51 protein-coding genes and 1 pseudogene (1 of these 52 cut by a window edge) are annotated in these 57,671 nt (G+C 50.4%); 25 read left to right on the top strand and 27 right to left on the bottom strand.

Features of this window, described 5'->3' with window-relative positions:
* The 3 genes from EFB08_RS17945 to EFB08_RS17935 all read right to left on the bottom strand — a co-directional run.
* On the bottom strand, positions 1-489 hold the 5' portion of the coding sequence (locus tag EFB08_RS17945; protein ID WP_123128647.1) for a GlcG/HbpS family heme-binding protein. The gene continues 66 nt to the left of window position 1, outside the view; only the first 489 of its 555 coding nucleotides appear in the window; the start codon lies at positions 487-489; its stop codon lies beyond the left edge, outside the window.
* A 66-nt stretch (positions 490-555) separates the two neighbouring features.
* A complete protein-coding gene (locus tag EFB08_RS17940) occupies positions 556-1,125 on the bottom strand; it encodes a Crp/Fnr family transcriptional regulator (RefSeq protein WP_123128347.1) in 570 nt (189 codons plus the stop codon).
* 240 nt (positions 1,126-1,365) lie between these two features.
* Positions 1,366-1,899: a GNAT family N-acetyltransferase gene (locus EFB08_RS17935; RefSeq protein WP_123128346.1), complete on the bottom strand. Its 534-nt coding sequence runs from the start codon at positions 1,897-1,899 to the stop codon at positions 1,366-1,368.
* Between the two features lie 204 nt (positions 1,900-2,103).
* Here EFB08_RS17935 and xth point away from each other — a divergent pair, with 204 nt between their 5' ends.
* Entirely contained in the window at positions 2,104-2,877 is a 774-nt protein-coding gene (xth, locus tag EFB08_RS17930; RefSeq protein WP_123128345.1) for an exodeoxyribonuclease III, read from the top strand.
* A gap of 133 nt (positions 2,878-3,010) precedes the next feature.
* Here xth and gldD read toward each other — a convergent pair whose 3' ends face one another.
* From gldD to mutY, 4 genes are all read right to left on the bottom strand, one after another.
* Positions 3,011-3,610: a gliding motility lipoprotein GldD gene (gene gldD, locus EFB08_RS17925; protein ID WP_123128344.1), complete on the bottom strand. Its 600-nt coding sequence runs from the start codon at positions 3,608-3,610 to the stop codon at positions 3,011-3,013.
* Positions 3,597-4,886 carry a transporter associated domain-containing protein gene (locus EFB08_RS17920; protein ID WP_123128343.1) on the bottom strand — a complete coding sequence of 430 codons (1,290 nt, stop codon included), beginning with the start codon at positions 4,884-4,886 and terminating at the stop codon, positions 3,597-3,599. The genes gldD and EFB08_RS17920 overlap by 14 nt, the downstream gene beginning before the upstream one ends.
* A 98-nt stretch (positions 4,887-4,984) precedes the next feature.
* Positions 4,985-5,461 (bottom strand): single-stranded DNA-binding protein, encoded by a 477-nt coding sequence (locus tag EFB08_RS17915; protein ID WP_123128342.1) that lies wholly within the window; start codon positions 5,459-5,461, stop codon positions 4,985-4,987.
* Between the two features lie 45 nt (positions 5,462-5,506).
* The gene (gene mutY / locus EFB08_RS17910) at positions 5,507-6,580 is read right to left on the bottom strand and encodes an A/G-specific adenine glycosylase (RefSeq protein ID WP_123128341.1); all 1,074 of its coding nucleotides are present in this window, start codon (positions 6,578-6,580) and stop codon (positions 5,507-5,509) included.
* A gap of 192 nt (positions 6,581-6,772) precedes the next feature.
* Here mutY and EFB08_RS17905 point away from each other — a divergent pair, with 192 nt between their 5' ends.
* The 3 genes from EFB08_RS17905 (at position 6,773) to EFB08_RS17895 (ending at position 9,845) form a co-directional block, all read left to right on the top strand.
* Entirely contained in the window at positions 6,773-7,078 is a 306-nt protein-coding gene (locus EFB08_RS17905) for an HU family DNA-binding protein (RefSeq protein ID WP_062543741.1), read from the top strand.
* 60 nt (positions 7,079-7,138) lie between these two features.
* Positions 7,139-8,023 (top strand): tetratricopeptide repeat protein, encoded by an 885-nt coding sequence (locus tag EFB08_RS17900; protein ID WP_227006398.1) that lies wholly within the window; start codon positions 7,139-7,141, stop codon positions 8,021-8,023.
* Between the two features lie 217 nt (positions 8,024-8,240).
* Complete coding sequence (locus EFB08_RS17895; protein WP_123128340.1) at positions 8,241-9,845, top strand: Rne/Rng family ribonuclease; 1,605 nt, start codon at positions 8,241-8,243, stop codon at positions 9,843-9,845.
* A 114-nt stretch (positions 9,846-9,959) separates the two neighbouring features.
* Here EFB08_RS17895 and EFB08_RS17890 read toward each other — a convergent pair whose 3' ends face one another.
* Complete coding sequence (locus EFB08_RS17890; RefSeq protein ID WP_123128339.1) at positions 9,960-10,652, bottom strand: porin family protein; 693 nt, start codon at positions 10,650-10,652, stop codon at positions 9,960-9,962.
* 62 nt (positions 10,653-10,714) lie between these two features.
* Between EFB08_RS17890 and gldB the strand changes: the two genes are divergently transcribed.
* Positions 10,715-11,710, top strand: a complete 996-nt coding sequence (gldB, locus tag EFB08_RS17885; RefSeq protein ID WP_227006397.1) for a gliding motility lipoprotein GldB — start codon at positions 10,715-10,717, stop codon at positions 11,708-11,710.
* 63 nt (positions 11,711-11,773) lie between these two features.
* The gene (locus EFB08_RS17880) at positions 11,774-12,973 is read left to right on the top strand and encodes a glycosyltransferase family 4 protein (protein ID WP_123128338.1); all 1,200 of its coding nucleotides are present in this window, start codon (positions 11,774-11,776) and stop codon (positions 12,971-12,973) included.
* Positions 12,974-12,982: 9 nt separating this feature from the next.
* Here the strand turns inward: EFB08_RS17880 and EFB08_RS17875 are convergent, their stop codons facing one another.
* On the bottom strand, positions 12,983-14,491 hold the full coding sequence (locus EFB08_RS17875) for a serine hydrolase (protein ID WP_123128644.1): 1,509 nt from the start codon (positions 14,489-14,491) through the stop codon (positions 12,983-12,985).
* Between the two features lie 95 nt (positions 14,492-14,586).
* On the opposite strand from EFB08_RS17875, the gene EFB08_RS17870 reads away from it, so the two are divergent.
* On the top strand, positions 14,587-14,769 hold the full coding sequence (locus EFB08_RS17870) for a hypothetical protein (protein ID WP_123128337.1): 183 nt from the start codon (positions 14,587-14,589) through the stop codon (positions 14,767-14,769).
* Here EFB08_RS17870 and nth read toward each other — a convergent pair.
* The 5 genes from nth to EFB08_RS17845 form a co-directional block, all read right to left on the bottom strand.
* Positions 14,761-15,438 (bottom strand): endonuclease III, encoded by a 678-nt coding sequence (nth, locus tag EFB08_RS17865; RefSeq protein WP_123128336.1) that lies wholly within the window; start codon positions 15,436-15,438, stop codon positions 14,761-14,763. The two genes, EFB08_RS17870 and nth, sit on opposite strands and share 9 nt — an antisense overlap.
* Positions 15,439-15,611: 173 nt before the next feature.
* Positions 15,612-15,842: an anti-sigma factor gene (locus tag EFB08_RS17860; RefSeq protein WP_123128335.1), complete on the bottom strand. Its 231-nt coding sequence runs from the start codon at positions 15,840-15,842 to the stop codon at positions 15,612-15,614.
* On the bottom strand, positions 15,817-16,416 hold the full coding sequence (locus EFB08_RS17855; RefSeq protein ID WP_123128334.1) for an RNA polymerase sigma factor: 600 nt from the start codon (positions 16,414-16,416) through the stop codon (positions 15,817-15,819). Before EFB08_RS17855 ends, EFB08_RS17860 begins: the two co-directional genes overlap by 26 nt.
* Before the next feature lie 443 nt (positions 16,417-16,859).
* The gene (locus EFB08_RS17850) at positions 16,860-17,747 is read right to left on the bottom strand and encodes a YitT family protein (RefSeq protein WP_227006396.1); all 888 of its coding nucleotides are present in this window, start codon (positions 17,745-17,747) and stop codon (positions 16,860-16,862) included.
* Positions 17,748-17,765: 18 nt separating this feature from the next.
* Entirely contained in the window at positions 17,766-18,398 is a 633-nt protein-coding gene (locus EFB08_RS17845; protein ID WP_123128333.1) for a DUF6799 domain-containing protein, read from the bottom strand.
* A gap of 174 nt (positions 18,399-18,572) precedes the next feature.
* On the opposite strand from EFB08_RS17845, the gene EFB08_RS17840 reads away from it, so the two are divergent.
* Positions 18,573-18,968 carry a YidH family protein gene (locus EFB08_RS17840; RefSeq protein ID WP_123128332.1) on the top strand — a complete coding sequence of 132 codons (396 nt, stop codon included), beginning with the start codon at positions 18,573-18,575 and terminating at the stop codon, positions 18,966-18,968.
* A gap of 293 nt (positions 18,969-19,261) precedes the next feature.
* Here the strand turns inward: EFB08_RS17840 and EFB08_RS17835 are convergent, their stop codons facing one another.
* Positions 19,262-19,654 carry a group III truncated hemoglobin gene (locus EFB08_RS17835; protein WP_123128331.1) on the bottom strand — a complete coding sequence of 131 codons (393 nt, stop codon included), beginning with the start codon at positions 19,652-19,654 and terminating at the stop codon, positions 19,262-19,264.
* 306 nt (positions 19,655-19,960) lie between these two features.
* On the opposite strand from EFB08_RS17835, the gene EFB08_RS17830 reads away from it, so the two are divergent.
* Together EFB08_RS17830 and EFB08_RS17825 are read left to right on the top strand one after the other, a co-directional pair.
* Entirely contained in the window at positions 19,961-21,295 is a 1,335-nt protein-coding gene (locus tag EFB08_RS17830; RefSeq protein WP_123128330.1) for a cytochrome ubiquinol oxidase subunit I, read from the top strand.
* A gap of 9 nt (positions 21,296-21,304) precedes the next feature.
* A complete protein-coding gene (locus tag EFB08_RS17825) occupies positions 21,305-22,321 on the top strand; it encodes a cytochrome d ubiquinol oxidase subunit II (protein ID WP_123128329.1) in 1,017 nt (338 codons plus the stop codon).
* A gap of 123 nt (positions 22,322-22,444) precedes the next feature.
* Here EFB08_RS17825 and EFB08_RS17820 read toward each other — a convergent pair whose 3' ends face one another.
* Positions 22,445-22,879 (bottom strand): hypothetical protein, encoded by a 435-nt coding sequence (locus tag EFB08_RS17820; RefSeq protein ID WP_123128328.1) that lies wholly within the window; start codon positions 22,877-22,879, stop codon positions 22,445-22,447.
* A gap of 185 nt (positions 22,880-23,064) precedes the next feature.
* Between EFB08_RS17820 and EFB08_RS17815 the strand changes: the two genes are divergently transcribed.
* Positions 23,065-24,324, top strand: coding sequence for an MFS transporter (locus EFB08_RS17815; protein WP_227006395.1), 1,260 nt, complete (start codon positions 23,065-23,067; stop codon positions 24,322-24,324).
* Between the two features lie 346 nt (positions 24,325-24,670).
* Here the strand turns inward: EFB08_RS17815 and EFB08_RS17810 are convergent, their stop codons facing one another.
* The 4 genes from EFB08_RS17810 to EFB08_RS17795 form a co-directional block, all read right to left on the bottom strand.
* Positions 24,671-25,828 (bottom strand): efflux RND transporter periplasmic adaptor subunit, encoded by a 1,158-nt coding sequence (locus EFB08_RS17810; protein WP_123128327.1) that lies wholly within the window; start codon positions 25,826-25,828, stop codon positions 24,671-24,673.
* A gap of 2 nt (positions 25,829-25,830) precedes the next feature.
* Positions 25,831-30,225 carry a CusA/CzcA family heavy metal efflux RND transporter gene (locus tag EFB08_RS17805; protein ID WP_123128326.1) on the bottom strand — a complete coding sequence of 1,465 codons (4,395 nt, stop codon included), beginning with the start codon at positions 30,223-30,225 and terminating at the stop codon, positions 25,831-25,833.
* 262 nt (positions 30,226-30,487) lie between these two features.
* A complete protein-coding gene (locus EFB08_RS23380) occupies positions 30,488-30,871 on the bottom strand; it encodes a hypothetical protein (protein ID WP_125077788.1) in 384 nt (127 codons plus the stop codon).
* 222 nt (positions 30,872-31,093) lie between these two features.
* Complete coding sequence (locus EFB08_RS17795) at positions 31,094-31,222, bottom strand: 30S ribosomal protein THX (RefSeq protein WP_123128324.1); 129 nt, start codon at positions 31,220-31,222, stop codon at positions 31,094-31,096.
* Between the two features lie 278 nt (positions 31,223-31,500).
* On the opposite strand from EFB08_RS17795, the gene uvrA reads away from it, so the two are divergent.
* From uvrA to EFB08_RS17735, 11 genes are all read left to right on the top strand, one after another.
* Positions 31,501-34,317 carry an excinuclease ABC subunit UvrA gene (gene uvrA / locus EFB08_RS17790; protein ID WP_123128323.1) on the top strand — a complete coding sequence of 939 codons (2,817 nt, stop codon included), beginning with the start codon at positions 31,501-31,503 and terminating at the stop codon, positions 34,315-34,317.
* A 444-nt stretch (positions 34,318-34,761) separates the two neighbouring features.
* On the top strand, positions 34,762-35,805 hold the full coding sequence (locus EFB08_RS17785; protein ID WP_165864956.1) for a sensor histidine kinase: 1,044 nt from the start codon (positions 34,762-34,764) through the stop codon (positions 35,803-35,805).
* A gap of 1 nt (position 35,806) precedes the next feature.
* Positions 35,807-36,550, top strand: coding sequence for a LytR/AlgR family response regulator transcription factor (locus EFB08_RS17780; RefSeq protein ID WP_123128321.1), 744 nt, complete (start codon positions 35,807-35,809; stop codon positions 36,548-36,550).
* A gap of 147 nt (positions 36,551-36,697) precedes the next feature.
* On the top strand, positions 36,698-37,801 hold the full coding sequence (locus tag EFB08_RS17775; protein WP_123128320.1) for a DUF5694 domain-containing protein: 1,104 nt from the start codon (positions 36,698-36,700) through the stop codon (positions 37,799-37,801).
* Positions 37,802-38,493: 692 nt separating this feature from the next.
* Entirely contained in the window at positions 38,494-39,159 is a 666-nt protein-coding gene (locus tag EFB08_RS17765) for a carotenoid biosynthesis protein (RefSeq protein WP_123128318.1), read from the top strand.
* On the top strand, positions 39,149-40,300 hold the full coding sequence (locus EFB08_RS17760) for a lycopene cyclase family protein (protein ID WP_123128317.1): 1,152 nt from the start codon (positions 39,149-39,151) through the stop codon (positions 40,298-40,300). Before EFB08_RS17765 ends, EFB08_RS17760 begins: the two co-directional genes overlap by 11 nt.
* 174 nt (positions 40,301-40,474) lie before the next feature.
* Entirely contained in the window at positions 40,475-41,239 is a 765-nt protein-coding gene (tpiA, locus tag EFB08_RS17755) for a triose-phosphate isomerase (protein WP_123128641.1), read from the top strand.
* Between the two features lie 266 nt (positions 41,240-41,505).
* Complete coding sequence (gene prmA, locus EFB08_RS17750) at positions 41,506-42,345, top strand: 50S ribosomal protein L11 methyltransferase (RefSeq protein ID WP_123128316.1); 840 nt, start codon at positions 41,506-41,508, stop codon at positions 42,343-42,345.
* Positions 42,346-42,360: 15 nt separating this feature from the next.
* Positions 42,361-47,568, top strand: a complete 5,208-nt coding sequence (locus EFB08_RS17745; RefSeq protein ID WP_123128315.1) for a hypothetical protein — start codon at positions 42,361-42,363, stop codon at positions 47,566-47,568.
* Positions 47,569-47,773: 205 nt separating this feature from the next.
* Positions 47,774-48,418 carry a glycerol-3-phosphate 1-O-acyltransferase PlsY gene (gene plsY, locus EFB08_RS17740; protein WP_123128314.1) on the top strand — a complete coding sequence of 215 codons (645 nt, stop codon included), beginning with the start codon at positions 47,774-47,776 and terminating at the stop codon, positions 48,416-48,418.
* A gap of 110 nt (positions 48,419-48,528) precedes the next feature.
* Entirely contained in the window at positions 48,529-49,962 is a 1,434-nt protein-coding gene (locus EFB08_RS17735) for a dipeptidase (protein WP_262707488.1), read from the top strand.
* 90 nt (positions 49,963-50,052) lie between these two features.
* Here the strand turns inward: EFB08_RS17735 and EFB08_RS17730 are convergent, their stop codons facing one another.
* The 4 genes and pseudogenes from EFB08_RS17730 to EFB08_RS17715 all read right to left on the bottom strand — a co-directional run.
* Positions 50,053-50,703 (bottom strand): porin family protein, encoded by a 651-nt coding sequence (locus tag EFB08_RS17730; protein WP_123128313.1) that lies wholly within the window; start codon positions 50,701-50,703, stop codon positions 50,053-50,055.
* Positions 50,704-50,890: 187 nt separating this feature from the next.
* Positions 50,891-51,544 carry a porin family protein gene (locus tag EFB08_RS17725; RefSeq protein ID WP_123128312.1) on the bottom strand — a complete coding sequence of 218 codons (654 nt, stop codon included), beginning with the start codon at positions 51,542-51,544 and terminating at the stop codon, positions 50,891-50,893.
* 398 nt (positions 51,545-51,942) lie between these two features.
* Positions 51,943-52,575 carry a porin family protein gene (locus EFB08_RS17720; RefSeq protein WP_123128311.1) on the bottom strand — a complete coding sequence of 211 codons (633 nt, stop codon included), beginning with the start codon at positions 52,573-52,575 and terminating at the stop codon, positions 51,943-51,945.
* Between the two features lie 393 nt (positions 52,576-52,968).
* Positions 52,969-53,460 (bottom strand): annotated as a pseudogene (locus tag EFB08_RS17715) (magnesium chelatase subunit ChlI family protein); the annotation flags it as partial.
* A 191-nt stretch (positions 53,461-53,651) separates the two neighbouring features.
* Here EFB08_RS17715 and EFB08_RS17710 point away from each other — a divergent pair.
* Positions 53,652-54,713 carry a tyrosine-type recombinase/integrase gene (locus tag EFB08_RS17710; protein WP_125077786.1) on the top strand — a complete coding sequence of 354 codons (1,062 nt, stop codon included), beginning with the start codon at positions 53,652-53,654 and terminating at the stop codon, positions 54,711-54,713.
* A gap of 25 nt (positions 54,714-54,738) precedes the next feature.
* Positions 54,739-55,323: a helix-turn-helix domain-containing protein gene (locus tag EFB08_RS17705; protein ID WP_123128309.1), complete on the top strand. Its 585-nt coding sequence runs from the start codon at positions 54,739-54,741 to the stop codon at positions 55,321-55,323.
* A 404-nt stretch (positions 55,324-55,727) separates the two neighbouring features.
* Here the strand turns inward: EFB08_RS17705 and EFB08_RS17700 are convergent, their stop codons facing one another.
* The 3 genes from EFB08_RS17700 to EFB08_RS23375 all read right to left on the bottom strand — a co-directional run bounded on the left by EFB08_RS17700 (position 55,728) and on the right by EFB08_RS23375 (position 56,928).
* Positions 55,728-55,967 carry a hypothetical protein gene (locus tag EFB08_RS17700; RefSeq protein WP_123128308.1) on the bottom strand — a complete coding sequence of 80 codons (240 nt, stop codon included), beginning with the start codon at positions 55,965-55,967 and terminating at the stop codon, positions 55,728-55,730.
* 75 nt (positions 55,968-56,042) lie between these two features.
* Complete coding sequence (locus tag EFB08_RS17695) at positions 56,043-56,480, bottom strand: hypothetical protein (RefSeq protein WP_123128307.1); 438 nt, start codon at positions 56,478-56,480, stop codon at positions 56,043-56,045.
* A gap of 199 nt (positions 56,481-56,679) precedes the next feature.
* A complete protein-coding gene (locus EFB08_RS23375) occupies positions 56,680-56,928 on the bottom strand; it encodes a hypothetical protein (RefSeq protein ID WP_125077785.1) in 249 nt (82 codons plus the stop codon).
* 186 nt (positions 56,929-57,114) lie between these two features.
* Here EFB08_RS23375 and EFB08_RS17690 point away from each other — a divergent pair.
* The coding region (locus EFB08_RS17690) for a recombinase family protein (protein WP_133306559.1) at positions 57,115-57,671 on the top strand (557 nt) is incomplete at its 3' end.

The raw sequence follows: 57,671 nt of genomic DNA, 5'->3' as shown, positions 1-57,671 counted from the left end.
TCCTCCGCCCCCAGCCACGCCCACTGCCCCGATGACCTGTCCTTGGTACCAAAGGGGAATGCCGCCGCCCAACAGTAAAAGCTCTGGCAAGTGGGCTAGGTTCTGCGTGTCAGGATTGGTCTTGGCGTTCCTGCCCAGGAGAAGGGTCGCGGTTTTGGTGGATAGGGCGGTAAAGGCTTTCCGGCGGGCTGCTTCAGTGTTATGCGGTCCCACCCTATCGCCTTTGAGAAGTAAAATGGTCTGCCCCGAGGCATCCACCACCGCAAAGGCGATTTCCTTTTGCAAGGAGCCCGCTTGGGTTACGGCTTGGCGGTGCATCTGCAAGGCCGCTGCCAGGGTGAGTTGGTGAGCCGCTACGGTGAACTCCTTTCGGTCTAAGGAAGTTTCAGAGGCTTGTTTGGCTGACGAGGTATTTTTCTTGGAGGCTGCCACCTGCGCCAACAGCAGGCTTGGGATAAGCAGAAGCAATAGAACGGCAATATTTTTCATGCGGGTAGCTCTTTCTGCAAAGGTACCGGGAGCTACACCGCTAAACATTGACCTAGGGCAACGTTTTCAAAGCCTGGCTTTTATCCTGCTTAAAGTGCTGGGAGTGAGGCCCAGGTACGAGGCCGCCATCTTGTTGGAGACCCGTAGCAGAAAATCTGGCTGGTATTGGATGACCCATTGTACCTTCTCCAGCGCGTCAAACCCCTGAAAGCCGTAGATTCTCTTCTGGGCGGTGATAAAACCCAACTCCAGAATCTGCCGGTAGATGAACCCGAACGCCGGCACAGTATCTACTAAATGATAGAAATCTGTTCTGGAGATTTGCAGCAGCTCAGACTTCTCAATGGTTTGCATGTACTCAGTGGCGGGGGTGTGTTCAATGAAACTGGGAAGAGCGGTGCCAAAGCCTCCTTCAAACGCGAAGAACCGTGACGTCTCTACCCCGTCTTTGTTCAAGGTGAAAAGCCTGATGCATCCTTTGTTGACAAAATAATACTGCTGGCAGGTCTCGCCATACTGGAGCAGCAGTTGGTTGCGCTTGGTCTTGAGAGGCGTAAAATGCGCGCAGATAGCATCCAGCGTGTGGTCATCTGTAGGCACTCTGGCGGTAATGTAGTCTCTTAACCGTTGGTACATGCTGCAAGAAAGTAGAAAGAGGTTTTCTTCCACTAACCGCTTTCCCAGGTGCTTGTTTTACCAAGAGCTAGACAAAGCCGTTTAAGGGTTGTTTTCCTGAAACCAGGCTAAAAGCGGAAGATTGGTTTTGTTGCCCTACCACGTGCTGCGCTTTCTCAGAAACCACTCTTTTGAGGCCACCTAAAAAATGTGCTTGGTTCTACCTCAAACCGTCTTGCCATAAAACTTGAGCAGCCCAGATTAGGGCTTCTTCAAATGCAGCCTGAACCCAAACACCGGTAAATCGCCCTGCAAGAAGTCCAGGTCCTCAGATCTTCTGAAACCCAGCTTTTCGTACATTTTCCAGGCGGTCTGCATGGCTTTGGTGCTGTGGATGATGACCTGGGATAGCTGGAGGTCTTTCGCTCGTTGGATGCATTCCTGGGTCAAAGCCTTGCCGATGCCCAGCCCTCTGGCCTCGGGGGGAACCGCCAAAAGCCGGAAGCCGGCGGCGTTTTTCTCTTGGGTGGCCGTTCCGCCCGAGCCGTAGGACTGCAGGTCACGGAAGAAAACCACCCCTCCGTTTATCGTGCCTTTTTCAGAAACTGCCACCAAAATCTCTACATCCGGGTGCTGAGTGAAATCCCCGATGTTGGAGAGCATCTGGTAATAGGCCGGCTGTTCATCGGGCTTCGGGAAGCCTTCCAATTGGGAATACACCCGCACCATGAGTTGGCCTAGCGCTGTAAATTCGCTTGGATCTGCGTTTCTGATGAGGTATGATTGGGAGGTCATCTTGGTGTAGTAAATTGTCTGGTCAGTCTTGGGAAGAGCAGAATGAAAGCCTGTCTGTCTTTTGCGGCATTGCGGGGTTGAAGCTAACCATAAGGTCTGAGGCAGGCAAGTCTTTCCCTGATTGCGGCATGGCCTTAGGAAAGCGGAAGCCGTATGTTACTGGAAGTTTCCCAATAAAGCACCGCTCTTAGAACTACCTAAACCATGAAAATAGCAACTTACAACGTAAATGGAATCCACGCCCGCCTGCCGGTTCTGCTCCGCTGGTTGGAGGAAACTGCGCCAGATGTGGCTTGCTTGCAGGAATTGAAGACCCCGCAGGAAAAGTTTCCGGAACAGGCGCTGCTGGATATCGGCTACCAGGCCGTCTGGCACGGACAGAAAAGCTGGAACGGCGTAGCAATCCTGGCCAAAGGACAGAAACCCGAGGAAGTTGGCCGAGGTCTGGCGGGTGACCCAGAAGATGACCAAAGCCGCTACCTGGAAGCCATGGTGAACGGCGTGTTGATAGGATGTCTGTACCTGCCCAACGGCAATCCGGCCCCCGGACCTAAATTCGACTACAAACTGCGTTGGTTCGATCGGTTTAAGACCCGCGCCAAAGAGCTTCTTGCCTCAGATGCTCCGGTGGTGCTGGCGGGAGACTACAACGTGATTCCCACCGAACAAGACGCCTACAAGCCCGAGCGATGGGTGGAAGATGCCTTGTTCCGGCCCGAGTCTCGGGCTGCGTTCGAGGACCTGAAAGACCAGGGCTGGACCGATGCGCTTCGGCACCTTTATCCAGCCGAAACCATCTATACCTTCTGGGATTACTTCCGCAACGCCTACGGCCGAAATGCCGGCCTCCGGATTGATCACTTACTCCTCAGCCCCAAGCTTACCAACAGTTTGGTTTCCGCCGGAGTAGATCGTGAAGTGAGAGGATGGGAGAAATCAAGTGACCACGGGCCGGTCTGGATTGAGCTGAATATCTGAAAAACGGTCGCTAAACAGAAAGGCTTGCCTGAGAAGTGATTAACGTCTCAAGCAAGCCCTTTGTCACTTTAAGAAGTAACAAGCCTGTTTCGTTTTGGGCCTGCTTTTCCAAAAACAGCCTCTAAACGCTTGGTTATTTTACCTGTGCCGTCCAGTGTAAGGTGTTGAGCAGGTGTACGGCGTCTTTCTTCAGGTATTCAATCACGGGTGCGAGAGAGTCATTGGAAGTAGCCGTTCTGAAATACAAAGCTCCCCGAAAAAAGTGCTTGCTGCTGTCAGTGAGATAAAACTGGAACTGGCTGGGTACTTCACCTTCTAGTTCAAACACGCTGGCAGTGATACCGGTAGGCGTTTTGATCTGGCTTTCCTCAATGGCGTAGGCCTTGATCTGGTGCCGTGAGGTAAGCTTGCGCGCGTCTTCCACCAAGCCGTTGAACATCTTGGGGTCCTGGTTGAAGTTTTTGTACGTTATCTGAATATTGGCCTTAAAACGCGGATAGTAGATGTCTATCCAGTGAGGTTCGGCTATACGAGAAGAATCACGGAGGATTTTGGCATACACTGAATGCTCAAACGTGTAAGGGTGCTGCTCCTGTAATTGGGTGTACTGCGGGTCAGGTAAGTCAATGCGGTTAAAGCCCTTTGGTTTGGGGGTATAGTCCTCGGCGCAGCCTGTCAATACCACAAAAAAGGCCAGCAGGGCTGCCAAAGAGAAGAGGTTATTCTTTTTCATTATGAGGGTGGGGTACTGCTTCGTGCACTCGTACTTTCTTTATCTTTTTACTGTCGGCGGCTTCAATCCGGAAGAGGTATGGGCCGAATTGGATTTCTTCGCCGATATGCGGAATACGGGAAAACAGCCGAAGAACCAAGCCCGCCACCGATTCCACATCTCCCTTGATTTCTTTGAAAAGTTCTGAAGGTGGGTCAACAACTTTGCAAAAATCGTGCAACGTGGTGCGTCCTTCAAACAGGAACGTGTGTTCGTCTAGTTGCGTATAGTAGTGGTCTTCTTCCTCGTCTAGTTCGTCGTGGATCTCGCCCACAATCTCCTCAATTACATCCTCTAAGGTAATCAGCCCGGTGGTTTCTCCGAACTCATTCACCACAATGGCCATGTGCACCCTTCGCTCCTGGAACTCGCGCAGGAGTTCGTCTATTTGCTTGTTTTCCGGTACAAAGTAAGGGGTTCTGATCAGGTTTTGCCAGACAAAATCAACGGGGGCGTTCAGGTAAGGAAGCAAGTCTTTCACATACAGGATGCCATCCAGCTTGTTTACCCCCTGTGAATAGACCGGAATACGCGAATAGCCACACTGATGCACCTGTTTCAGCAGCGCCAAAAAAGGCAACCGACGGTGGAGGGCAACCACATCGGTCCGGGACCGCATGATCTGTTTCACCGTGATGGAGCTGAAGTTGACAATGGCTTTCAGCAATCCCTTTTCCTGCGGGGAAATTGGTTCAGTGGGTGCCTGGTCAAGGGAAAGCGAGAGTTCTTCAGAAGGGGATGGAGCACCAAACACCACCCGCGTACGGCCTACTATCTGCTGAAGCGGCAAAAGCAGGGAAGCAAGCGGCGCTCCCAAGGTATTTACCGTTTTCAGGACCGAAATCAGAATGGGGGAGGATGAGGTCGCCTGACTTCTTTTGCCTTGGTGGGCCGCATACGCCCGCATTAACGTCAAAGCAGCTACCAACCCTACCAGGCACAATCCGGCAGTTAGCCACGGGTTTGCAGTAGTGGGAGTGAAAAGAAGCGTCAGGAGCCAGTAACCATCTACCCCAGCCAATAGGTAAAGCATGGTTGCGAGGAAAACCCCGGCCAGTACCACCCGCTCTGGGTCATTGTAAAGGTTGGCGGGTAAAGCGGCCGCCTTTTGGGCCTGAGTTAGAGAAGTGGTGTTGCTAAGAAATTGCTGAAAAGCGGCCAAAGAAGCCGTAATAAGCAGGTTGCTGCCCAAAAGCAGCACAAAAAGGGCGGCAGGTAGAACCCAATCCACCCCCATGAAAGAGGGAGGGGAGAAAATTAAGAGAGAGCCCCAACTGGAGGGCTCTCCTAATGGAGGTATACTTTCCAAAAGTCAATGGTTGGTTCAACAATAGGTTAGAAAGGCAGATCGTCTGGCTCTTCGTCGTAGGCTACAGACTTGGGGCTTCCGCCTTTGCTTTGGCCACTGCTGGCAGTAGTATTTACGCTGGCAGAAGAGGGTTCGTTGCTGAAGCTTCCGCCTCCCTGCGACCCACCTTCAGGGCGTCCGCCCAGCATGGTCATGTTATCGGCTACAATCTCGGTGCTGTACCGCTGCACACCATCCTTGTCCTGATAGCTGTTCGTCCTGATTCTGCCTTCAATGTAGACAGACTGGCCTTTTTTTAGATATTTTTCAGCCACCTCTGCCAGGCCGCGCCATACCACAATGTTATGCCACTCGGTGCGCTCCTGGCGTTCGCCGTTCTTGTCTTTGAACGTCTCAGAAGTAGCCAAGGGGAAACGGGCTACTGCCACACCGCCTTCTAGATGGCGCACTTCCGGGTCTTTGCCAAGGTTGCCGATTAAGATAACTTTATTAATGCTTGCCATAGATTGAAATCTGGTGGTTTATAGTTGATTTAGCTTATAAAAATATTAAAAAAAATGCTCATTTAAAAATGAATGGATCAGAATTGGCTTAGGAAGTTCTTCTATTTCATCTATGGAATATAGCTGTAATCCAATGCTTTCTTCTGTTTCCTCCCTTAAACGAAAAGGAAGCGTAACCAGATGAAATTGGGCGGAGATTTTCTGATGACTCAGAATGTGTTTGTACACCCTTCCGGTGAAGCTGAAAGGAACCGCTGGAATCTGCAGAGTTTCAGAAATCTGGCCCTGAAACAGGGCAGGATCAGGAAGAAGGGTGTCTGTCTCCAGGGAGAAAAAATCGTAGAGGCCTTGCCAGATGTCGTTTCCGGGCCGTTTTCTCAAATACAGCTTATTTTCGTACTGCAAAACCAGGTAGTGGAAGAACCTGTGTCGGCTGCTTTTAGCCTTCTCCTTGACAGGTAATACATTGACCAGGCCGTGCTGAAAGGCAAAACACTCCTGCTGCAAGGGGCAGAACAGGCAGTCGGGTGCCACGGGCGTACACTGGATGGCCCCGAATTCCATGATCGCCTGGTTGTAGGTGTCCGGGTGGTCCAAAGAAATCTGTTGGTTGGCGATTTCCTCAAAAATTTTCTTGCTGGCCGGAGCGGCGATGTTCTCGTGCCGCCCGAAGACCCGGGCCAGTACCCGGTACACGTTTCCGTCCAGTACGGCCACGGGTTCACGGTACGCAAAGGAGGCGATGGCTGCGGCAGTGTAGGAACCCACTCCCTTCAGTTGGAGCAGACCGGCGTAACTCCTGGGGAACTCGCCGCCAAACTCTGTCACCACCTGTTTAGCCGTAAAGTGCAGGTTTCTAGCCCGGGAGTAATAGCCCAGGCCTTGCCAGAGACGCAATACTTCATCTTCTGGGGCGTTAGCCAAGTCCTGCACGGTAGGGAACCGCTCTATGAATTTGAGGTAATACGGCAGGCCCTGGCGTACCCGCGTTTGCTGAAGAATGATCTCAGAAAGCCAGATTGCGTATGGATTAGTAGTCTCGCGCCAAGGCAACGGACGCTGGTGACGGTGATACCAATCTATGAGAGTATTACTAAATGAAGAAGGGGTGCTGGCCATGAAAAGGCTTTAACGTATTGGTTTGCTGTTCTTATGCAACGCTGAGGAGAACAGATTTTTTACATAAATTGTTTTACTTTCCGAAAAGGCCCACTACCTTTGTGCCCCGATTTCAGGGGTGCCGTAGCAGTACGGCATAACGTTTGTACAAACATATTCATCTTTACTCAATTACTTAAACAGGTTAAACAAGTGACTAAAGCAGAAGTTATATCAGAAATTGCGGATAAGACAGGGATTGAGAAATCTGATGTTGCGGCCACCGTTGAAGCGTTCTTCAAAGTGGTAAAAGATTCCATGGCCGATGGTAATAACATTTACGTGCGTGGCTTTGGAAGCTTTGTAAACAAGAAGCGCGCAAAGAAAGTGGCCCGTAATATTTCCAAAAACACGTCTATCATCATTGACGAGCATTTTATCCCCTCTTTCAAGCCGTCTAAGACGTTTGTCTCTAAGATCAAAAACAGCAAGAAGATCAAAGAAACCGTAGTTTCTTAGTTTTTTGTACCTTTGCAGCCTTAACTATTTGCTTCATAATAATTTCCGGATAACAAGCGTATGACAAAAGGTCGGATAGCCCTCATTCTTTCTGCCGTGGTGCTGGCCGTTTTGATGGCGCTGTTACCGAAAGTGATTATCAATAAAGATAAGAAAGGCGAGTTTGCTGCTAACGGAGCCGCTGCCAATCAAGGCCAGTCTACCCATGACCCCAACCATGAAGGCCATGAAGACCATGCCGCTGAAAATGCTACTCCTGCCGCTGCGCACGTGGTAGCTACCCCCGCCCAGGTGAAAGAAATTGCCGATTTGCGCAACAAATTCAACCGGGAGAGCAATCCGCAGGCCAAAGGCAAACTGGCAGATGAACTGGCGCAGAAATACGCGGCCGTTGCCAAACATGACAGCGCCGGGTATTACTACGAGCAGGTAGCGCAGGTGAAACCAGGCGAGAAAAGCTTCCAGAAGGCGGCCGATCAGTATTTTGAGGCATTCACCTTTGCCGCCACGCAGGAACGCTCGCAGGAGCTGGGAGGCAAAGCGCAAGGGTTGTATGAGCAAGTGCTGAAAAACAACCCCACCAACCTGGATGCCAAAACCAACCTGGCCATGACCTACATCTCCAGCAGCACCCCTATGCGAGGAATCACCCTGCTACGCGAGGTCATTTCCGCAGATCCTAAAAACGAGAAGGCCCTGTTCAACCTGGGTGTTCTGTCTATCCAGTCAAATCAGTATGACAAGGCGGTAGAGCGTTTCCAGGAACTGTTGGCAGTGAACCCCAACCACGTAGAGGGCACCTTTTACATGGGCGTGGCGTTGTCTGAAACAGGGAAGAAGGCAGAAGCCCAGAAAAACTTCCTAAAGGTCAAGCAGATCAGCAAAGACCCAGAGGTGCAGGCCTCGGTAGACAGTTACCTGCAGCGCCTGAACAGCGCACAATAAGAAGAGTTAAAGAATTTTTCACACATAAAAAATCAACACTATGCCTTGCGGTAAGAAAAGAAAAAGACATAAGATCTCTACTCACAAAAGAAAGAAGCGTCTTCGTAAGAATAGACATAAGAAAAAATAAGGCCTAGCCTTTGATTCTGAGAGCCCACATTACCAATTCAGGTAATGATGGGCTTTGGTATATTCTTCCACCTAAGCATCTAATACATTGAGTAACGAATTAATTATTAATTCTACTCAAGATGGAGAACGAATAGCCCTTCTTCAGGACAAGCGATTGGTAGAGTATCACTTCGACCGGAATGATACGAACTACTCAGTAGGAGACATTTTCCTGGGAACCGTGAAAAAGGTGATGCCCGGTCTGAACGCAGCGTTCATTGACATTGGCTACACCAAAGACGCATTTCTGCACTACCATGATTTGGGAGAGAACATCAAGACTCTGAACAAATACGTGAAAGCGGTGCAGACCCAGAAAAACACCACCGCCAAGCTTGGGCCTGTGAAGTTTGAGCCCGAAATAGACAAACTGGGCAAAATGGCCGATGTCCTCAAAAAAGGGCAGCAAGTCTTAGTTCAGATTGTAAAAGAGCCAATATCTACCAAGGGGCCCCGGCTTTCTTGTGAGATTTCCCTGGCGGGCCGCTACCTGGTGCTTGTACCCTTCTCTAACACGGTAAGCGTGTCAAAGAAGATTGTAAGCAAAGAGGAACGTACGCGTCTAAAGCGCCTCATCACTTCCATTAAACCGGAAAACTTTGGGGTGATCATCCGTACCGTGGCCGAAGGCCGTGAAGTGGCGGAATTAGACAAAGACCTCCGCACCATGCTGGCTACCTGGGAAGAAGGCATTGCCAAGTTGCGTACCGCCAAGGAACGCGACAAGGTAATTGGGGAGCTAGGACGCTCCTCCTCCATGTTGAGAGACATCTTGAATGAAAGTTTTGACAGCATTGTGGTGGATGACGCCAAGCTGCACGACGAAATCAAGACGTACATTGAAACCATAGCCCCGGATAAGCTGAAGATTCTGAAGCATTACTCGGGAAAGGTGAAAACCTTTGAACAGTTTAACATTGAAAAGCAACTGAAATCCCTCTTCGGGAAGACAGTGAGCATCCCCGGCGGGGGGTACCTGGTAATTGAACACACCGAGGCCCTGCACGTGGTAGATGTGAACAGCGGAAACAAATCCAACTCCGAGACGGACCAGGAAGCGACCGCGTTGAATGTGAATCTTACTGCGGCAAAAGAGGTAGCGCGTCAGATGCGCCTTCGGGACCTGGGTGGAATCATTGTAGTGGATTTCATTGACATGAAGTCGGCCGAGAACCGGCAAAAAGTGCAGGATGTAGTGAAGGAGGAAATGAAGAAAGACCGGTCTAAGTACACGGTACTTCCTATTTCCAAATTCGGCCTCATGCAGATCACCCGCCAGCGCGTACGGCCTGAGCAGAACATTGTAACCGGCGAGGTATGCCCTACCTGCGGAGGCAGCGGCAAAATATCCGCCAGTATTCTGGTAACCGATGAAATAGATCAGACCATTGAAGATCTGTTGACTCGCCAGAATCAGAAAAACATTACGCTGTATGTGCATCCGTTCTTGCACGCGTACTACACCAAAGGAATCTTATCCAAACAGCGGAGATGGTTCCTGAAGCACTTCAAGCGGGTGAACGTGATGAAAGATACGGCCCTGGCCCTCACAGAATTCAAGGTGATGGATGAACACGGCGACGAAATTGAGCTGAAATCGGCTTACACTGAAGTAAATGGGTTACAAGACCGCGCAGTAGAGACAGAGTAACGTTTCTAATTGCCTGCGATATAAAAGAAAAGCCCCCGTTGTGAAACGGGGGCTTTTTCGTGAATGGGGTTTCTGTTTCAGGCCTTCTTTGGCAAAACCAAGGCGAAAACAGGATTAGAACTTAATCCCGAAATCAAGGGCGAAAGAGTTATTCTTCAGTTCCACCTTGTTGTCGCTGAAGGTACCGGCATAGTAGTCATCGTCTACATCGGTGAGGCCGCGGTGGTATGATATACCCCCGAAAACTTTGGTGCTCTGGCCCAGTTGCCACTCGGCGCCGGCGCCTAACACGGCCCCAATCTCAAAGGTGTTGAAACGCTTGGTGTACTTGTCGCCTTCAGTGTCTACTTTCTTGTCGTTGACCTTGGCTGCCAGCATGGTGTTCAAAGACGTGCCTGCCTGAAAGTACAGGCGGGTATCGGTGGCTACCTCGTTAGTGAAGAGCTTCAGTGAGATAGGAATCTCCAGGTACTGCAGGTTGATATCGTCTGAACCGGTGATACGGGTTTCGGCGGTGCCGTTCATTTGGCGGTAATCATACGATACTTCGCCGCCTTTTACGTTGTAGAGCAGACCGGTGCTGAAGGCGTAGTTCGCCCCGAAGAAATAATCGCCGATCACCCCCATTCCAAACCCAATGCCTGCGCCTTCATTCTTGAAGTTATACTGGTCTTTGGCAATGGTGCGGGTAGAAGTAACAGAGGGCGATACTTTCACCCCAATTTCTATTTGGGCGGATGCTTCCTGCGAGAAGGATAAAAAAGCGGCCAGCACCAGAATAAGGGGAGTAAATCGAATCATCTTCATAGGGTAAGAGGGTATTAAGGATTAGTACGTTAAATTTGCTTAAAGATAAAGGAAGAATAAGGATGCGAGGCTATTTATTGCTGCTGTTTACTGTTGTGGTGTTTTTTGGTTGTTCAAAAAAGGAAACGTGTGAAATCCCGGAAGAAGTATCCCGTATTCCGGTAGACCTCAAAATTGATCGGCTGGAGAGCCGCTTCTTCAAGATAAAAACTGTGCCAGAGATGCAGGCTTTTCTGAACGAGGAGCCGCTCTTAAGAGACAAATTCCTGCTGCGCGACCGCTATCCCTCAGAAGAACTCATGGCGCAGAACCTGCTCCGTCTGGCCACCGATACCAGCATCCATAAACTGGCCCAGCAGAGCGATGCGCGTTTCGGGGACATGAAAGACGTCACCCAAGATATGGAGAACGGGTTCAAGCACGTGAAACATTATTTTCCATCCTTTCAGGTGCCCAAAGTACAGACCTTTATTTCGGGCCTCAGCCGTGACCTGCTGGTGAGCGACAGCCTGGTGGTGTTGGGCCTGGATTACTTTATTGGGAAGAAGGCATCATATCGGCCGCAGGCGCCGCAGTACATACTGGAGCGCTACGAGAAAGAGAACCTGGTACCGTCTGTCATGCTGCTGGTCTCGAACAAATTCAACAAAACCGATTTCGTGAACAAGGAGATGTTGGATGAGATAATAGACTACGGCAAATCGTATTACTTCACCCAAAAGGTGCTGCCCTGCACGCCAGACTCTTTGATCATCTGGTACTCTGGCCAGGAACTAGCCGATGTGAACTACAACGAAGGCAAAATCTGGGCGCACCTGGTGGAGAAAGGTCTGTTGTATGAGACCAGCCAGTTCATCATCAGGAAATACATCGGTGAGCGGCCCAACGTGCCCGAGATCAGTGAACGTTGCCCGGGCCGGGTGGCTACCTGGGTAGGTTGGCAGATTGTGCGCAAGTACATGGAGAATAACCCAGAGGTGACGCTGCAGCAACTCATGGAAGAGAAAGACGCCCGCAAGATTCTGGAGCGATCTAAATACAAGCCGCAGAAAAAATAACTTTCACTCGCTTTAGGCTTGTTTTAAGAAAAGCAGGCCTAAAGCGCACTTCTTCCTGTGTTCATGCACATCGCGCTGTTTCACCAGTACCACCATAACCCAGACTGCCCAGCCACGTGCCGGCACTATACGTTTATGGCTGAGCTGGTGAAACGGCACCAAATTACGCTCATTACGTCCAATGCCTGGGAAAGCAAACGCCTCACGCAATTGTATGATTGGGTGCCGCCTGGGGTAGAGCTGGTGTCTGTAGACGTGCCGTATTCAAACAAGATGGGTGTGGTGCAGCGGCTACAGGCGTTCAGCTCCTTTGCCACCCATGCCCTAATCAAAGGCCTTCGCCTTCCCAAACCCGATGTCATCTGGGGCGTTTCCACGCCATTGACCACCGCCTGGGCCGCGGCGCAGGTTTCCAGGGTCAGAGGGGTGCCTTGGGTGTTTGAGGTACAGGACCTTTGGCCTTCTTTCCCTATCCAGATGGGAGCCGTTCCGTCAAAAGTGGCCCAGAAAGGCCTCTACAAAATGGAAGCTTCTCTGTACCGAAAGGCCGCGCACATCATTCCTCTTTCGCCGGGTATGGAAAAATACATCGTGCAACAGGGCATTTCCCCTGGGAAAATCACCACGCTAGTCAACGGTACCGAAATCCCACAGCAATCTATCTCTCTAGCAGAGCAGGAAATTCTGCGGGAAAGACTAGGGCTGCAAGGTAAAAAAGTGGTGCTGTATGCCGGAACCTATGGAAGAGCGAACGATTTGCCTCTGTTGGTAAAGGCCGCTGAACTGTTGAAAGGCCAGCCAGACATTTGCTTTGTATTCACCGGGCAGGGATTTGATGCTCCTTTACTGGAAACAGCCACAAAACAGCAAACTAATATCAGGCTATTACCCCCGCTGCCCAGGCATGAAATCTTCTCCTTGTTCTCTATTGCCGTGGTATCAGTGGTGTCATTTATCGATTTGCCGGTACTGGAGGTGAACTCGCCAGGGAAGCTTTTTGACAGCCTGGCCGTAGGAACTCCCGTGGTAGTGACCAATCCCGGTTGGACCAAGACCCTGGTAGAAACGCAGGGCTGTGGCTGGTACGTGCCCGCCGGAGATGCACAAGCATTGGCAAATTCCTTGAGGAAGCGCCTGAGCCAGCCCAATGAAATGACAGCCATGCGGGCGAGCGCCGCCCAGGTGGCCCGTTCCCAGTTTGACCGTCTACAAATGGTACCCGCTTTAGAGGCTATTTTCGAGAAAGTGGCTCAAAACAGGTAACAAGGCGAGCTATTCCTGTAGGGCGATGTTCACGAGTTTCTGGCCCCTGTCACCCAAGTAGGTCTTGATCAGTTTGTCATAGGAGCGGTAGCCATCGTCTACGTTGGTGAAGATGATGAACCCTTTTTTGGATTTCGGGAAAGCAAAGAAAATAGCCGAAGTGCCTTTGTCTGATCCGCCGTGCGACAGGGCGTATTCTCCGTTGCCTAAGTCAAACACCTCAAAGCCCAACCCAAAGTAGAGCCCTTCTTTTGTTTTATGCTGGTGCGACACCATTTCGGTGAACGTCTTTTGGGAAAGTCCAGCCCCGTTCATTATTGAAATCAGAAGCTTGCTGTAATCTTCCACGGTGGTTAAAAGGTCATCGGCGGCGTTGGCGCTAGTGTTTTTGTAGGTTTCGTACAGGCCGCCTTTCGTATCGTGCCAAAGCGCGAACCGACTTTCATCTACCTTTTTATCCCAGTAGAACCGGGTGTCTTTCATGCCTAGTGGTTTGAAAAGCAAGGAATCGGCGAGTTGGTCCAGGGTGCGGTTGAATTTCTTTTCCAGGGCCTTTCGCAGGTACTCCATGCCTTCGCCAGAATACTGGTACTTGGCCCCGGGATCGAATTGGAAAGCCAGCCTCTTGGATTCATTCATCCAGCGCCAATTAGGGAAACCGGTTTGGTGCGTAAGGACATGGCGGGTGGTGAGTTTCTTGCTTCTGGGGTCATGGGCGATGTCTGGATCGGTCCAGTATTTGGCTAGCGGCTCATCCAGTTTCCATTTCCCGGCGTCCACCAGCTTCATGGTTACCAAGGCGGTAACGGGTTTTGCCAGAGAAGCCACGTTGAAGATGGTGTTGTACGGAGCAGGAGTGCCTTTTTTCAGCTCACCGAAGACCTTGATCTGCTGCAGTTTTCCGTCGTTGATGATACCCATGGCCAGAGCGGGAAATTTATTGTCGGTGAGCCAGGCTTCCAAGTCGGCATCGTTGTTGAACACTGGGGCACCTTTGTCTGGGAAAGAGGAACTCAGGTGGTCATAGCTTAATCCCCGCAGGAATTTCCAGTTTCCGTTTTCCAGTTGCCACACATGCGAGAAGCGGGCGGTGCTGGCGAAGGTCTCGGCCTTGGCTGCCTCTTTCTCATAGAACCGATGCCGCCCCGTCTGGATGGCGCCGTACAGCTCCTTGTTCTTGTACAGCGGGAAAACCTCGGTGCTGCCAGTCACCAATTCGCGCCGCGACTGGTACGTGGAAGGTGATTTACACAGCCCATTCTTAAAGCCTGCGATAAACTCTGCTTTGGAAGACGTGATGCCGCCCTTATCATGGTAAAACTCGAAATCATTGCTGAGCAGGCTCTCGAACTGACCGATGTTACAGGTATTGAACCCCACATTGAACAGCAGGCTGTCTTGCCGCATGATGGCCTTGTACAGGTCTGAGGAGGCGGGTTCCTGTGCCTTACTTATGAACGGAACTGAAAAGAAGGAGAGGAGCAGGAGCAGTATCTGGCAATTTAGGGCAGTAGTCATCACCTTAAGTCTATTCTTGATTGAAGCAATGGCATCCAAAGCTCTGATAGAAAAGAGACAGGCAAAAGCTCTTTTACCCCCTTTTCCTGAGGCGAATGCGTGAATATTTTAGTGGCAACTATTTAAAAGCCGGTTTCAGGAAAGAGCAAGTAAAATTGGTTGATGAATTTATCTGTGCCGAAACTAGCTTGATTGTTCCTTCTTCAGGTGATGAATTAGCGGAAAGGTTTTGGCCTTATTTTGTTGAAAACAGACCTAAAACGTTTGGGCTACCCTAATTTATTCTGTGGATCATCGGGCTTGTTTGGCCAGTTTTTCTCAAAATAGGCGCAAAAATGGGTGAGAGGACAGCGTTCGCACTGCGGGGTGCGGGCCAGGCAGATATAACGGCCATGCAGAATAAGCCAGTGATGGGCTTTGGGGACTAAGTCTACCGGAATGTGTTTCAGCAGTTCTTTCTCTACTTCCAGCGGCGTTTTGGCTTTACTACTCACCAAGCCTAACCGTTTAGAGACCCGGAACACGTGCGTATCAACGGCCATGGCTGGCATGTTGAAAATCACCGAGGCAATCACGTTGGCTGTCTTACGCCCTACGCCGGGCAGCAGTTGGAGTTCCTCAATGGAAGACGGCACTTCGCCCCCAAACCGTTCGGTCAGCATTTTGCCCAAGCCGGCCAGGTGCTTGGCTTTGTTGTTGGGGTACGAGATGCTTTTGATGTAGGGGAAAATATCCTCGGCAGAAGCTGAACCCAGCATCTCGGGCGTTGGATACGCTTCAAACAAAGGCGGTGTCACCAGGTTTACCCGCTTGTCGGTGCATTGGGCACTCAGGACAACGGCCACCAGCAGCTCATACGGATTACGGTAGTCGAGCTCGGTCTCAGCCTCGGGGAAGTTCTGGGTGAAATAGGAGATGAGGTGACGGTACCGCTCTGGTTTGCGCATAGGTAAGCATTCTTTCTGCCAATAAAGGTACGGCTTTGAAAAGATTAATTCTACTGCACTGCGTTTCTTAAAGAGCTATAGCGGAAGGGGGGCGTTTGGACATGGCTAAAACCAACAGAGCCCTGATCACCATTGGTCATCGGGGCTCTGTTAGTTTAGGTGAATCTCATCCTTTACGGATGTAAACTTACTGTTTTTGAGTAGCTAATGATAGCGTCGGTGACCCGCTCGCTTGGTTGGGTGAGCGCTTCCTCCAAGCTAAGCTGGGTGAGGAGCAGATCAGCACAGGCTTCGGCTAGTTCCTGGTCTACCATTAAGGCTTCTTCCAGGGCCAGGCGTTGCGGTTTAGGCAATTCGTTGTAAAGGTACCGTACTAGATCATGATGAGTAAAGGTTTTGGTCATAGGCTGATTTATCATTGGACATTTTTTTCCGCAGGTTAATTAATGCGTATCTCATTCTGCCCAAAGCCGTGTTAATGCTAACCCCGGTTGCCTCTGCGATCTCCTGAAAACTCATGTCAGCGTAGTGGCGCATGATCAGCACCTCTTTCTGCGCGGCCGGCAACTGCTGGATCAAGTCTCGCAGGCGGGCATGGGTTTCCTCTTTGATCCGGATGGATTCCACTGATTCCTCAGAGAAGCTTAACGTGTTGAACACATTGCTGCCGTCTTCCAAAGTAATCATTGGGCTCCGTTTCTCCCGGCGGAAGTAATCAATAGCCAAGTTATGGGCGATACGGCAGATCCAGGATGAAAATTTGCCTTCTTCGTTGTAACGACCGCTTTTCATGGTGTGGATAGCCTTCACAAACGTCTCCTGTAGCAGGTCTTCGGCTGTGTAGGTATCTTTCACTATAAGCAGAATGGTGGTATACACCTTGCTTTTGTGGCGGCTAACCAATTCCTCAAATGCGCTCTCGTTACCAGCGATATACGACGTTACTAACGCCGAATCATTTAGCTGTACTGTATTCATCTAAATCTACAATTAAAGTAACGTAGAGGTTTATGCCATATTGTGAGGTTAGGTTTTTAAGATTGGGTTTTTATCTGATTACCAAATATAGAAAATAGAAGATCGAAATGCAACGGGTGAAAACTTCTTAAAAATATTTTTTTTCCGGGTTTAAGGCCTGATTTCGGAAACTTGCCTTTAAAGCACAAGCGCAGAAAACCAAATACCCTCAAATATCACACCAGTACACATGATCAGATCCTAAATTTACTTCTTTCTGATCTGCAAATGAAAGCAAATCTTCTGTTTTTTGGCCCAGAAAAAAAGAAAATCAAGTAAAAGATTCTGTTCTGTCTGGCTAAGTGGCTGCAAGTGAGCGCACAAAAAGAAAATGGCTAGCAAGGTGCGTCTATGCGGGTCTTGCTAGCCAAAAAGTGCCGTAACAGAAAAAGGAGAATTGAAAGTCAATGGGAGAGCGGTCGCTTTTTGATCATGCCGCCTGAGGTATCGTTGATGCTGTGCGTGATGATGAAAGCGCCGGGGTCCAGGTCGGTGATGAGGGTTTTGAGCCGCTGCACCTCCAGGCGGGTCACCACGCAGTAAAGAATGTCCACCTCCTCGCCCGTGAAGCCCCGTTGTCCTTTGTAAATAGTCACCGCCCGGCCTAATTGCGTTAAGATGGCCTGCCGCATGGTGTTGCTGTGCACCGAGACAATGGTGACCCCGGTGTATTCCTCAATCCCGTTGATGATAAAGTCTATGGTTTTGGAGGCGGTAAGATACGTGAGCACCGAGTACATGGCCGGGCTGGCCCCCAAGAGAAAGGCCGCTCCCATAAACAAGAACACGTTGATGACCAGGATCACGTCGCCAATGGTAAGGCTGGTGCGTTTGCTTAAAAGCAAGGCAAGGATCTCTGTACCGTCCAGCACGCAGCCACCCCTGATGGAAAGCCCAATGCCCGCTCCCAGGAAAAAGCCGCCGAAGACAGCCGTCAGCAACTTGTCATCGGTGATGGTGGGGAAATCGATGGTAAGCAACAGTAGCGCCAAACCCATCACGGCTAGCAGGCTCTTGAGCGCGAATGATCGGGCCACTTGGGTGTAGCCGGCAATGAGGAACGGGGCGTTGATAAACAAAATCAGCAGAGACAGCGGGGCCCCGGTGCTCTTGGATAAAAGCATGGAAAGTCCGGTGACACCGCCGTCAATGAAATGGTTAGGGATGAGGAACCCCTTCAGGCCCAAGCCCGCAGAGCAGATGCCACACGTAATCAGAACGGCGTCACGGGCCCTGCCCCACGGACGTTTTACTTTTAAAGCGGCGGGGATAGTAGATTGTGGCGGATTCACAAAAAGAAGGCTTAAAGCTTACTTAACAGAGGAAGATAAGGTCTGCAATAGCTGGTTTATTGTGGAGAGCTGCTTGTTCAAGCCGTTGAAGTGGGCCTCAATGCTTTTCTGCTCAGAGGCTGTGAGTTTACCTTCCAGCAGAGCGGCACGCTGCTCCTGTACCTTCACCAACTGCTCCAACAGCTTTATTTTCTTCTCCTGCGCCAGCGAGTAAGTATATTTCCGTTTCTGGTTGCCCGCTGACACCATCTGGCCATCTACCGTTACAATGCGCACCTCCGTATCGCCCACTACTTTCTTTTCGTGCTCTACAATGGTGTGGTGCGTGAAAATATCATCGGCTACCAATACTACCCTGCCCTGCGGGTTCACCGCGTTCTTCTGTTTTAAGGTGTAGTTCTTGCCGTCTGGCAGGCGTACCTGGCCGGTGGGAGAGACAATGGTGCCATTGCTGTATTGTACCGGTTCCTGCACTTCATAGAGTTTGCCGCCCCGGTGCTGCACCAGTTTGTCCTGCTTCCAGAAAATGGTGTTGTCTTTTATATTGGCTTGCGTGAGAAGGGAATCTGAGGTCTGTTGGGCCAGAGAGGCATGGGCAGAGCTAAGAATAATAACAATAAAGAGAAAACCGTAGAGCGCAATTCTTTTCATGAGAGTACTTTTTAAGTCTGCCTTTATATACGGGATTAGCTATCTAGATGATTGAAGTGAAATTTGCAGAAAACACCTTCCTTTCTGCGGTTAACTGAAAGATGCAGAAAGGTTCTTTGTAAAGTTTAATTTTTGCCAAATCTTTCCGGAAATAAGGGGCGTATAAACCAGTGTATGGAATATGAATTTTGCATGACGCCTGAGTTTGAGAAAGAGGTCAAGAAAGACCTGAAGGTGAAGGAGAAAGCCAATGCCGAAATCAAAGATACCTTGGCCATTGAACGTACCTCCTTCGCGAATGAGCGCACGTTTCTGGCGTATCTAAGGACTTCTCTTTCGCTGATCATTGCAGGCGTTTCCTTACACCAGTTCTTTAATACAGCGGCTTCTATGTGGATTGCGGCCACAATCATACCCTTGGGCGTGATTATTGGAGCAATAGGGTACCGGAAGTTCGCTCAGAAACGGGCTTTGATTCAGCGCAAGCGCGAGGCGTATATACCAGCAAAACAGATGCTGGCCTTGTTGAAAGCCGAGAAATCCGTTGCCATGAAGATAAGCCCGCAATAAGGCTTTTGATGAAGAAGTAAATTGTATTATATATGAAATAAAGGAGTGCGGCGGTCGTACGAGAGGGTGTTGTTGGAATGCAAATCCGCCCACTTCTTTTTCTTTTCTCTTTCCGAATGGTAGTCATGTGGAACTGCTGCCATCTAGCCATATATCAACCTGTATAAAGCAGAAGCGGAAGCCCCATCAGGCTTCCGCTTCTGCTTTATACAGGTTGTATTCAAATCTTCGGCCGTCATGCCAGCAATCCTGGGGTTTCTAACCTTGTTTTGGGAAAACAGGCTTAAAAGAGGTTAGGGCTTTGCCAGGGGCGTAGCCCATAGGCCCATTTTCATCTGGAAGATATTGGCAATACTGGCAGCTTTCTGTTTGGCCTGCTCGGCCATGGAACCTTCAAACAGTTCATCTACGGTTTGGGTGAACAAGGCAATCCAGCGGGTGAAATGGGGGCGGTCAATGGGCATAGCCAGATGCTTGGGGAAAGGCTGGCCTTTATACGCCACCGATCCGAAAAGCACCGTACTCCAGAAGGCATACATTTTAGGCAAATGGTGTTCCCACTCTACTTTGGCAAACTCGTTGAACACCGGGGCTAGCAACTCGTCCTGGTTTACGTGGTCATAGAAAGTATCAACTAATACCTTTATATCTGCCTCGGTCTGTAAATCTGGTTTGGTCTCTTCCATCTCCTTCTAACGCTTTTTGCTTCTTGTTAAACACCACAAGGATAAGGATAGGTGCCCACCTCTGAAATGATATCGGTCATTTTTAGCCTCTTTTCTGAAAAACAAGCTGAAAATGGCACTTGGTAGTGGGGTCAAGGTGGCGGAAGGTCATCTAAATGTGCTTCCTCATGGTGCCCTTCCTTATCGGAAAGCTGGATGGAACAGGAATGGCCTTTAGAAGAAATCTGCTTTTTTCCTGTCCTGCTATGCAATCCTGTCTTACCTTACCGGCACTTTAGACGGAGTATCCACTTACCTTTATTTGTCATGGATGACCTGTTTGCCGCCCGGTCGCAGATGGCGCTGTCGCTGGGTTTTCATATCATCTACGCCTGCATTGGCATGGTCATGCCGTTCTTCATGGCGGTCTCGCACTACCGTTACCTCACCACTAAACAAGATGTCTACAAGCGCCTCACGAAAGCGTGGAGCAAAGGCGTGGCCATCTTCTTCGCGACGGGCGCAGTTTCTGGTACCATGTTGTCCTTTGAGTTGGGGCTGCTGTGGCCCAGGTTCATGGAACACGCCGGGCCTATCTTCGGGATGCCTTTCTCACTGGAAGGGACTGCTTTCTTTATCGAGGCGATTGCCTTGGGCTTTTTCCTGTACGGCTGGGGCCGGTTCAATCCGTGGTTCCATTGGTTTACCGGCGTAGTGGTAGGCTTGAGCGGACTGGCCTCGGGCATTCTGGTGGTAGCCGCCAATGCCTGGATGAACAGCCCTGCGGGGTTTGATTACGTGAATGGCCAGTACCTGAACATCGATCCCCTCAAAGCCATGTTCAACGATGCCTGGTTTACGCAAGCCCTGCACATGACGCTGGCGGCTTTTGCGGCAACGGGTTTTGCGGTGGCGGGTCTGCACGCGCTTATGATCCTGAAGAAGCGCAACGTGGTGTTTCATGCGAAGGCCTTCAAGATTGCGGCCATCTTTGGAGCCGTAGCCGCCCTTCTGCAACCCATCTCCGGCGATCTCTCGGCCAAGGACGTAGCTCAACGGCAACCCGCCAAACTAGCAGCCATGGAAGCACATTTCCATACCGAGAAATCTGCGGCGCTGGTGCTGGGCGGTCTACCCGATGAGGATGCTAAAAAGGTGAACTATGCCATCAAGATTCCGGGTATGCTGAGTTTTCTGGCCCATGGCAATTTTGAGCAGGAAGTCACCGGCCTGGACAGGATTCCTGAGCGGGACCAGCCTCCGGTGTTGGTGACGCACATCGCGTTTCAGGTGATGGTAGGGCTTGGCTCGTTTCTGATGCTGGTTTCCTTTCTGTACCTGCTGGCGCTCTGGAAGAAAAAGAAATGGCTTTACAGTACGTGGCTGCTTCGGCTGTTCGTGCTGGCTATTCCGCTGGGTTTTATCGCCATTGAAGCCGGCTGGACCGTGACCGAGGTAGGCCGGCAACCCTGGATTATCTACGGTATCATGCGCACCGAAGACGCCGTGACGCCCATGCCGGGCATTGCGTATTCTTTTTACCTGTTCACGGGCATTTACTTGTCCTTGAGCTTGGTGGTGGTGTACCTGCTGTATCGCCAGATAAAGGCTGTGCCCACACTCTATGATATCACGCCTGAACCGGCGCACGCAACCCATTAATTCAAGGCCATGCTTTACGTTGTCATCGCTTTTCTCTGCCTGGGTATTTTGCTGTACTTCCTGTTGGGCGGCGCCGACTTCGGGGCCGGAATCATAGAACTGTTCACGCATCGCCGAAACATTCGCCGTACCCGTACCACCATGTACCACGCCATCGGACCTATCTGGGAGGCCAATCACATGTGGCTCATCATCGCCATTGTGATTCTGTTCGTGGGCTTCCCCAGGATTTACGCCACCATGTCAGTGTACCTGCACATTCCGCTGGTGATTCTGCTCATCGGCATTATTGCGCGGGGAACGGCCTTCGTGTTTCGGCACTATGATGCGGTGCTGGATGAGATGCAGGTGGTCTACAACAATATCTTCGTGTATTCCAGCTTCCTGACGCCGCTGTTCCTGGGCATCATTGCCGGAAGTGTGGTCTCGGGCCGTATTGACGTAAACGCCGCCACGTTTGCCGAGGCCTACATCTTCAGCTGGCTGCACTGGTTCTCAGTGTCTGTGGGTTTCTTCACTGTGGCCCTCTGCGGATTTTTGGCCGCTATTTACCTTATCGGCGAAGCCGAGGAACAGGACCGGCGCCGGTTCGTGGAGAAAGCCAGGATTATCAATATTGTGGCGGTCATCTGCGGGGCTTTGGTGTTTGGGGCTGCCCAACTGGAAGGCGTGCCGCTGCTGGAATGGCTCTTCGGGAATGCGGTGAGTTTCACTTCGATTGTGCTGGCTACGTTGTCGCTGGTGTTGCTGTGGGTGCTGCTTGGGCGCGGTCAGGGAAAAGTGTTGCGACTGTTGGCTGGCTTTCAGGTGACCATGATCTTGCTGGCCATCAGTTGGGCCCATTTCCCCGATTTTATTTTGCTGCAAGGGGGGGCCCATCTCTCGCTGTTGGAGACCCAAGCGCCAGCTGCCACGATCAATGCCCTGGGCTGGGCTTTGGTGCTGGGCAGCGTGTTTATTCTGCCGGCGCTCTTCTACCTGTTTTACAGTTTCCAGAAAAAGCCCATCCACGACTTTGAGGTGTAAGGCCGTTTCAGGGCTGGTTTCATGAAAATGGCCCTGAAACAGAAATTCGTCGGTTGGTAAAAACAGAATCGGCTTGGCGGAAACTTCCTCCGCCAAGCCGATTCTGTTTTTTTACGAGAGAGATTATTGCTCTACTTCAATCAATTGGCATTTTTTAAGCCAGCGCAGGGCTTCTGTTTCGGAGGTGAATCCTTCAAAATCAGCTCCTTGGCCGTACCAGGGCTGTTTGCGCATATCTGCGGCTAGGGCCTTCGTCTCTGGGTCTTTGGTATGGGCCGGAGACATCAGGTAGGCTACGTGGGTGATATGTCCCATTTGGCCGTGCAGGGTAGGGTAAAACGATTCCTTCAGCCAAGCCATATCCTCTAAGGAAAGCGGGCCTCGGCTCCTGATGTCAAACAACCAATAACGGGCTTGGGTATCTTTGGCTAGCTCCAATACCTGTTGGTAGACCTCACGCGCGGTGAAGGCATACACCGGTTGGGGCCAACGCAGAAACAACACGTCCAGGTCTGGACGGTGAGTCAGCGCAATGGCATCTAAAAATAATGGAGACATAGGGGAGACGTTTAGTGAGGTAAACTTACAAACATTACGCACAACCAAGTCTATTAACCATGTTAAATTATGGGTAGACCCAGAATATAGCAAACAGCTATGTTTTATTTAACGTTCGTTCCTGAGCAATTATAAACCAATTCCGTAGAAAAATGCAATACCTTTGCCATCCTGATTTTTAACCTGTGACAACACCTACCCCAATCCCCGAAGAACGGCACGACCCCTACGCCGTCCTCCGGATTCCCGAGTTCAGACTTTTCGTTTCCGCCCGTTTCTGCATCACGCTAGCCATGCAAATACAGGCCGTAGTGGTAGGCTGGCAGATCTACGACATTACCAAAGACCCTTTTTCGCTGGGGCTCATTGGTTTGGTAGAGGCGATTCCGTCTATCACAGTGGCGCTGTACGCAGGCCATGTCGCCGACATCATCCCGCGTAAGCGCATCATCATCACCGTGCTGAGCGTGCTGCTTTTCTGTTCTTTGGCGCTCTTGTTCTACACCCTGGATGTTGGTAAAATCCTGCACACGTTTGGCACGCTGCCCATTTATTCCGTGATTTTCCTAAGCGGAATTGCGCGTGGGTTCATGGGGCCAGCCGTGTTCGCCTTCATGCCACAGCTGCTGCCAGACCGGAAACTGTACGCCAACGCCATTACCTGGAGCAGTACTACCTGGCAGGCGGGCTCCGTGGCCGGGCCAGGCATTGGTGGTTTGGTGTATGCCTTCGGTGGGGTAACGGCCGCGTTTGGGGTAGATGCCTCGCTGGTGCTGCTATCGCTGCTGCTGTACACGTTCATTGCCGCTAAGCCCCTGCCGGTGAGTGAAGGTCCGAAACTCAAGATCAAGGAAAGCCTGCAAACCGGACTCCGGTTCGTGTTCGGGAACCAGATCATCCTGAGTGCACTGGCCCTGGATATGTTTGCGGTGCTCTTCGGCGGAGCCGTGATCCTGCTGCCGGTTTTTGCCTCCGATATCCTCAAAATCGGGCCGCAGGGCCTGGGCTTGTTGCGCTCGGCACCGGCCATCGGCTCGGTGACCATGGCCTTGTTCATGGCCTATCGGCCGATTACTTTCAACGCCGGGAAGAAAATGCTGTGGGCGGTGGCAGGTTTTGGGGCGTGCATCATTGTGTTTGGCTTGTCAGAGCTGTTCTGGCTCTCGTTTGGGATGCTGCTGCTGAGCGGTGTGCTGGACAGCGTCTCGGTGATTATCCGGTCCACGTTGATCCACACGCTCACGCCCGAGCACATGAAAGGCCGTGTCTCCTCCGTGAACAACATCTTTGTGGGCTCCAGCAACGAGATTGGGTCTTTTGAATCCGGCCTCGCCGCGAAGCTGCTGGGCGTAGTGCCCTCAGTGGTATTCGGTGGAACCATGACCATCCTCATTGTGTCCTTTACCGCCTGGAAAGCAGACAAACTGCGGAAACTGAGTTTGTAGTAGCTTTAAAAGTGAAGCCCTTGCTTTTGACCTGTTTTCAGAAATCAGGTCAAAAGCAGGGGCTTTGTTATGGAATGGGTCTGCGGAAGGGCTCTATTTGCCTGATAGAAAATTCATGTGCGGCGGCGAAGGCAGTTGGCGGAGACGCTCGCAGGTCCTCCAGACGCTACGAGGTCTTTGGAGCGGAGGTCTGCTGCGTGGTGGGTGGCTAAACCTGTGAGGTTTTCAAAACCTCACAGGTTTAGCGTTTTTGGCCTCTTTCTCCCAAACTAACCCTAAAACATATTCCCTATTCAGGACTCAGAACTCAAGACTCAGGAATAATTGGTGCGAGCGTCTGTGCCAACTACTCCTCTTCCTCCTTATTCTCCTGCATGGCCAGCAGGTTGTGCGCGCCTTTCACGGCAATGCTGGTGGTGGTTTGCAGTTCCGCCGGGAGTTGCACTTCCACGTAGCCGTTGCCTTTGAGGCCGGTTTTTACTTCTACCCGTTTGAACTGACGGTTGCCGGGGCTGGCGTACACGTAGGGCGAGCCATCAAACTGAACCACGGCGCTTTCGGGGAGAGCTGTAACAGTGCGGTCGGTGGTCTGGACGGTGGCGGTCACGTACATGCCGGGCAGCAGTTTGTGCTCGTCGTGGTGGTCAAGATGAGCGTGGATAGGAACGGTTTTGTCGCCCTCTACGCTGTGGCCTACTAGGATGATCTCGGCGGTGCGGGGCGCGGGATCATTGGGGAGGGTGTAGGTGAGGCGCTGGCCGGGGCTCAGGTAGGGCACGTCTTTCTCGAAGGCGTTAAGTTTAAGGTGCAGGTCATCGGTGTTCACCAGTTCAAACAGCACATCAGAGGCGTTGACCATTTTGCCCACGTTCACCAGCGTGTTTTTCACGAAGCCGTTGATGGGCGAGGTGATGTTGATGCTCCGGCTGATTTTGCCGTTCTGCAGGCGCGCCGGGTTGATGTTGATCATGAGCAGTTTCTCCCGCAGGGCGGCCAGGCTGTTCTGTAGCACCTCACGCTCGGTTTTGATTTGCTGCAGGTTCTTAAGGGCGCTCACTTTCTCCTCAGTGAGTTCCTGCTGGCGCTGATACTCCAGGTTGGCCAGTTGCAGACGCGCGCGGGTATCCAGGTAGTCCTGCTGCAGTTGCACGTAGTCGGGGTGTTGGAGGGTGGCCAGAATTTGGCCTTTCCGGATGTGCTGGCCCGGCAGCAGGTTCATGGTTTTCACAAATCCGCCGTACGGAACCGAGACGCTGATCAAACTAGTAGGCGGCACGTCAATCTCGCCGGAAAGCTGCAGTGTGTTGCCCAGTTTCTGTTGCGTGGGCGAGCCCAGCTCTACCCCGGCGTTCTGCATCTGCTGATGGGTAAGGGTAATGAGCTCAGGCGTTTCTACTGGCGTAGCCGCGGCCTCGGGACTAGGCGTTTCGGGGGTGTTTTTCTCAGAACAGGCCGAAAAGAGGATGAGCCCAGCCAGGCTATACGTGAAAAAAGATGTTCTCATGGTTAGTTGCCTCCTAAATATTGGAGTTGAAAGACGTTTAATTGGTAGTCCAGCAGGAGCTGAAGGTAGTTTTGTTGGGTGCGCAGCTGTTGGTCGGCGGCTTGCAGGTAACTCAGGTAACTGGCCTCGCCGCTGCGGTAGGCTTTGTCGGCTTGGGTAAGGGCCAGGCGGGCATTCCCCAGCACTTGCCGCTGGTAGAACTGCAGGCTCTGGCGCAACTGCTGATGGGTGGCCTGGGCGGCCTGCCACTCGTTCTGGAGCAGGTGCTGTTGGTTTTGCAGCGTGGCCTCGGCAGCCTGTTTGCCAAACGCCGCGGCTTTTACCCGCGCCCGTTGCGGTCCCTGCCACAGCGGTACCGTCAATCCCGCTTCCACGCCCTGGAACCGTCGGCCCCGGTCCGCTGCCGTTTCAATGCGTCCATTGATGTCATAAGTGCCAATCAACGACTGGTTGAAGTAGCCCAAGGTAATATCAGGGGCCAATTTGCTTTTCTCTGCCTGTTGCTCGCGGTCGGCCACGGTGATTTGCTGTTGGTACACAGAAAGCAGCGGGTGGTTTCCAGAAGCGGCTGCGCCGATAGTGGTGCTGTCTACCCGCAACGGTTCAGGGGTGATCATCAGTGGCTCCGGGGCTTGGATGAGCGCGTTCAGCTGCGCCTGCGCCACCGCCAAAGCCGTTTGGTTCTGCCGTATCCGGTCGGTGAGTTCCAGGCGTTGGGTGGTAGCGGTGGTTTTCTCCAGCAGGCCGGTTTCGCCGGTTCTGAACCGTACCTCGGCCGCCCGTTCCAACACCTGGAAGATGCTGTCTTGCCGTTGCAACAGTTGAGCCGTGCCGTGCAGAAACGCAAGGCGTGCATACGACTGTTTCACCTGGTAAGCCAGATCGTGCTGCTGCAGGTTCAGTTGCTGTTGGCTCAGGTTTTTCTGCTCCTGCAACAGTTTGCTCTGTGCTTTCCAGGTGCTAGGGAACGGAATGGTCTGGCTCACCCCAATGCGGTCATCGGTCACGGGGCTGTTGATTTCGCCCTGGCTGTAGGTCATCTCGGTTTTGGGAATATCCACGGCAGTTTTCTGCAAAGCCCCGCGTATTTCCACTTCCAGCGTCGCGCTGCGTAGCTGTTTGTTGTTCTGTTGCGCCAACTCTAGGACCTGAGCCAGAGAAAGGGTTTGCGGCGTTTGGGCTTGACCTACCTTCGGCAAAGCCAGAAAGAACAACACCAAGCCCAAGGCGGCTTCTTTCTTCAGTTTCTTCATACCCTTGCCCGAGTTTTTCAGTCCGCCCACGCCTTTCTCAGAGAAATAGTAGATGATGGGCAGTACCACCAACGTGAGCAGCGTAGCCGATAGCAGTCCGCCGATCACCACGGTAGCCAGTGGTTTCTGGACTTCGGCGCCCGCCGAGGAAGACAGGGCCATGGGCAGGAACCCTAGCGAGGCCACCGTGGCGGTCATCACGATGGGCCGCAAACGCGCCGCCGTGCCTTCCCGGATGACCTGTTCCAAGTTGGTCATGCCGCCAGCTTTGAGTTGGTTGAAATACCCGATCATCACAATCCCGTTGAGCACGGCCACGCCAAACAGGGCAATAAAGCCCACGCCCGCCGAGATGCTGAACGGCATGTCGCGCAAAAGCAAAGCAAAGATGCCGCCAATGGCCGAGAGCGGAATGGCCGTGAAGATGAGGATAGACTGCTTAACAGACCTAAAAGCGAAAAACAGCAGCACAAAGATGAGCGCCAACGCCAGCGGCACTGCCACCGAAAGGCGTTTCTTGGCTTCTATCAGGTTCTGGAACTCGCCGCCGTAGGTAATGGAGTAGCCCGGTGGCAGCTTGATCTTGCCCTCTATTTTCTGCTGAATCTCGGTGACAATACTCTGCACATCGCGGTTACGCACGTTGAACCCAATGGTGATGCGGCGGCGGGTCCCATCGCGCTGAATTTGGTTGGGACCTTCTTTCATCTCCACTTTGGCAATGTGCTCCAGCGGAATCTGCAGGCCGTTGGCGTTGCTCACGTAGAGGCGCTGCACATCAGAGATATCGCGCCGGTTCTGCTGGTTCAGGCGCACCACCAGGTCAAAGCGTTTCTCGCCCTCGTACACCTGGCCGGCAATCTCGCCCGCGAACCCGGCGGTGACGGTGCGGTTCACGTCTTCCACGGTGAGGCCGTAACGCGCCATGCTCTCGCGGTCATATTCCACCACTACCTGCGGCAGACCGCTCATTTCCTCAATGTACAGGTCCTGCGCGCCTTCAATGGGCTGGATGAGCTTGCGTATTTTCTGGGCACTTTTGGCAAGTTGGTCCACATCCTCGCCATAGATTTTGAGTACCACGTCTTGCCGGGCGCCGGTCATCAACTCGTTGAAGCGCATCTGGATAGGCTGCTGCACCCCGAAAGACGCCTGCGGAAGGTTCTGGTGCAGTACCTCAGACATCTTGTTGGCCAGTTCCACGCGCGAGCTGGCGCTGGTCCACTCAGAGCGTTCTTTCAGCACCACAATCATGTCGCCCAGTTCCACGGGGTTGGGTTCAGTGGGCACTTCGGCGGAGCCGATCTTGGTGACTACTTTCTCAACCTCGGGGAAGGTTTTTTTGAGAACTTCAGAGGCTTTCTGCACCACTTTGATGGTCTCGTTGAGCGAACTGCCGGTGAGCACGCGGGTTTCAATGGCGAAATCGCCTTCGTCCAAAGACGGGATAAACTCGCCGCCCATTTGCGTGAACAAGACTAAACTCAGCGCGAACAGCCCCAAAGCCACTCCCAGCACCAAGGCTTTCGCCCGCAAGGCAAAGTTGAGCAGCGGCTGGTACGCCCGATTAATGGCGTTCATGATTTTGTCTGAGATGTTGTCTTTGTGCAAGGTTTTGCGGCTCAAGACCAGCGACGACATCATGGGCACGTAGGTGAGCGACAGCAGGAACGCGCCCAGAATTGCGAAGGAAACGGTCTGCGCCATGGGTTTGAACATCTTACCCTCAATACCCACCAGCGCCAGAATAGGCAGGTACACAATTAAGATGATGATCTGCCCGAACGAGGCGAAGCCCATCATTTTGCTGGCCGAGCCCTGCACTTCCTCGTCCATCTGCTTGCGCGAGAGTTTTATCAAGCCTTGTTGGTGGTAATTGCTGGTTTGGATGTTGTGGATCACGCTCTCCACAATGATCACAGCCCCATCCACAATCAACCCGAAATCCAGCGCGCCCAAACTCATGAGGTTACCGGATACACCAAACACGTTCATGAGCGAGATGGCAAACAGCATGGCCAGCGGAATCACCGAGGCCACCAGCAGCCCCGCCCGCAGGTTGCCCAACAGCAGCACCAGCACGAAGACTACAATCAAAGCGCCCTCGGCCAGGTTTTTCTCTACCGTGCTGATGGCGCGGTTCACCAGTTTGGTGCGGTCCAGGAATGGCTCCAGCACTACGCCTTCGGGCAACGTTTTACGGATCTCGGCTACTTTGTCTTTCACCCGCTGAATCACCTGAGATGAGTTTTCGCCTTTGAGCATCATCACAATGCCGCCGGCCACCTCGCCGTGCTCGTTCACCATTGCCCCATAACGGATGGCCGACCCTTCGCGCACCTCGGCCAGATCTCTGATGAGTACGGGCGCACCGCCGGAGGTGATGGTGACCACAATGCGTCCGATGTCTTCCTGGGTTTTCACCAGCCCTTCGGTGCGGATGAAGTAGGCGTTGGGATCTTTCTCAATGTAAGCGCCGCCTGCGTTGGCATTGTTCTTCTCCAGCGCGTCGAATACTTGGGTGATGGTGAGGTTGAAGCTGCGGAGCTTCTCAGGGTTGATGGCTACCTCGTACTGCTTCAGCTTGCCGCCAAAACTGCTGACCTCGGCCACGCCGGGCGTGCCCAATAGTTGTCGCCGCACAATCCAGTCCTGGATGGAGCGTAACTCGGTGGCGTTGTACTTGTGCTCAAAGCCGGGCGCGGGGTGCAGCTCGTACTGGTAAATCTCACCCAGACCGGTGGAAACCGGCGCCAAGGTGGGTGAACCCATGCCTTCGGGGATCTGCTCCTCGGCTTCCTTCAGTTTCTCGGTGATCTGCTGGCGGGCCCAGTAAATATCGCGGTCCTCGTCAAAGACCACCGTCACCAATGACAGCCCGAAGCGGGAAAACGACCTTATCTCCGTGATGCCTGGCACGCTGGCCACCGACAATTCCACGGGGAACGAGATGAGCCGCTCCACTTCCTGCGCCCCCAGCGAGGGCGACACCGTGATGACCTGGACCTGGTTGTTGGTGATGTCGGGCACGGCATCAATGGGCAGGCGCTGCACGTTGTACACGCCCCACGCCACCAACGCCACCGTGAGCAAGCCAATCACCAGCTTGTTCTTGATGGAAAACTCTATAATCTTCTGTAACATGTTCTTGATATGTGATGAAGCGGCTTTTCACCGATTCCTAAGAAATCAGGCGAAAAACAGCCATGCCGGAGAACGTCTGGTCTGTAGCCGTCCTGACGGTTCTGGGAGAAAGCCTAAGGCAATTCTGGAAAGAAAATAAGATGTTGGGGACAGCAAATGGGATAGCGGCGTTCTTAGGCTGTTTTCTGAAAAACAGACCGTAAACGGTTGTAGAGAAAAACTCTACTCAGGCATGAAAAGCCCGTGCTGCCACAAAAAGGAATCAGGCTGCCTGCGGAGGCTGCCAGATACTGCCGGTAAAGGCCTCGGGAACCCGGGATTGGGGATGTGAGGTGAATTGCTGTGGCTCCTGTGCTTCGTGTACCTGGAAAAAAGGCTGCAGCAACGGCATGGCTACAAAGAAATCGTAGGCCGAGTTGCCCATCTGTTTGAGCGGGAGCCGGTCGTGGTTTTCTGATGGGGTGTTCTCTGAACCCTGATAGTGCATGTCCAGAAACGCTGTGAAACTCAGCTGATCGTTCAGGGCGATGTGCGTCTGGTAGTGCTGCAGCAGGTTCGAGATTTTGGACAGTTCGTGCAAATCAGAGTTGGGCAGCAGGGAGCCCAGAAAGAGGTAAACCGCAAAGAAGATAACTCTGACTTTCACAACAGGGAAGGAGGTTCTACGGGCAAATATAAAAAGAATGCCGGAAGGAGGAGAAACAAAAAGGCGTTTGTGGTGCGGAGTGTCTTCTGGTTGAGTGGCGGTTAGGCTTCTGGACCTTGAAAGAACCTGTTCCTGCTTTTGGCCTGATTTTTTGAAAAAAGCCCTAAAGCAGTGAGGCCCGCCAGATTTTTTCTGGCGGGCCTCACTGCTGGTAGTCATGGACTATGCTTTGCCGGTTACAGTGAGCTTGGCGGCTTTGGTAGCCTCGTTTTTAGGTTTTTGGGGGCGGCTGTTACCGTAAGAACCTTTGCTGATTTTGCCTTTTTTGCTTTTTTTATCTCCTTTTCCCATGGTGAATGTAGTTGGTTATAGATTGAAACATTGGGTGACAAGTTCTCTTGTGCGAGAGTCAGGAAGAGAAAGTTACAAAGTAGGTGAAATAAGCGCAAGTTTCTTTAGGGGTTTGAGGCCTGGTTTTCAGAAAGTAGCCCTGAAACGATCTATGCCTCCATCCTTCTAAAAACCAATGCGTATGCCTACCTTTGCGGTTTGGCCTCCCGCTTGTTTAAAACCCGCCTAAACAGAATTATTCTGCTGCGGTTGTTGTTCTAGAGAGGCTATAATTCCATATGACAGAAGATCTCATCCAACAAGATACCGACCTGGACGCGCTGGACGCCCGCGAGCACATCATCATCAAACGGGCCCGCGTCCATAATTTAAAGAATTTAAGCGTGGCCTTGCCGCGCAACCAGTTCATAGTGGTGACCGGCCTTTCCGGTTCCGGTAAATCATCCCTGGCTTTTGACACGCTTTATGCCGAGGGGCAGCGCATGTACGTGGAGAGCTTGAGCTCCTACGCACGCCAGTTCCTGGGCCGCATGGATAAGCCTGATGTGGATTACATCCGAGGCATCAGTCCGGCCATTGCTATTGAGCAGAAGGTGAGCATCCGTAACAACCGTTCCACGGTAGGCACCAGCACCGAGATTTACGATTATCTTAAGTTGCTGTACGCCCGCATCGGGAAGACCATTTCTCCCGTTTCGGGGCAGGAAGTGAAAAAAGACACCGTTTCTAGTGTGGTCGATTTCCTGATGACTTTGGAGGACGGTACCCGCATCATGATTCTGGCGCCGCTTCACCAAAGCAAAGACCGCAAACTGAGCAAAGAACTGGACCTGCTCCTGCAAAAAGGCTATTCCCGCGTGCTCTACAACGGTGAGGTATCCTTTATTGAGGAACTCATTGCCGAAGGCCAGAAAGAACCCAAAGGCACGGTGTCTATTTTGATTGACCGTACGGTGATCAAGCAGGGCGAAGAAGACGAAAGTCTGCAGATGCGCCTCGCGGATTCGGTGCAGACCGCTTTCTACGAAGGTCATGACGAGTGCCACATCCAAATCGGCGACGAGACCCGCGTGTTCTCCAACCGCTTTGAGCTGGACGGCATGGTGTTCGAGGAGCCCAACGTGAACTTCTTCTCTTTTAACAACCCGTACGGCGCCTGCCAGACCTGCGAAGGCTGGGGCAGCGTCTTGGGCATCGACCCTGACCTGGTCATCCCAGACAAAAGCCTGACGGTGTACGAAGGAGCCATCGCGCCGTGGCGCACCGAGAAGCAGAACGAGTGGCTGCAGCCCTTGCTCAAAAACGGTGTGCGCTTCGATTTTCCCATCCATCGCCCGTACAACGAACTCACCGAGGCTGAGCAGGAATTGCTCTGGACCGGTAACAAATACTTCGGCGGCCTCACCGATTTCTTCAAGCACATCTCGGCGCAAACGCACAAAATCCAGTACCGCGTGCTGCTGAGCCGCTACCGTGGCCGCACCGCCTGCCCGGACTGCAAAGGCTCACGCCTGCGGAAAGATGCCAGTTATGTGAAAGTAGACGGAAAAAGCATCACCGACCTGGTGCTGATGCCCGTGACCAAGACCCTGGACTTCTTCCAGAACCTAAGCCTTAGCGAGCATGATATGGCCGTAGCCCATAGGCTGGTGACTGAGGTAACCAATCGTCTGAGTTATCTTACCCGCGTGGGCCTGGGCTACCTGACTTTGAATCGTCTTTCTAATACTTTATCCGGAGGCGAGAGCCAACGCATCAACTTGGCAACTTCGCTGGGTAGCGCCCTGGTGGGTTCGATGTACATCCTGGATGAACCCAGCATCGGGTTGCACCCCAAAGACGCTGACCAACTGATTGGCGTGCTCCGCACCTTGCAGCAGATGGGAAATACCGTGATTGTGGTGGAGCACGAGGAAGGCATGATGGAAGTCGCTGACCAGGTGCTGGACATCGGTCCGGAGGCGGGTTCTGGTGGCGGAAACCTCATGTTTCAGGGTACTTTCAACGAACTCCTGAAAAGCGATACCTATACCGGCCGTTACCTGAGCGGCCGCATGGAAGTGCCCGTGCCTACGCAGCGCCGGCCGTGGCGCAACTGCGTGGAGGTGCACGGGGCCCGCGAGAACAACCTCAAAAACGTATCGGCTAAGTTCCCGCTGGACGTGATGACGGTAGTAACAGGCGTGAGTGGTTCCGGTAAATCTACGCTGGTGAAGAAGATTCTGGCTCCATCGCTGATTAAAGCGTTGGGTGGCCACGCTGATGCCACGGGTAAATTCGACAAACTCACCGGCGACATCAACAAGGTGAGCCACGTGGAGTTTGTGGACCAGAACCCTATTGGCAAGTCCTCGCGCTCCAACCCGGTGACCTACGTGAAAGCCTACGATGCCATCCGGACCATGTACGCCGACCAGCCTTTGGCGAAAGCCCGCGGGTTCAAACCGTCGCACTTCTCTTTCAACATTGAAGGCGGTCGATGCGAAGTGTGCCAGGGCGAAGGTCAGGTAAAGATTGAGATGCAGTTCATGGCTGATATTTACCTGACCTGTGAGGCCTGCGGTGGACAGAAATTCAAACAAGACATTCTGGACATTCAGTACCACAAGAAAAACATTTCCGAAGTTCTGGATATGACCATTGATGACAGCTTGATTTTCTTCAAAGATCAGCCTAAGATTCTGGAGAAACTGAAGCCGCTGCAAGATGTGGGCTTGGGGTACATCCGGTTGGGGCAGTCCAGCAATACGTTATCTGGTGGTGAGGCGCAGCGCGTTAAACTGGCTTCCTTCCTGACAAAAGGCGCCACACCGCACAACGGCAACATCCTGTTCATTTTTGATGAGCCCAGCACCGGTCTCCACTTCCATGACATCAGCAAGCTGTTAACGGCCCTGAATGCCCTGGTGGAAAATGGCAACACGGTGTTGGTGATTGAGCACAACATGGACATCATCAAGTGCGCCGACTGGATCATTGACCTCGGCCCCGAGGGCGGTACCAATGGTGGTCACCTGCTGTTTGAAGGCACCCCGGAGGATTTGGTGAAACAGGAAGACAACCACACCGCCAAATACCTGAAGCCAAAGTTATAAATCTTTTTAGGTGCTGTTTTGATAAAAAGGGCCTAAAAACAATAGTTGATGATTTAGCCCTGTAAGGTTTCAAGACTTTACAGGGCTTTTTTATGAGCATGTACCAAAGCGTAAGACCTTGAGCCTAACAAAGCAGCTTTTTGGTCTAAACGTCCAAAAAGCTTGGACATTGGTCGAATAAATTTCCTGCACCCGGTTTTATCGGTTTACTTAGGGCATAAATCCTTTAAAACACAAAGAAAACGGGAAGTGTACAGGTCTCTCAAAGCAGACAGGAAAGAAAACGTTGAGGTGAAAACACCAAGCATGGAAGGGGAGGCCTTGCCCTTGAATGCTGCGCATACACTGCTAACCGAGGCATCAGAAAAGGAAAAGCAGGAAACACTTCCCCTCCGTTTAGCGGCTCTGTTAGCGGGTACCAATACAAACCAACGTGCCAGGATAATGCTACACGTAGTTTTCTGGGCGATGGCTTCCTGGTGGTTTGTTCAGCAGGCCAATTGGGTATTGGGCGAAGCTTATCCGAAGATGACGCTGCTGGTGGCCACCGGGAAAATGGCTTTCTCCATGGCTTTCTTTTATGCGTTCTCTTACCTCATGGGCAAAAAGATGGCCGGGCTGCCCAAAGCAGGGGCGGTGGTGTTGCTTTTCACAGGAGCCTACGTGGTTTATGGCTTGGCAATGCACGCCACTTATACGTATCTGAGTGCTACCTATCCAGAGGTTCCGGGGTATGTGAAGATCCTGGCCAAGAGTGTATCCACGGCGGGCCGATGGACCTTTCTGCAGAACCCAGACGTGTTTTACTTCCATGTGCAGCAACTATTCTTGGGAGTACTGGTGCCGCTGCTGGCCAAAGGATTGCGGGTGGTTTTTCAATCAAGATACAGAAGCATGACCCTGGAAAAAGATAACCTGAAGCTGGAACTGGATTTCCTGCGGTCACAGATCAATCCGCACTTTCTCTTTAACACGCTCAACAGTGTGTATGCTTTGGTGGAAGACAAAGACCAGACGGCTGCTTCGGTGATTTATTCCCTTTCCAACATCATGCGGTTTGCCTTGTATGATGCCAATACCCTGGAGGTGCCGGTAGAAAAAGAACTGGAGACCATCCGGAATTATCTGGATATTCAGAAAGTACGGCATAGCCGGCGGCTGGTCATCCAATGGGATATTCCAGCGCAAGTGGGACACCAGCTTATTCCGCCGCTTTTATTGCTCACTTTTGTGGAAAACGCCATAAAACACGGCGTGGGCAAGTATGTGAACCAATCCTGTGTGACCATCAAGGCCTATCGCAACCCAGAACAGATGTTTTGCTTTGAGGTGCGCAACACGCTGCCATCCGGTAAAACCCGGGCCACTTCTGAAGGAATCGGCATGGCCAATACGCGCCGTCGCCTTGATTTGCTGTATCCCGGCAGGCATTCCCTGGACATCCGGCAGGCCGAGGAAGAATTCAGTGTTCTGCTTAAAATCTGGTGAAATGGAAGAAAGAATTGCGTGCGTGATCATTGACGATGAGCCCCTTGGGCAGGAACTACTCAGGAAGTACGTAGGGCGGCTGGGCTACCTTGATCTGGTGGCCGTCTATGACAATGCCCTGCAAGCACTGGAAGGAGCCACCGGTTCCCGTCCCCAACTGTTGTTTCTGGATGTGAACATGCCCGAGATGACTGGCCTGGAATACCTGAACACATTCAACGGCCTTAAACCGCACGTTATACTCACCACCGCCTACTCTGAATATGCCGTGCAAGGCTTTGACCATGACGTGGCAGATTTCCTGTTGAAACCCATCACTTTTGACCGCTTTGTAAAGGCCGTCCATAAGGTGAAAGAGAAGATTGCGTACGCCCAGCATCTGCAAGTCGAGAAACCAATTGTTCCTCTATCAGCCAGTACCGCAGACAAGCCCATGCTGCTGATCAAGGAAAATAAGAAGTTCCTGAACGTACCCCAAGACCAGGTGCTTTTGGTGGAGGGCATGAAAGACTACCTCAAAGTTCATACAACTGGCAAGGTCATCATTACGCACATGACTATGACTAAAATGGAAGAGTTGCTGTCCTCAGATTTCCTGCGGGTGAATCGGTCCTACATCATTCGGAAATCGGCTATCAAGGTTATCCAGGGGAACAACATTGAGATGATTAATCAGGTGCAGGTGCCCATTGGCACGCGCTACCGCGAGAGCATTCGGGAACTCACGGAAGGACGGATGCTGTAATCTGCTTCCTGCCGTCATCAACTATTCATAGCATAAGAAAGACCGCTACTTTCTTAAAATCCTTCTGGGGGCATCGGCTCCGGACCAGATGCTTATTTCCTTTTCCTACCCTTATTGTGATTTTATACTTCTAACTGTTTTATAGCCATGTTTTCAAAACTACGCCTTTTCCTGTGTCTGTTCTTCTTATCTGCCCTGAGCGCGGCTGCCCAATCAGACACCCTGGAGATACTGGTGCTGGGCACCTCCCACCAGAACACCCCCGGTGATTACAGCAAGATCATCGGGAAACTGAAAGCCCTTCAACCCGACATGGTCTTCGGCGAATACCTTTCCCCCGCAGACCTGAAAGCACTGCCTCCTGACAGCTACAACGCGGTAGGGTTCAAACCCAAGCACGACTTCATCGCGCAGCGCAGCAAACCCGTGAAACCTGCTATGCTGCCCCGTAAAATAAAACAGACCGAAGAAGCGCTGGCTCGTTTCCAGTTTCTGCACCAGGCCAGGATGACCTTAGCCCAGCACCATGTCCTGAACTTTGACCGCGGCAACGCCGAGTACCAACTTTGGGTACTGCAGAACAAGATGGCGTCTAAGTTTGGCGAAGGGGAGAGAAACGTATTTGAGAAGGCGTTCCTGAGTGTAGACACTTTGATAGCGCTTAAACTGATAAGACCTAAAACGGAGTACCACCAGATTATCTTCCCGCTGGTGTATGAACTGGGAATGCCTCGTATCTACCCCATGGACTGCCAAAAATACGACGACGTTTGGAGCGAAGCCTGGTACAAGGCCAAAGTGGCCATTGAGGCCATGGAAGCCACCGCCAAACAGGATTCCACCTCGCCGGCAGCCTTGGTGGTGAAAACCCGTGACCGCTTCTACGCCGAGATGGGGCAGAAGATTAAGGAAAGCAAGATGACCAGCTACCAAATCAACAACTCAGAGACCTACGCCCAAATGGATGCAGCCTACAACTTCTACGGAGGCTCAATCTTGTATGACCTGCCCGGCTTTCCCACCCAGGCCATCAAAGACATGTACCATTTTTGGCAGCTCCGCAACGAGGGCATGTGCCAGAACTTGGTAAGCCTAGCACGGGCACATAAAGCAAAGCGGGTAATAGTAGCCGTGGGTGCCTCGCACCGCAAAATCATGAATGATATTCTGGCCACTTACCCCACCGTAAAGTTGCTGTACTACAATGACCTCCCAGAACCTACCAGCCTTACCAGCATGCAAACCAAGTAGCACTCATCAGCAAAGCAGGTTTTGGTGAAATTAGGAAGACAACTACGCCGAGCGGTGCTAAATCAGTAGATGTGGAGCTGTTTAGAGGTTGTTCTTGAAAAGTTGGTTTGGAAATGAAGTATTAAGTTTAAGCCCTATGAGCTGTTTATGTTCATAGGGCTTTATAAGTTTAGAAGTGCATTGTAAAATATGGTATGTTGTCTATTTTAAGGCAAGGCATAAATGTGTTTAATTTACTGTCTCTAAACAGGTAAGTAGGCCTTTTATTCTTTAAAATTTAATATGGATTGGGTTAAATTTATCTTGGGTATGGCCTTATTCCTCACGGGTTTTTTATTGATCTTGATCAAGGCAACTTATTTTAAAATCAAGAACGGTGATTGGCTATACACAGGAAATATCAAAATGATCTTTGGTATAATTCTTTCATTGACATTTGGCTTATTTATGATGATTTCTGCTTTTTAAAGCATTTATAAATTGAAGCGATTTTTCCCCATGATCATCAGATTTACAGCTTAACTATAAGTCCTTATTTGACTTAATTTTTTAGGAAACGGGTTTAAAACGGTAGATTCTAATCTTGCCCTAGAAAATCTTTCTACAACAATTCCTTCTCATTCTGGTTGACTATATTGCCGATGTAGCGTATAGCCGCTTTTGTGCCAACTTCAAACCAAGTCCAGATCTGAATGAAGGAACTCACCGCTCCTCTTTCCATCAACAAACTCCAGCTCTCCGTGGGTGTTATCTGCCTGTTCCACGTGTGCGGGCTCATTGGGTTCTATACGCCTTTCCGGGATTGGTTTCTGAGCAACACGCCGCTGAACCTGATCCTGGCCACCGGATTGCTGCTCTGGAACCACCAGGGGCTCACGGTAAAGATGGTCGTAGGTGCGGTAGCCGTGTTTCTGGTAGGACTAACGGCCGAGATCATTGGCGTAGCGACGGGGAAGGTGTTTGGCGCCTACCACTACGGCGAGGCCTTCGGGCCAAAATTCATGGCGGTGCCGCTGGTGATTGGCATGAACTGGGCCGCCCTTTGTTTTGCAGCGGTGGCAGTGGTGAACCAATGGAAGAAGTCTTATTTAGAAAAGGCAGCGGTGGCGGCGGCCATTCCGGTGAGCATAGATTTTCTGATTGAGCAGGTCTGTGAGACCTTCGATTTCTGGTACTGGGACAACCACACACCGCCCTTGCAAAACTACCTGGCTTGGTACGGCTTCAGTTTCCTGTTCGCGTTGGTGCTCATTCCTTTGCTGAAGAATTCTAGAAACCTGTTTGCGCCTTATTTCCTGCTGGTGCAGTTCGTTTTTTTCCTGTTGCTCAACCTGGCGGAATTGGTGTATGCCCGATAAAGCCCTCACCTACGATTACATCATTGCGGGGGCTGGAGCAGCCGGCTTGAGCCTGGTTTGTCACATGTTGGGCCATGAAAGCCTGCAAAATAAACGCATTCTGCTGCTGGACCGCGACCTGAAACAAACCAATGACCGCACCTGGTGCTTCTGGGAAACGGACGAAAGTCCCTTCGAGAGCTGCCTCAAAAGCAAATGGTCTAAGCTGCATTTCCATTCCCCCCATTTCTCGGCTTTGCTGGACATCAGCCCGTACCGGTACAAAATGCTGGACAGCCTTTCGTTCTATCAGTATTGTTTAAGTTTGGTGGAGCGGTTTCCTAACGTGGAGTTCCGGCAAGACGAGATTGTGTCGTTGGAAGCGAACGGAATCCTCAAAGGCAAAAAAGCGGAATACCAGGCAGATTACGTTTTCAACAGCGTGCTCTTCCAGATTCCCAAACTGCCGAAGAAGCATTACCTGGTGCAGCATTTTAAGGGCATTTTCATCAAAACGGCCTCGGCGGTCTTTAAACCCGAGGAACCCACGCTCATGGATTTCAGGGTAGCGCAGCACCAAGACTGTCGGTTTATGTACGTCTTGCCTGTCAACGCGCACGAGGCGCTGGTGGAGTACACCGGTTTCTCTGAATCGGCGTTGCCGCAGGAAGAATATGACCTTGAACTGAGAGCCTACCTCCGCGACTTCCTGCAGCTCACCCAGTACGAGATCACCCACGAAGAATTCGGGATCATTCCCATGACCGATGCGCCTTTCTCCAAGGGCATAAGCGAGCAGGTCATCAACATCGGGACGGCGGGCGGCGCCACCAAAGCCTCCACGGGCTACACCTTCAGCTTTATCCAGCGGCAGTGCGCAGCCATCGCCCGGAATCTCGCAAAGGGGAGAGAACCATTAGAGGGCTCCGCGAAAGCCATTGATAAATTCGCTTTTTATGATAGCGTGTTCCTGCGGGTGTTGCTGGAGAAAAAGCAGGAACCCTGGGAGGTTTTCCATGACATGTTCAGCAAACTGCCCGCCAGCCTCATCCTCAAGTTCCTGAACGAAGAGACCTCTCTGTTAGAAGACCTCCGGATTATGAATGCCGTGGACCAGAAAACCTTTCTTTGGGCGGCCCTTAGGTTAGGGTGGCGCAGGTAGCACATCTTCCAGGGTAGGGGAGCGCTCGTAAACCACAAATCATTAACTTAGCGGCCCAACAGCGACTTGGGTCCTTCCGGTTGGAAGACCTTTTAGAGCTGTTTTCAGAAAAAGAACCTAAAAACGCGGGGCTGCGCACAACCGCCGCTTCTGCCAACCACCAAATTCATGGCTATGAGAAAGAACATTGTTGCCGGCAACTGGAAAATGAACAAAACCTACCAGGATGCCCAGGCACTGGTCAGCGAGATTGACAACATGGTGAAAGACGAGGTCTCCGGAGACAACGTGGAGGTGATTGTCACACCGCCGTTTCCGTTCCTGCACTCCATCAGCAAACTAATCCAAGGAAACCAACGCATGCACCTGGCAGCGCAGGACGTAAGTGCCCACGAAAGCGGCGCGTACACCGGCGAGGTATCAGCGAGCATGCTGAAATCCGTGGGGGTGGAGTACGTTTTGGTGGGCCACTCAGAGCGGCGTCAATACCACAATGAAGATGCAGACCTGCTGTTGAAGAAAATGAAAGCAGCGTTAGGTCAGGGCATCAAGCCAATCTTCTGCTGCGGCGAGCCCTTGGAGGTGCGCGAGGCCGAAGACCATTTCAAGTACGTAGGCCAGCAACTGCGGGACACCGTGGCGCACCTGAGCAACGAGGAGTTCGACCAGATTGTGATTGCCTACGAGCCCATCTGGGCCATCGGGACGGGTAAAACCGCCAGCAGCGCGCAGGCGCAGGAAATGCACGCCTACATCAGGGAAGAGCTTTCCCGGATCTTTGACGCCGAGGCGGCTTACAACAAAACTATCCTGTATGGCGGCAGCGCCAACCCAGGGAACGCTAAGGAGTTGTTCTCACAGCCAGATGTAGACGGTGGTCTAATTGGCGGGGCTTCCCTCAAGTCCAGAGACTTCACCGATATCATCAAATCTTTCTAGTTTCAGCGGTTGAAAAAGCCGCAGAGCTAGTTTGAATTTTTATATAGTAATTGCCGTATGTTTCGGGCCTGTTTTGCAGAAAACAGGCCCGAAATGCTTTCAAGCCAACCTCTTGGCAATCATCCTATAAACCATGACAAAAAGTAATTTCATGCTTTTTGCCTCCTTCTCTAGAAATAAGACTAAAACGCAAGATATTCCTCTTATTTTCGTTAAAATATTTACCTAGTCTTCTGCTGTATGGCAGAATTTTTATAAAAACGTTTATGAGTTTTATTGAAGTAACGGTTACCGCCTCGCCTGAGTACGCAGAAATCCTGATCGCTGAACTGGGCGAATTAGGGTTTGATACCTTCCAAGACACCGACAACGGGTTTCAGGGGTACATTGAAGAGGAGCGGTTTTCTGAGGATGCCTTGCAGGAAGTATTGGAGCGCTACAGTTTTGCCGGCGAGTTCCCGTACCAAACCAAAAGCATTGCTAAGCAGAACTGGAACGAGGAGTGGGAGAAGAACTTTGAACCGCTACTCATCGCTGAAAAAGTATCTGTACGCGCCGATTTCCACCCCAAGCCCGAAGGAATTGAGTACGACATCGTGATCACGCCTAAAATGTCCTTCGGAACGGGTCACCACGAGACCACCACGCTCATGATTGAAAACCAGCTTACCCTAGACCACGCCGGGAAGCGCGTGCTGGACATGGGCTGCGGCACGGGTATTCTGGCCATCATGGCCGAACAACTGGGTGCCCGCCAGGTGCTGGCCGTAGACATTGAAGACTGGACCGTGGAAAACGCCCGCGAAAACGCCGAGCGCAACAACTGCACTACCTTGGAAGTGCGCCTGGGCGATGCCGCCGTGCTGCAGGGCGAAGCTCCTTTTGACCTCATCCTGGCCAACATCAACCGCAACGTGCTGCTGGAAGATATGCCGGTCTACAGCCAATTGCTCCTGGATGGTGAGCCCTTGGTACTCAGCGGATTTTACACCGAAGACCTACCTATCCTGCAGGAGCGGGCCGCAGAGCTTGGCCTCATTTTTGAGACCTCCAGAAACAAGAATAACTGGGTTTCGGCCATTTTCCGGAAAACAGCCACTAAATAGACCGCATCGTACCTTATGAAGCATTTCTATCTCCTCCTGATTTTTTTATTGAGTGGGCTGGCCAGCCATGCGCAGTCCTATAAGATTTCTGCCGATGATCCGGCGCAGTTCGCCCTGGACATACGCGCGCTCATGGCCGGCACCAAGAACGCGGCGGCGGTACAAACGGGCACCAGCTTTGAGCAGGCCTGGAGCAGCGGCCGCCTGAGTTCTACCCAGCAAAGAAAGGTGATGGACCTGGCCCAGCAGATGCTCAAGAAAAAGCTGAAGTCTCGGCCGCACTTTGAAAATTTTCTGGGTACCGTGGGGGCCAGCGTAAACCTGCACCAGTACACCGGCGCTAACCTGGACCAATTGCTGAACGTGATAGAGCAAACGCTTCAGAAGCAAGACCTCAAAGTGTATGAGAAGTTTCTGGTAAACACCCAAAAGTTTCTAGCCGACAAAACGCTCTACAAAGGCCCTACCAATAGCTTACAGGCCCAGGGCGGCGCCTTTGCCTTTGAGTACCGCGAAGGAACGATCACTCCTGCCACTGATTCTGGTTGGGGAACCGAAGAACCTGCCGCTCCGGCTACACCGGCTCCCGTTGCTAAGGCTACTACACCAGCTTCTGCAACTAAAACCGCAGCTCCGGCCCCTAAACCAGCTCCCAAAAAAGTAGCCAAGCCTGTAGAAGAAGACCCATGGGCAGCCTGGGATACTCCTAAGAAGGTGACCAAACCCAAAGCTGCCAAGGCTGCAAGCAGCTCTAAAAAGACAGTCACCAAGTCTGCCATCGCTAAAAAGGAAACCCCAGAGCCGGTGGAAGCTGAACCGGTGCCTGTCTTGGTGCAGGAGTATGTGTCGGCACCGTTGCCGGTGTTGGCCGGTCCGGTGGTGGTAGTGCAGAAAGCAGACCTGTTGTTTACCTCGGCGTATGACTCTGTGACCATCAAAGAAGCCACGGGCGCTGTGTCGCTGGCCAACGGAATGTACGCGGGTACCGGTGGAAAACTGGTCTGGAACCAATTGGGCGGCGATGCTACGGCTGAGTTCAAGAACCTGTCGTTTGAGGTAGCCAAACCTGCCTTCAAAGCCGAAGACGTGACCTTGACCTATCCGGCCGTGCTGGAAAACACCATCCACGGGAACCTGGAATACCGTCTTACCCGCGCCAAAGCCAACGGTGACAACGGATTTCCTAAGTTCATCTCGCATACTAACAACGCTAAAATCAAACGGTTTGGCTCTGACATCAAGTACCTGGGCGGTCTTTCCCTGGCGGGCAGTACCGTAATGAGTGCCGCCCTGGATGGCAGCCCCTCCACTATCTGGGTATCGGAGAGCGGAGAACAGAAGTTCAGGGCAACTTCCCGGAACTACACCATTAATGATAGTATCATCACCGCTCCTGAAGCTGGTATTGCGCTTTTCCAGGGCAAAGATTCCATCACCCACCCGGGTGTGAAGTTCAAGTACAACAAGGAGGGAAAACGGTTGGTGCTCATCAATCCCGAGGGGCTCTACAAACTGACGCCGTATTACCATTCCTACCACCAGATTGAGCTCACCACAGATATGGCGGCCTGGAACATCAAGGAACCTAGCATTGATTTCTCTATCCTGACGGCCAAGAACGAAGTGCCGGCGCAGGTAAACTCAAAAGAGTATTTTACTGAGTCCCGCTTCCAACAGATTAAAACCATCTCCAATTTCCATCCGCTGTATACCACGGTAGGTTATGGGGCCAAGATAGGGTCCAAGACCTTCTACCTGGCCCAAATGGCCGAGGATACCAAGATCAAGAAAGAGGTTCTGCACCATGCGCTCACCACGCTTTCTCAGGGCAACTTTCTTGATTATGACGCAGCTACCGGGTTTGTGCGCCTGCGCGAGAAAGCCTACCATTACGTAGATGCCTCCCGGAACAAAAAGGATTACGACTACATCCACTTGAATGCGCTTTCTCCGGCCGGCAAGAACGCCACGCTGAACCTGGCCTCCGGTGATCTGATCTTGCGCGGAGTAGAATCGTTCGCTTTCCACAGAGATTCATCGGTGATTGCCACGCCAGACAGCCAGATGGTGCGAATCCAGAAAAACCGGAACATCTTGTTTAACGGAAAGGTGAAATCCACTGACTTTTCTTTCCGGGGCAAGGAGTTTCTCTTCGATTATGATGGCTTTTTCATAGATCTGGCCAAAATCGACTCAACGGTGTTGACGACCAAAACCAAAGGCAAAGACGGCAAGGAGAAAGAAACGCCTTTCACACTGGTGAACCGCGGTGGAAAAGGCCAGGCCAAACTGTACCTCAACCGTCCGGACAATAAATCAGGGAAAAAGAAATCAGGAGGGTATCCGGCTCTGGATGCGATCTCAGGCATGACGGTGTACTTCAATAAGCCCGAGATCCTGGGTGGCGTGTATGATACCAGCGTGTATTTCAACATTCCGCCGTTTAAGATTGACAGCATGGCCAGTACCAAGAACAACGTCATCGGGTTCAAGGGAACGTTTAACTCAGGGGGTATTTTTCCGCCGTTTGAAACCAAGCTGGCCATTCAGCCAGACGGGGCACTGGGCTTTTCGTACCCGGTTCCTAAGGCGGGGTTCGCGGTGTACGGGGGCAAAGGACGCTTCACCGATACCCTCACCATGGATACCAAGGGTTTGAGAGGAAAAGGCGTACTGAGCTACCAGACCGCCACCATGCACTCGCCCGCTTTCGTATTCTTCCTGGATTCCGCCATCACTGAGGTAGGGAAGAAAGGAAGCTTCAAGGAGGGAACCGTGGCACAGGGCTCTTACCCGAGCGGTACTTTTAAGGCATTTAAGATGAACTGGCACCCGTACCAGGACACCCTACAGGTGCATACCGTGGGCCGGGAGCTGATGAGCATTTTCAACGATCGGTTTACCTATAAAGGCATGTTGGGCTTCACACCGTCCTCTCTGTTCGGGAATGGGGTTGTGGAGAACAAAGAAGTCGCCATGAAATCGCCGCTGTTTGTGTTCAAGAAAGGACTCATTCACGGGAACAAGGCCGGCATGGAAGTCGCCTCCGCTGATAAAAAGATACCGGCCCTCACCACGTATGATATATTCCTGGACTTCCACATGGATGCCGGTTACGCAGAATACGGGGCCGAAACCAAAGGGAAAGCCACCACGGAGTTCCCGTTTGCCCAGTACAAATCATCGTTGGCGGCCGGTAAATGGGATTTCAAATCAAGGAAACTTACCCTTTCCAGCGGCAATACAGACGGCGCTGAGTCATACTTCTATTCCATGAAATCAGGCGATGACTCGCTGGCCTTCAAAGCGAAAAGTGCCACCTACGACTTCAGCAACTATACGTTGGTGGCCTCGGGTGTGCCGTACATTCCGGTAGGGGACAGTTACCTCATCCCAGACAGCAACAGGGTGCAGTTCCTGAAAGACGCTGAGCTGAAGACCTTCCAGAAAGCCAGCCTGGCCATGGACTCTGTGCAGAAGTTCCACCAGATGGTGAAGGGTGAGTTGCACATTGACAACCGCTTCGGTTTAACAGGTAACGCCCTGTACACGTTTGCCAATGCCGGCGGAGAGGCCTACAAAATAAAGATGGACAAGTTCACCTGGCAAAAGCCGGAGGGCGGCAAGAAAGACGAGCCTAAAGCGCCCAACTTCTTCCTGGCCGAAGGAACCGTCAAAGAGAAGGACACTTTGTTTATCATGCCTAAAGTGCGGTACCACGGCAACGTAGGCGTGGTTTCCAATAAGAAGATCCTGAATTTCGACGGGTTTGCCAAGATGCTGTTCAGCGGAAACGAGAGCTCAGACTGGTTCCCGTACAAACGCGACGGCGTAAACCCAGAAGATGTGCGCCTGGAAATCAAGAACCCGGCCCTAGCCGATGGCACGCCTTTGAAAACCGGTATCCACGTGAACACCACTTCCGGAAAAATCTACAACACCTTTGTCTCCAAGAAGCAGTTTGAAGATGACATTGATGTGTTTGAAGTGCAGGGCCTGCTTTCTTTCAATAAGGAAGAAAAGATGTACAAACTGGGCGATGAAGGCCGGGCCTACGGAAACTCCTACAGCGGCAATATGCTCCAGTACAACGACGTCACCAAAGAGGCCAAGTACGACGGACAGTTCAATCTGATCAGGCCGGTGAAAGGGTTCAAACTCACCACTGTGGGTACCGGCACTGGCCGCACCGACAGCAGCCGCTACGAGTTAGATACCTTTATGGCGTTTGACTTCGATGCCCCTTCTAAGGCGATTGAGAGCATGGGCGCGAAAGTAGCGAAAGATGTAGCAGGCCTTCCGGAAGGAGTGGAATTAAACAACGCTACCCTTCCGTTCAAGTTAGCTGCATTCATAGGAGACAAAGGCGTAGCCGATTTTACTGCTGCCACCTCCAAAGGATACGTTCCTTTCTCAAAGATCTCGCCTAAACTTATTCACACGTTGGTGCTGAACCAGGTAAACCTGAAGTGGTCTCCAAAGAATAAGGCCTGGTACAGCGTGGGTCCTATCAGCATTGCCGGGATTGACAAAACCGACGTGAACGCCAAAATCACCGGACACATTGAGATCAAAGCCGGACCTGCCGGTGATGCCGTAGGAATGTACCTGGAGGTGAACCCGTATGTGTGGTACTACTTCAACTTCTATGAAGGTGGACTAGGTATGACGTCTTCAGATCCTCAGTTTAACGGGGAAGTGGCTTCCAAATCAAAAGGGAGAACAGTGGCCGGGGGGGATTACACCTTCTATCCGCTGGAAGACCTTGACAGAATGGAGTTCGTGAACTACTTCCGGAAGACGTACCTGGGCAAAGAGGCCTTGAAAGCGGCTCCGCAACCAGTGTACAACACCTTTGACACCGCCATGGAAGAAGACACCGACAAGAAGAGCAAGAAGAAAAAGAAAGGGGAGGAAGTGGATACGGGTGCTATTCCGGCCGGGTTTGAGGCTCCGGCCCAGGCCGAGGAAGCCAAAGGCAAGAAGAAAAAGAAAGAAGCCGAGGGTGACGCCGTACCAGCCGGCTTTGAGACGCCAGTAGCAAAACCAGAAGCCTCCAAGGAGAAAGACAAGAAGAAAAAGAAAGAGGAAGCGGTTGATATCGTGCCCTCAGGTTTTGAGACACCGGTGACTGAGCAGGAAGACGCTTCCGGCAAAAAGAAAAAGGACAAGAAGAAGAAAGCCGGGGAAACCCAACCCGACATTCCGCCGGTTGGCAACTAGGCAGTAAGCAGCTGTTCTTTTTCAAGCATCCCGTTTTAGGGCAGGTTTTCCAGAAACCGCCCCTAAACGGGATGCTTCGTTTAAGACCTGTTGGGGGCAGTGTTGGGTCGTGGGTGGGGTTTGTCTATATTTGAAGAAATATATTTTTGGAACCCTATCGGCGGCAGCCGTATCTAAGAAAAGATCTACAAAACCCGGTATACACATGGAGATAGTCATTATTGGCGGAATTATCTTGTTGGCTTATCTGATTGGTTCTATCCCTACGGCGGTATGGGTGGGCAAAAAATTCTATGGCATTGACGTACGCCAGCACGGCAGCGGCAACGCCGGGGCCACTAATACCTTCCGGGTGCTGGGAAAGAAACCGGGTTCCATTGTGATGGCCGTAGACATTCTTAAAGGCTGGGCTGCTACCTCACTGGCGAATCTGCTCCTGAACTGGGACGTGATTGAGCCGCAGCAGCTGATTATGTTCAAACTGATTCTGGGGGTGGTAGCCGTCATCGGGCATATTTTCCCGGTGTATGTGGGTTTTAAAGGAGGCAAAGGCGTGGCTACGGTCATGGGCATGGTGCTGGCGGTACATCTGCCGGTAGCCTTGATCTGCCTGGGAATCTTTGTGGTGGTGCTGCTCTTGACCAAATACGTGTCTCTGAGTTCCATGCTGGCGGCTATCTCGTTTCCGTTGCTGTTGTTGTTGCCTATGTTCAAGCCAGACAACCTGCTTCTGCCCATCTTCGGGGTGTTCATTGCGGTGATGGTGGTGTTAACGCACAAAAAGAACATCACCCGCCTCATGCAAGGCGTGGAAAGCAAAGCCAACATCAACCCGTTTAAAAGTAAGTAAGGTTGAATTCAGCGGATTTTCCGTTTTAGAGGGTTTTTCCGGAAATCGGCCTTAAAACGTGGGGTAACTGCTGCTTTGAACCGTTCTGAAAAGTAAAATCAACTGAAGAAGTGTCTTTCTGGAAGGAGAAGGGCACTTTTTGTTTTAACTTCACCCATCATCAACCTGATACTATGAAAGCCTATATTGAAGAGAACAAAGACCGGTTTCTGCAAGAGTTGCTGGAGTTGTTGCGCATTCCATCTGTAAGTGCAGACCTTTCTTTTAAGGGAGACGTGATGCGGGCGGCTGAATTTCTGCGGGAAAAGTTACAGGAAGCCGGTGCCGACAATGCCCAGTTGTTCCAGACCGAAGGCAACCCCATTGTGTACGCCGATAAGATCATTGACCCGGCTTTGCCAACGGTGCTGGTGTACGGCCACTATGACGTGCAACCCGCCGACCCCTATGAACTCTGGAACTCGCCGCCGTTTGAGCCGGTGATCAAAGACGAGAAAATCTACGCCCGCGGTGCCTGTGATGACAAAGGCCAGACCTACATGCACGTAAAGGCGTTTGAAACCATGATGCAGCAACAGGCCTTGCCCTGCAACGTGAAATTCATGATTGAGGGCGAAGAGGAAGTGGGCTCGGTGAACCTGGCCACCTTCGTGAAAGAAAACAAAGAGCGCCTCAAAGCCGACATCATCGTGATTTCGGATACTGGCATGCTGGCCAACGACGTGCCCTCGGTGACGACCGGCCTACGCGGACTCAGCTACCACGAGGTAGAGGTAACCGGCCCTAACCGCGACCTGCACTCGGGCTTGTACGGCGGCGCGGTAGCCAACCCTATAAACATCCTATGCAAGATGATTGCGTCTCTGCACGATGAGAACAACCACATCACCATTCCGGGGTTCTATGACAACGTAGAGGAACTGAGCCCGGAAGAACGCGCCGAGATGGGCCGGGCACCTTTCAGCCTGGAGGCCTACAAGCAAGCCCTTGATCTTTCTGATGTACACGGCGAGACCGGGTACTCTACTATGGAGCGTAATTCCATTAGACCAACTTTAGATGTGAACGGCATTTGGGGTGGTTACACCGGCGAAGGCGCTAAAACCGTGATTCCTTCCAAGGCTTTCGCGAAGATCTCTATGCGCCTGGTGCCGCACCAGACCTCAGAAGAAATCACTGAGCTGTTCCAGAAGCATTTTGAGTCTATCGCGCCGCCTAGTGTGAAAGTAGTGGTAAAACCGCACCACGGCGGAGAGCCGGTGGTGACGCCTACCACTTCGGCAGGTTACCAGGCGGCAGCCCGCGCCATGGAAGATACATTTGGCAAGAAACCGGTGCCGGTACGCAGCGGAGGCAGTATCCCAATCGTGGCCATGTTCAAGTCTGTGCTGGAAACCGACACCGTGCTCATGGGCTTCGGGCTTGATTCTGATGCCATCCATTCGCCCAACGAGCATTTTGGGGTGTTCAACTTCATGAAAGGCATTGAGACCATTCCGTTGTTTTACCAACATTTTGCTTCCTTGCACGCGCCACAAGCTTAATTCTTTTTTTCGCCTTCTTTTCTGAAAAGGGCCTATAAACAGAAAGCCCCGCTAAACTTAGCGGGGCTTTCTGTTTATAAAAGGTACTGATTATCTGCTCAGCGGGAAGCCCAGTGACAACTGGAAGGAAGAATGGCGGGCATTCTTGATCTCGCCTCTGGCCGGAGAATCATCGGTTAAGTCGGTGAAGGCGCCGTTGTAACGCAGACCCAAACTGATGCCGTTAGCGGTGGCAAAACCAACTCCGGCGGCGTAGCCTACTTCAAAGTCTGAGTAACCAGCTTTGCTTTTCTGACTTATCTCGCGGTTCACTAATTCGCCATCTCTGAAGTGTTTGGTTTTGTCGTTCACGCTCACAAGGTAAGAAACCTGCGGACCAGCCTCAAAGAACAAACTGCTGGCTTTTATGCGGGCCAAAACCGGAACGTCAATGTAATTGAAATTGGCGGTTCCTTCGTATCTATTTTCAACGCCTAGCAAAGTGGTTTCTACTTTATCATCGTACTTGTAGCCTTTGTTGGAATACAGCACTTCCGGCTGAATAGAGAAGAAGTCCCCGATGATGGGCGCGTTGAAGTAAACCCCGGCGTTGAAACCCACTTTGTTGTTGAATCTTTCCTGGTTCTGTAAATCGCCGGAAAGGTTTGAGTAGTTAAGACCACCTTTTATCCCGAAGGAAGACTGGGCTTGAGCAGCATAAGAAGCTACTATGGCCACAAATAAGAAGACGAATTTTTTCATGATTTTAAAAGTTTGATTTAGTTCCCTTGTTTGTGAGTATTTAATCAAACACTGTGCCTAAATCATGAAAGGGGCAGATACCAAAGCTGTTTTGGAAATGGTTTCTGAATAAAGGGCTGAAAATGAAGACAAAAAAAGAGGAGCTGCATTTGCGGCTCCTCTTTTCAAAAATTAAAATCTGATCTTATTAGCGGCCACCGAATACGTAGCCTAAGGTAAGTTGGAAAGCAGAATGACGTGCATTGGTCAATTCATCGCTGTCTTCTTTGGCTAGGGCATTGATACCGCCGGTGTAGCGAAGGCCTAAGCTAAGACCATTTTGGGCCTGATATCCTAAACCAGCCGCGTACCCAATTTCAAGTTCAGAAAGATTGTCTTTCTCTACCTTTGTAGAGCGTTCAAACTTTCCTGAGCCAATTTGCTCTTCGGTGTTGTCTTTGATGCCTAACAGATAAGACGCTTGCGGACCACCTTCAAAGAAAAGCCCTCCGGCGTTTATTCTCAGGAGAACCGGCAAATCCAGGTAATTGTAGTTAACGTCGCCTTTGCGTTTATACTCTACGTTGTTCCTAGTGAACTTCTCGTCACGGTACTGGTAGCCGCGCTGTGAGAACAGAAGCTCTGGCTGCACAGACAGGAATCCATCACCGCTCAGGTCAAAGTTGGCGGTTACACCACCTACAAACCCCAGTTTATTTTGATAGATATTTTCGTTGGCCAGTTCCTTCCCAGAGATGTTGGAGTAGTTTGCTCCCGCCTTGATTCCGAAACGTGGACCTGTTTGCGCCTGCGCTACACCAAAGGAAAGCACGGCTGCTACAAATAATACAATCTTCTTCATAGTGGTATTTAAATTAAGTACTGGGTTGTTTGTCTGATGAACCCTTGTAAAACCTTCCCTTATACGCCGTGGAAAGAAAATGTTCTTGTTTTTGGTAGGAAGTTTCCCACAGGCAGGGAGCAGGTACGTATTTAATCAACTTAGAAAAAGATAAGAATAGGTATTAGAGAGGTTGTTTCTCAGGTAATTAAGACTGATTAGCCCTTTTTACTTTAAGCCCGTTTAGTGCTCGAAAACAAAAATGCGTATTTATTCTTTTTGCCTGTTTTCATGAAGAGAGGCGGAAAACACTAGTGAATCAAACAGCAGTTTGTTGTCTAAAGAGAGCTGTTTACCTGCACCCACATAAAAAAAGGGCTCCCAGAGGAGCCCTTTTCAGAGTCTAGAAACTTTATAATTTATCTCGCACCTAGAGTGTAGCTAAGAGAAAGTTGAAAAACTGAATTGTTGATTTTAGGACTGTCATCCTCATCATCTGCATCAATAATCTTGCTTAAGCCACCTACATAGCGTAAGCCAAGTCCTAAACCGCTACCTAATTGATAACCAAGACCAGCTGCATAGCCAATATCAAGTTTCTTAAAAGTTTCAGTCACTGTTTCACTTTCATCAATCTCTTCTCCGTCAATTTCTCCTTCAGCAGTTGCTTTGGCGGTTAACAAATAAGAGAATGTTGGGCCAGCTTCAAAGAACAAACCGGGTGAGCCTGTATTGATTCTAACCAGAAGAGGAAGTTCGAGATAATGCATTCTTAATTTTTCTGTGTAATCCATATCATCCTCTTTTATCTCTCCTTTTGCTCCTTTTAAGGTATACAGAAGTTCAGGTCTGATGGAAACCATGTCAGATATTCCATAATCTAAGAAAGCTCCACCATGGAAACCAAATACATATTCAGAATCATCATCCGCGTCTTTACCAGTTAAGTTAGAGAAGTTGCCACCTGCTTTTAAACCCAATTTGATTCCCTCCTGGGCTTGAGCAAAATAGGTGGTGAACAATGCGGCAACAAAGAATACTAGCTTTTTCATGAAGTTTTTTTTAAGGTTTGGTATGAATAGGTGATTAAAAATTTTTTCTTCTAGTGAGTAGCAATATAGGCGCTAGTCTATACTTAGGCGTAGGTAGAAAGCCCTGGAGCCAGCCTGATAATGAAAGTCCGATTTTAGTTAGCATACTGAGCAAATGTTAAGTTTAAAACATGCTTTATCTACCTTTTTCCTGCCCAGGCAGGAGCGAAGAAAATAAAGCGATTCACTTGAAAGGACCGCCATTATCAGCCTTCCCCTACTAGACAGGGATATATCTAATTACCCCTATCCTTCAGGAAATAAAACACGAAGAAATCCCTCTTTTGGCCTGCTTTCAGGAAAAGCAGGCCAAAAGAGGGAGCAAGGGAAGTGAGAAAGAAAGGCTTCGGTTTATTAGCCGGCCCAACCTTCGCGGTCCAGGCTGCGGTACTGGATGGCCTCCGCGAGGTGTTCTATTTTAATGGCTTCAGAACCGGCTAAGTCAGCGATGGTGCGGCTTACCTTTAAGATGCGGTCATAGGCACGGGCCGATAACCCTAGTTTTTCCATGGCGGCTTTTAGCAGCAGGCGACCAGGCTCGTTGATACGGCACAGGTCTTTGACCATCTGCGGCGGCATCATGGCGTTGGAGTGGATGTCTGGGAAGTCTTTGAACCGATCTGCCTGCCATTGCCGGGCGCGTTCTACCCGCTCCCGTATGTCTGAGCTGGTTTCGGTTTTGCGGGTCTCGGTCATTTGGTCAAAGGAAACCGGGGTTACCTCTACGTGCAGGTCAATGCGGTCCAGCAAGGGACCGCTCACCTTGTTCAGGTACCGCTGCACCACGCCCGGTCCGCAGACACAATCTTTGCTTGGATCGTTGTAAAAGCCACAAGGACAAAGGTTGAAGTAGTGTTTGAATCCTTTAAATAGGGGGTGAAAATAGGGTTAAGTAATTGGTGGTCAAATAATTATACTTTGAAATGCTTTGAAGTTGTTTGAAGTCTTTTGAGTTGTTTGGGGGGGCTTGCGTTACTGAAAATGTTACGATACGTTTGCAGAAATCAATTAGTAACAACAATAACAAAGGAGGTAACATGGGAGTAAAAGTTCGTTATAAAGACAGGAAAGATAACAAGCAAAGCATTTATCTGGACATCTACAAAGACAAGAAGCGGAAGTATGAGTTCTTGGAAGACTTGTACAGGTATGCAAAGCCAACAACTGCTGAGGAGAAAGCTTTTAATAAGCTAGTTGATGCTGAAGTTGAAAAGATAGTTGCTGGAAGAGTTGTGGAACTCTTGAATCATAGGTTGAGTTTTGCTAACGTTGATAAGGGAAATAAAGACTTCCTCAAGAGCTTTAAAGAATTTTCAGATAAGCAATTCCAAATCCGAGGACCTAGGAGTAACACATATTGCTCTTACAAGCATTTCTCAAAATTTTGCGGAGGCTCTATGATGATGAAGGAACTTTCAACTGAAGTGGCTGAAGGGTTTCGGGATTATTTATTGAAGAACCTTAGCCAAAATTTTGCTAAGACCTGCTTTTTGAAGTTTAAGCAATTCATTATTACTCTTCACAAAAAAGGTATTATTGATATTGACCCTACTCTTGATGTACCTCCCATTAAAGAGCATGTTCCCCAAAGAGTATTTTTATCGGAAGAGGAATTGGAGAGTCTTAAGAAAGCCCCCTGTAAATATGATGTTATAAAAAGAATGTTCTTGTTTGGCTGTTATACTGGGTTGCGTATATCTGATTTAAAGGAAATCAAATGGAGCAACGTCAAGGATGGTAGACTAACTTTCCGGCCGGTAAAGACACCTAAAAAGATTCATGTTGTCCCATTAAATAAAAATGCACAATTCTATATGGGAGAAAGAGGAGAGCCTTCTGAAAATGTTTTCCCTTGGCCCTTTCAAGGGGATGGTAATAGGTATGACATAATAAGAGATTGGGTTAGGCAGGCTGGTATCACTACTAATGTTACCTGGCATACAGGTAGACATACCTGTGCGACTTTGATGCTTTTAAAAACAGGTAATTTAAAAGCAGTGAAAGAAGGGTTGGGGCATTCAAATATCCATACAACAGAGATATATGCTCAATTGCTTGGTAGGACTCTAGTAGAAGCCTTTGAGAGCATGGACAACTAACCATTGCAGAAACAATCTTTACATAATGGATTTTAAAAAATATGATTTACTGCTGTGGCAGTTGGTGCGTGAAGATATTAGCCTAACTTGGAAGTTGGATGATTTACTATTTCAATTAGATGTTATAGAAAGGATTTCCTTTCTAAAGTATATTCAAATTGAATATGGTAGTGGTAGGATTGAGCAAATGTTAGAGAATAGGTTTAACCATGAGGCACCTCCAAGTTTTCTTGTCCAGCAAGCTAAGAAAGGAGTAGATGAGCCTTCCCCAAGGGATTTGTTTTTAATTCACTTAAAAGATTTATCAGAGCAGTTCGCTGTACTAGTAGAGATGATTCCTGAAAAAGTTAAGCTTTTGGAGAGGGGTGTGAAAGATATCCTGGAACGACAGAAAGTATTGGGGAAACTGGATTTACCTAATGACAGAATTGACCCAAATGATGAATTGTTGGATATTGATGAAGCTGCAAAGTATTTGAAAGTTGAAAAGAGTACCATGTACTATTATAATCACAAAAAACTTCTTCAGCCGCTAAAGAGGGGAGGAAAGTTGCTTTATTATCCCAAAAGTCAGCTTGATAATTTTTGGGAGAAAAAAAAGAACAATTAAGAAGAGGGAGAACAAGAAAAGATGGTGGCGGTTATTGTAGCTTCTTATATTACGTAACTTGACCTTAATTCATATTAAGTAGATTCCCTAATCAGAATTTAATACAGATTTGAGGGGCAGCTAATCATTCACAGTCCATTTATTAATGAAAGCACCTATCTAGGAGGAATTAACTGTCGCCTTTCATAAGCATACTAAATCATAGCAAAAAACTCGCTCAAAGGTTAAAGAACAAGTTTTTTTGCTATGTCATAGTCATCACACCTGATTAATAACTCTCCCATAAAAATGGGGAGAACCTATAAAAACCTTGAAACCATAGGTATGTGCAAGGCTGTCTCTGAACTTTTGCATGGCCTAACCCAATAGAGAGCACACTACATCATAATCGCACTTTTAGAGTATTACAAAATTTTATACTTTACTCTATCTGTAGATTTGTCAATAATAACAATCTCACCATTTTGTTCAAGCCTATCTAGCTCTGCTGCCTTCACTCTATCGCCAAGGTTAGTCAGATTATTAAAAATATTATCAGCTTTGATATTAATATCACCTTCAACAGTTAATATGAGCGAAGAGCTCCGCTTAACTACTCCATTATTTTGTGGGTAGTTAAATTCTATTTCGGCATAAGAAGTCATAAATTAAAAACACATTCTAAGAGGTGAGTTATAATAAAATAAATACTTGGTTATAATTCAAATCAACATCTATCATCATAATAGATTATTTGTTGCCTTTAGGCTCGCTTTTATTGTCTTAGAAAATTCTTCGTTACTAACACCGATCTCTTCAAACAAAGAACTTGCAACTGATAGCTCCGTTTCATTTGGTCTTCCATCAGATACAATCATTTCCCAAGCCGCAACAACTAAGAACTTTTTTTGTTTTTCAGTAACAGGTCTCAAGTCCTTTATTATCCCCGCATGCTCCTCTAATTCAAAGTAAGACATGCATTTCTCATTGCTTTTAACATCCAGAATTTTAGCATAGACATTAAGGTACTGCATTTCTTTATCAGACAGTTCTTCTTCGTCACATGCTCCGATGGTCATCAGCAAGTTCATGACAGACATTCTTTGGTTTTCGGTTAAGTTTCCAAAAACCTCTTTTAAGGGATTTTCTTCCTGTTTTTTGTTGAATAGATTGAACATATTAATTATATTAATAATGGTTAAGATTTATTTTTACTATTTAATAATTAGGTCGTTTTTTATTAATAAACTACCAATTAAATATTAATCCATTTAATTAGCCTCCATTATTGGACCTACTTCCAGAGACAAGTATCCGGTTATTTGGCTGCCGTTAGTTGAATCAAAGGAACTGTACTGCCTAATACACTATTTTCAATCAATATAAAGCAATTTTTAGGGTCTCTCCAAACACTGTAATTTTTCCTCTCTCCCGATATAACCTGGTACCCTTGACAGCATGTGCCGGGGCCTTATTCCCAAATACTCCCTCCTCAATTTCATTGACCTGAATTTTCAGGCCAATGGATACAAGCACCCTCAGGCACTCTTCCATTACAGCAAGTCTCTCTCTCTTCCTCGCATGACCTGATACACTTGGCAGGCCATGGCCGGGGGTGTTCAACATCCTGAATAGTCATGCAATCGGAGGCTCAACTGAGATGTACCTTATTCAAAAAAAGGTTATTCAGAAAACCTCCTCCTAGTTGCTGCAAACAGGCATTGAATCTTTCTTTAGGTTTATTCACAAAAACATTTAATTAATTGAATAATGCTGCTACCTTTGTGACGTACAAAGACCCAACCCTAACCCATGAAAAACAAGGTAGCCTTACTTGCCAGAGTCTCTACCAGAACCCAAAGCACAGACCGCCAAATCAGTGAGCTGACGGAGTACGCCACCTCACAGGGTTGGGAGACAGTGCAAACCTTTGAAGAGGTGATCAGCGGAACCAAGCAGAACGAGGACCGCCCCATACTTCAGGAAGTCTTGAAGCTGGCAGAAGAAAAGAAAATCAATAAGCTGGTGGTGCATGAGGTTTCAAGGTTAGGCCGCAAAACATTGCAGGTCCTGAAAACTCTGGAGGTCCTACACGCCCACAAGGTTAGTGTTGTGATAAGGAACCATGGCATAGAGACCCTAACGCCTGAAGGCAAGGTGAACCCGGTTGCCAACCTGATTCTTACCATATTGGCAGACCTGGCAGACATGGAGCGGGGGTTGCTGGTGGAGCGGATTCACAGCGGGTTAGAAGAGGCCAAAAGGAAAGGCAAGAAACTGGGCAGGAAAGAGGGCACCACAAAGGACTTGTTAAAGCAGCACCCCAAAGTAATCAAGTACCTCAAGGCAGGTCACAGCATAGCCGAAAC

Source organism: Rufibacter latericius, from assembly GCF_003721515.1.
GTDB lineage: Bacteria > Bacteroidota > Bacteroidia > Cytophagales > Hymenobacteraceae > Nibribacter > Nibribacter latericius.
This window is presented reverse-complemented; position numbering and strand designations above follow the sequence as displayed.

Bases quoted from the DNA above. Each gene is read 5' to 3' on its own strand.
- EFB08_RS17710 (WP_125077786.1), top strand. From the start codon at position 53,652: ATGGGAGTAAAAGTTCGTTATAAAGACAGGAAAGATAACAAGCAAAGC.
- EFB08_RS17730 (WP_123128313.1), bottom strand. From the start codon at position 50,703: ATGAAAAAATTCGTCTTCTTATTTGTGGCCATAGTAGCTTCTTATGCT.
- EFB08_RS17775 (WP_123128320.1), top strand. From the start codon at position 36,698: ATGTTTTCAAAACTACGCCTTTTCCTGTGTCTGTTCTTCTTATCTGCC.
- EFB08_RS17860 (WP_123128335.1), bottom strand. From the start codon at position 15,842: ATGACCAAAACCTTTACTCATCATGATCTAGTACGGTACCTTTACAAC.
- mutY (WP_123128341.1), bottom strand. From the start codon at position 6,580: ATGGCCAGCACCCCTTCTTCATTTAGTAATACTCTCATAGATTGGTAT.
- EFB08_RS17915 (WP_123128342.1), bottom strand. From the start codon at position 5,461: ATGGCAAGCATTAATAAAGTTATCTTAATCGGCAACCTTGGCAAAGAC.
- EFB08_RS17875 (WP_123128644.1), bottom strand. From the start codon at position 14,491: ATGACTACTGCCCTAAATTGCCAGATACTGCTCCTGCTCCTCTCCTTC.
- EFB08_RS17890 (WP_123128339.1), bottom strand. From the start codon at position 10,652: ATGAAGATGATTCGATTTACTCCCCTTATTCTGGTGCTGGCCGCTTTT.
- EFB08_RS17785 (WP_165864956.1), top strand. From the start codon at position 34,762: ATGCTACACGTAGTTTTCTGGGCGATGGCTTCCTGGTGGTTTGTTCAG.
- EFB08_RS17870 (WP_123128337.1), top strand. From the start codon at position 14,587: ATGCGTGAATATTTTAGTGGCAACTATTTAAAAGCCGGTTTCAGGAAA.
- EFB08_RS17805 (WP_123128326.1), bottom strand. From the start codon at position 30,225: ATGTTACAGAAGATTATAGAGTTTTCCATCAAGAACAAGCTGGTGATT.
- EFB08_RS17705 (WP_123128309.1), top strand. From the start codon at position 54,739: ATGGATTTTAAAAAATATGATTTACTGCTGTGGCAGTTGGTGCGTGAA.
- EFB08_RS17700 (WP_123128308.1), bottom strand. From the start codon at position 55,967: ATGACTTCTTATGCCGAAATAGAATTTAACTACCCACAAAATAATGGA.
- EFB08_RS17935 (WP_123128346.1), bottom strand. From the start codon at position 1,899: ATGACCTCCCAATCATACCTCATCAGAAACGCAGATCCAAGCGAATTT.
- EFB08_RS17920 (WP_123128343.1), bottom strand. From the start codon at position 4,886: ATGGGGGTGGATTGGGTTCTACCTGCCGCCCTTTTTGTGCTGCTTTTG.
- EFB08_RS17695 (WP_123128307.1), bottom strand. From the start codon at position 56,480: ATGTTCAATCTATTCAACAAAAAACAGGAAGAAAATCCCTTAAAAGAG.
- EFB08_RS17810 (WP_123128327.1), bottom strand. From the start codon at position 25,828: ATGAGAACATCTTTTTTCACGTATAGCCTGGCTGGGCTCATCCTCTTT.
- xth (WP_123128345.1), top strand. From the start codon at position 2,104: ATGAAAATAGCAACTTACAACGTAAATGGAATCCACGCCCGCCTGCCG.
- gldB (WP_227006397.1), top strand. From the start codon at position 10,715: ATGCGAGGCTATTTATTGCTGCTGTTTACTGTTGTGGTGTTTTTTGGT.
- EFB08_RS17765 (WP_123128318.1), top strand. From the start codon at position 38,494: ATGAAGGAACTCACCGCTCCTCTTTCCATCAACAAACTCCAGCTCTCC.
- EFB08_RS17825 (WP_123128329.1), top strand. From the start codon at position 21,305: ATGCTTTACGTTGTCATCGCTTTTCTCTGCCTGGGTATTTTGCTGTAC.
- nth (WP_123128336.1), bottom strand. From the start codon at position 15,438: ATGCGCAAACCAGAGCGGTACCGTCACCTCATCTCCTATTTCACCCAG.
- EFB08_RS17835 (WP_123128331.1), bottom strand. From the start codon at position 19,654: ATGGAAGAGACCAAACCAGATTTACAGACCGAGGCAGATATAAAGGTA.
- tpiA (WP_123128641.1), top strand. From the start codon at position 40,475: ATGAGAAAGAACATTGTTGCCGGCAACTGGAAAATGAACAAAACCTAC.
- EFB08_RS17855 (WP_123128334.1), bottom strand. From the start codon at position 16,416: ATGAATACAGTACAGCTAAATGATTCGGCGTTAGTAACGTCGTATATC.
- EFB08_RS17830 (WP_123128330.1), top strand. From the start codon at position 19,961: ATGGATGACCTGTTTGCCGCCCGGTCGCAGATGGCGCTGTCGCTGGGT.
- uvrA (WP_123128323.1), top strand. From the start codon at position 31,501: ATGACAGAAGATCTCATCCAACAAGATACCGACCTGGACGCGCTGGAC.
- EFB08_RS17720 (WP_123128311.1), bottom strand. From the start codon at position 52,575: ATGAAAAAGCTAGTATTCTTTGTTGCCGCATTGTTCACCACCTATTTT.
- EFB08_RS17760 (WP_123128317.1), top strand. From the start codon at position 39,149: ATGCCCGATAAAGCCCTCACCTACGATTACATCATTGCGGGGGCTGGA.
- EFB08_RS17940 (WP_123128347.1), bottom strand. From the start codon at position 1,125: ATGTACCAACGGTTAAGAGACTACATTACCGCCAGAGTGCCTACAGAT.
- EFB08_RS17900 (WP_227006398.1), top strand. From the start codon at position 7,139: ATGACAAAAGGTCGGATAGCCCTCATTCTTTCTGCCGTGGTGCTGGCC.
- EFB08_RS17880 (WP_123128338.1), top strand. From the start codon at position 11,774: ATGCACATCGCGCTGTTTCACCAGTACCACCATAACCCAGACTGCCCA.
- EFB08_RS17795 (WP_123128324.1), bottom strand. From the start codon at position 31,222: ATGGGAAAAGGAGATAAAAAAAGCAAAAAAGGCAAAATCAGCAAAGGT.
- prmA (WP_123128316.1), top strand. From the start codon at position 41,506: ATGAGTTTTATTGAAGTAACGGTTACCGCCTCGCCTGAGTACGCAGAA.
- gldD (WP_123128344.1), bottom strand. From the start codon at position 3,610: ATGAAAAAGAATAACCTCTTCTCTTTGGCAGCCCTGCTGGCCTTTTTT.
- EFB08_RS23375 (WP_125077785.1), bottom strand. From the start codon at position 56,928: ATGTTGAACACCCCCGGCCATGGCCTGCCAAGTGTATCAGGTCATGCG.
- EFB08_RS17780 (WP_123128321.1), top strand. From the start codon at position 35,807: ATGGAAGAAAGAATTGCGTGCGTGATCATTGACGATGAGCCCCTTGGG.
- EFB08_RS17725 (WP_123128312.1), bottom strand. From the start codon at position 51,544: ATGAAGAAGATTGTATTATTTGTAGCAGCCGTGCTTTCCTTTGGTGTA.
- EFB08_RS17840 (WP_123128332.1), top strand. From the start codon at position 18,573: ATGGAATATGAATTTTGCATGACGCCTGAGTTTGAGAAAGAGGTCAAG.
- EFB08_RS17845 (WP_123128333.1), bottom strand. From the start codon at position 18,398: ATGAAAAGAATTGCGCTCTACGGTTTTCTCTTTATTGTTATTATTCTT.
- EFB08_RS17745 (WP_123128315.1), top strand. From the start codon at position 42,361: ATGAAGCATTTCTATCTCCTCCTGATTTTTTTATTGAGTGGGCTGGCC.
- plsY (WP_123128314.1), top strand. From the start codon at position 47,774: ATGGAGATAGTCATTATTGGCGGAATTATCTTGTTGGCTTATCTGATT.
- EFB08_RS17820 (WP_123128328.1), bottom strand. From the start codon at position 22,879: ATGTCTCCATTATTTTTAGATGCCATTGCGCTGACTCACCGTCCAGAC.